Source organism: Phaeovulum veldkampii DSM 11550 (assembly GCF_003034995.1).
Classification (GTDB): Bacteria; Pseudomonadota; Alphaproteobacteria; order Rhodobacterales; family Rhodobacteraceae; genus Phaeovulum; species Phaeovulum veldkampii.
On the sequence record NZ_PZKF01000022.1, the window covers coordinates 1 to 48,784 of the forward strand.

The following is a 48,784-nucleotide window of genomic DNA, read 5'->3' on the forward strand; positions in this document are numbered from 1 at the left end:
CGCAGGCGCTGCAGCGCGGCGATCAAGCGGGGGGGGGGGGTTCGTTCATGCCCAACCTTCCGGGCGCGGGGCGGGGCGCCCTACAGCCATACTGGAATGGTATCTCGGGCCAGGATTTCGTCAAAGCTCGGCCGCGCCCGGATGACGGCGAAGTGATCCCCCGCCACCAGCACCTCGGGCACCAGAGGCCGGGTGTTGTATTCCGAGGCCATCACCGCGCCATAAGCCCCGGCCGAGCGGAACGCGACCAGATCGCCCGGCGCCAGCAGCGACAGCTCGCGCGCCCGCGCGAAGGTGTCGCCGGTTTCGCAGACCGGCCCCACCACGTCAAAAGGCTGCGTCGGCCCGCCGGGAACCGGCTCTGCCACGGCGATGATGTCGTGATGCGCGCCATACATCGAGGGGCGCGCCAGATCGTTCATCGCGGCGTCAAGGATCAGGAAATCACGCCCCTCACCCTCTTTCACCCAGATCACCGAGGCGACCAGCAGCCCCGCATTGCCCGAGATCAGCCGCCCCGGCTCGATCTCGATCTCGCAGCCCAGATCGCCCACCGTTTCGCGGATCACCTGCCCGTAATCCAGCGGCAGCGGCGGTGCCTCGTTCGAGCGGGTGTAGGGGATGCCCAGCCCCCCGCCCAGATCAAGCCTGCGGATGTTGTGGCCATCGGCGCGCAGCGTGCGGGTCAGGTCGGCGACCTTGGAAAAGGCGGCGCGGAACGGCTCAAGATCGGTCAACTGGCTGCCGATATGCACATCGATACCCACCACGTCGATGCCGGGCAGGGCCGCCGCCTCGGCATAGACGGAACGGGCCTTGGCGATAGGGATGCCGAACTTGTTTTCGCTTTTGCCGGTGGCAATCTTCTCATGCGTTTTCGCATCGACATCGGGGTTGACGCGCAGCGCGATCGGGGCGGTTACGCCCAACGCCGTGGCAATTTCTGAAATCGCGCGCAGTTCGGGTTCGGATTCGACGTTGAACTGCCGGATGCCGCCCTCCAGCGCCAGCCGGATTTCCTCGCGCGTTTTACCCACGCCGGAAAACACGATCCGGTTGCCCGGCACGCCCGCGGCCTGCGCGCGGCGGTATTCGCCGCCCGACACCACATCCATTCCCGCGCCCAGATCGCCCAGCACCTTCAGCACGGCAAGGTTACCGTTCGATTTGACGGCAAAACAGATCAGGTGATCCATGCCCGCCAGTGCCTCTTGAAACAGGCGGTAGTGCCGGGCCAGGGTAGCGGTGGAATAGACGTAAAACGGCGTGCCGACAGCCGCCGCAATCGCAGGAATCGCCACGTCTTCGGCATGCAGGACGCCGTTGCGATAGAGAAAGTGGTCCATCAGGTCACCGGGCGCGAACGCAGGAACAGATAAAGCGGCAATCCGCAGCTGACCCCGATCAGGTAGATTGCCGGAATTGCCAGAAGCCCGCGCCAGTTGCGGCTGGTCCATGTCTCGACCACAACCCACAGCGTCAGGGTGACGGCGGCGATGGTCAGATCCCACACCAGCCCGGTGGTGGCGGCGTTGACATACCAGGCATCAATCATCGCCCCCACATCCCACGCGTTTTCCGAAAGAAAGCCGATGAAATAGGGCAAGGGGAGCGCCGTGCCGATCAGGGCAAGGCCAAGATAGATCATGCGCAGGGGCGACATCGGCTTCTCCGAAACTGGGGCGGGCAGATCGTAGCGCGGGGACCGCGCCGGGGGAAGGCTCAGCGCCGCGACACGATGCCGATTTCGGCGGTGCCCGAAACGGTTATGCCGGGCGCGGCCTTGGCGGGCGGCACCGGCGGGCCATCGACACCGCAGGCCGCCAGCGCGAAGGCAAGGGCAAGGGACCATCGCTTCATGGCTGCAAAGCCAGATCAAAGTTTTCGGCCTCGGCCGCGGCATAGGGGTAGACATACAGCCCCTTGGGCGTCAGCCGCACCGCCGCATGGGTCGAAGGGTCAGGCGCGGCACAGGCCACGACCCCGCAGAGCATCACAAGCGCCATGGCCTTCATCCGATCCTCTGTTTCCAGCGGGCAATCTGCGCGCGCACCTGATCGGGCGCGGTCCCGCCGTAACTCTGTCGCGAGGCGACCGAGTTGTGAACCCCCAACACGCCGAATACCTCGGATGTGATCGCTGGATGCACCGCCTGCATCTCCTCCAGGCTCAGTTCGGGCAGATCGCAGCCCTTGGCCTCGGCGCGCGCGACCAGCGTGCCGGTGACGTGGTGGGCATCGCGGAACGGCAGGCCCGCGGCGCGCACCAGCCAATCTGCCAGATCGGTGGCCGTGGAAAAGCCCGACGAGGCCGCAGCCTCCAGCCGGTCACGATTCACGGTCAGGTCGCCGATCATGCCTTCCATCGCCGCCAGCGCCAGCATCAGCGTGTCGGCCGCGTCAAAGACCTGCTCCTTGTCTTCCTGCATGTCCTTGGAATAGGCCAAGGGAAGCCCCTTCATCACCGTGAACAGCGCCACCGCCGCGCCAAGAATGCGTCCGATCTTGGCGCGGATCAGTTCGGCCGCATCGGGGTTGCGCTTTTGCGGCATGATCGACGACCCGGTGGACCATTTGTCCGACATCGCCACGAACCGGAACTGTGCCGAGGACCAGATCACCAGTTCTTCGGCCAGCCGCGACAGATGCGTGGCGCAGATCGCCGAGGCGGCCAGAAACTCCAGCGCAAAGTCACGGTCCGACACCGCATCAAGGCTGTTGGCCATCGGCCGGTCGAAGCCCAGGGCTTCCGCCGTCATATGCCGGTCGATCGGGAACGAGGTGCCCGCCAGCGCCGCGGCCCCCAGCGGGCATTCGTTCATCCGCGCGCGGGCATCGGCAAAGCGGCCCATGTCGCGGCCCAGCATCTCGACGTAGGCCATCATGTGATGGCCCCAGGTCACCGGCTGGGCGGTTTGCAAATGGGTAAAGCCCGGCATCACCCAGCCGGCCCCCGACTCGGCCTGCGCCAGCAGCGCGCCAATCAGCGCCCGAAGGCCCGAAACCGCGGCATCGCACTGATCGCGCACCCACAGGCGGAAATCGGTCGCCACCTGATCGTTGCGCGACCGCGCCGTATGCAGCCGGCCAGCCGGTTCGCCGATGATTTCCTTCAGCCGGGCCTCCACGTTCATGTGGATGTCTTCCAGCGCAACCGAGAACGGGAAATCACCGCGTTCGATCTCTGACAAGACCGTGAGAAGCCCTTCCCCGATCGCCTCGGCATCGTTATGCGTAAGGATGCCTGTCGCGGCCAGCATCGCCGCATGGGCCCGGCTACCGCGGATATCCTGCGCGTAAAGCCGCTGGTCGAAGCCGATCGAGGCGTTGATCGCCTGCATGATCGCATCCGGCCCGGCGGCGAAACGCCCGCCCCACATGGCGTTGGAGGCTTGCGATTTGGCGGTGTCGGTCATCGTTGCGGCCCTTGGGTTGGAGGCAAAATGCGTGGTCTGTCTGCGTTCGTCCTTTATGCGGCCCTGTCGCTTGGCGCAACCGCCGCGACGGCGGCTGATCTTGAGGCGCTGAAACAAGGCGACATGAAAAAGCTGGTGCTGACTGCCGCACCGCAGCCCGTGCCCGACCTGCCCTTTACCGATGCCACCGGCGCCGAACGGCGCCTGTCAGACTGGCGCGGCAAGGTGGTGCTGGTGAATTTCTGGGCGCTGTGGTGCCCGCCCTGCCGGGCCGAGATGCCCGCGCTGGATCGCTTGCAGGCCACGCTGGGGGGCGAGCGATTCGCGGTGGTGACCATCGCCACCGGGCGCAACGGTCTGCCCGCGATTGACCGCTTCTTTGCCGAAACCGGCGTCACCCATCTGCCGGTGCTGCGCGATGAAACGCAGGCCCTGTCACGCGCGATGGGGGTGCTGGGGCTGCCGGTCAGCGTGATTGTGGATGCCGAAGGGCATGAGATCGGGCGGCTGACCGGCGAGGCCGAATGGGACGGCGACAGCGCACAGGCGATACTGGATGCGCTGATCGCCGAGGTTTCCTCGCAGCCCTGATCGCACCGCCCCCGATCACCCTGCTTTGAAAAAATTCGCGGATTTACCTCTTCTTAGCCCCTTGCGGCAAGACTGCGCCCAACGGGAAGGAGTCTGCCATGTCACACCGCGATTCGCTGCCGAAAGAGCCGGTCGATCCCAGCCTGGCCAGCCCGCTTGACCATGCCGTCGCCCTGCGCGACCGTGAGGCGGTGGCACTGGTGCGGCAGGCGGTCGACCGGGGCGATGTGGTGCTGGCCTTTCAGCCGGTAGTACAATCGGCCCGCCCCGACCGGCCCGCCTTTTACGAAGGGCTGATCCGGGTGCTGGATGACACCGGCCGCATCATTCCTGCGCGCGATTTCATCGGGGCGGTCGAAACGACGGGACTGGGCCGCAAGATCGACTGTCTGGCACTTGAAATGGGCCTGATCGCGCTGGGCGAAGATTCGGGGCTGCGACTGGCAATCAACATGTCGGCCCGGTCGATCGGCTACCCAGACTGGATGGCGGTGCTGCACCGCGGGCTGGCCGCCGACAGCACCGCAGCCGAACGCCTGATTCTCGAAATCACCGAAAGCTCGGCGATCCTGATGCCTGATCTGGTGCAGGTCTTCATGAAGGACTTACAGCAAAAGGGGGTATCCTTCGCACTGGATGATTTCGGGGCGGGCTACAGTTCGTTCCGCTACCTGCGCGAGTTCTACTTTGACATCCTCAAGATCGACGGCCAGTTCATCCGCGGCATCGCCGACGACCCCGACAATCAGGTACTGACCCATGCATTGCTGGCGCTTGCGCAGCATTTCGACATGTTTTCCGTGGCGGAATCGGTCGAAAACGCCCGCGATGCCGAATATCTGCAACGCCTCGGGGTGGATTGCATGCAGGGCTATTACTTTGGCGCCCCCACCATCCTGCCGCCGTGGAAGACCCCGACACGGGCATTGCGCGCCTGACCTAGAGCCGCGGTCGCACGGCAATCGGGTTGCGCGCGGGGCCGGGGGCTTGACCTGCCCCTCGCTTCGGGCATGCTGCGCAGCGGCATCCGGCGCGGCCCCGCGACCGGCTTCGCAGACCAAGGGAGAGGATCCATATGACCAATGTCGTGATCGTTTCGGCAGCCCGCACGGCTGTCGGCAGCTTCAACGGCGCCTTCGCCAACACCCCCGCCCACGATCTGGGCGCCACCGTTCTGGAGGCGGTGGTGGCCCGTGCCGGGATCGACAAGGCAGAGGTCGACGAAACCATCCTGGGCCAGGTGCTGACCGCCGGTCAGGGCCAGAACCCGGCGCGTCAGGCGCATATCAAGGCGGGCCTGCCGATCGAAAGCGCAGCGTGGTCGATCAACCAGGTCTGCGGTTCGGGCCTGCGCACAGTGGCACTGGCAGCCCAGCACATTCAACTGGGTGACGCCGCCATCGTGATCGCCGGCGGGCAAGAAAACATGTCACTCTCGCCCCATGTCGCGCACCTGCGTGCAGGAACCAAGATGGGCGACATGTCCTTCATCGACTCGATGATCAAGGACGGGCTGTGGGATGCCTTCAACGGCTACCATATGGGCCAGACGGCAGAAAACGTGGCCAATCAGTGGCAGATCAGCCGCGAGATGCAGGACGCATTCGCGCTGGCCAGCCAGAACAAGGCCGAAGCCGCGCAGAAATCGGGCAAATTCGCCGATGAGATCGTGGGCTTCACCGTGAAAACCCGCAAGGGCGACATCGTGGTGGATGCCGATGAATATATCCGCCACGGCGCCACGCTCGAATCGATGCAGAAACTGCGTCCGGCCTTCACGAAGGACGGCAGCGTTACTGCGGGCAACGCCTCGGGCATCAACGATGGCGCCGCGGCCGTGCTGCTGATGACCGAGGCCGAGGCCGCGCGCCGCGGCCTGACCCCGCTGGCGCGGATCGCATCCTATGCCACCGCCGGGCTTGATCCGTCGATCATGGGCTGCGGCCCGATCCCGGCCAGCCGCAAGGCGCTGGAAAAGGCCGGCTGGAAAGCTGCCGATCTGGACCTGATCGAGGCAAACGAGGCGTTCGCGGCGCAGGCCTGCGCGGTGAACAAAGACATGGGCTGGGATACGTCAAAGGTGAACGTCAACGGCGGCGCCATCGCCATCGGCCACCCGATCGGCGCCTCGGGTGCGCGCATCCTCAACACGCTGCTGTTTGAAATGAAGCGATCGGGCGCGAAAAAGGGCCTTGCAACGCTGTGCATCGGCGGCGGCATGGGCGTGGCGCTCTGCGTCGAAGGCGTCTGATCTTTCTGCATTGCAAAAATTCGGCGCGCAACATTGTTGCGCGCCGCTTTTATTTTGGGTAACAGCGTTTCAACAGCATTTGCTTCTAGGGGGAATCATGTCGAGAGTTGCACTGGTCACCGGGGGGTCGCGCGGGATCGGCGCCTCCATTTCGCTGGCGCTGAAGGCGGCGGGCTACAAGGTTGCGGCAAACTATGCTGGCAACGATGAGGCGGCGGCGAAATTCACCGCCGAAACCGGCATCCCGACCTACAAATGGTCGGTCGCCGATTACGACGCCTGCGTTGCGGGCATCGCCCGGGTCGAGGCCGATCTGGGCCCGGTCGAGGTGCTGGTAAACAACGCTGGGATCACCCGAGATTCGATGTTCCACAAGATGACCCGCGAGCAGTGGCAAGAGGTGATGGAGACCAACCTGAACGGCCTGTTCAACATGACCCACCCGCTGTGGACCGGGATGCGTGACCGCAAGTTTGGCCGCGTGATCAACATTTCGTCGATCAACGGGCAAAAGGGTCAGGCCGGGCAAGCCAACTATTCGGCCGCCAAGGCGGGCGATCTGGGCTTTACCAAGGCGCTGGCGCAAGAAGGCGCGCGCGCCGGCATCACCGTGAACGCGATTTGTCCGGGCTACATCGGCACCGAAATGGTGATGGCCGTGCCGGAAAAGGTGCGTGACTCGATCATCGCGCAGATCCCGGTGGGCCGTCTGGGCCAGCCCGAGGAAATCGCGCGCTGCGTGGTGTTTTTGGCCGCCGATGACGCAGGCTTCATTACCGGATCGACACTTACCGCTAACGGTGGCCAGTTCTTTGTCTGATCCTCTTGGAAACGCTGCGAAAGGCCCGCATCTTGCGGGCCTTTCCTGTTTCGGGGGCTGGGCTCCATGACGCGGACACACGCAACATTCATCGGGTTTTCGGCGGTGGCGCTGTGGTCGCTGCTGGCCTTGTTCACAGTCGGCTCGGCGCCGGTGCCGCCGTTTCTGCTGAACGCGCTGACCTTTGCCATCGGCGGGATGATCGGGCTGATCTGGGTAGCCCGCAGCGGGGGCCTTGGCCAGTTGCGTGCGATTTCATGGCGGGTCTATGCCTTTGGCACTGCGGGGTTGTTCGGCTATCACGCGCTGTATTTCTCGGCCCTGCGCATGGCGCCCGCCGCCGAGGCCGGGCTGATCGCCTATCTCTGGCCGCTGCTGATCGTGCTGTTTTCGGGCCTGCTGCCGGGTGAGAGGTTGCGCCCGCTGCATCTGATCGGCGCGGCGCTGGCCTTTGCGGGGGCGGCGCTGATTGTGTCGGGCGGCGGCACCGGGCCCAGCGCCGCAGCGCTGCCGGGCTATGGGCTGGCCTTTCTCTGCGCGCTGACCTGGGCCGCCTATTCGTTGATCTCACGACGCCTGGGGGCGGTGCCGACTGCCGCAGTGGCGGTCTATTGTCTGGCCACCGCCGCGCTGTCGGCGCTGGCGCATGTGGCATGGGAAGACACGCTCTGGCCCGCGGGCGCGCTGGGCTGGGGCGCGGTTCTGGCGCTGGGGCTGGGGCCGGTGGGCCTTGCCTTCTACACTTGGGATGTGGGGGTCAAACGCGGCGATATCCAGTTGCTGGGAACCGCCTCCTATGCAGCCCCGCTGCTGTCAACGCTGGCGCTGATTCTGGGCGGTGTGGCCGAGGCTTCGACCGGGCTGGCGCTGGCGGCGGCCCTGATCGCCAGCGGTGCCCTGCTGGCGGCGCGCGCCAGCAGGGAATGACGGCGCAGAGGTCAGTCCTGCGACAGGCGCGTGATTTCTTCCTTGATCTTGAGTTTCTGCTTTTTCATATCGGCAATCTGGGCGTCACTGCTTGCCGGGCTGCGTTGCGCTTTTTCGACCGCATCCGACAGCGCCTCGTGCTTCTTGCGAAGCTCGTGCAGGTGTGAACTCAGCGTCATGGCCGTCTCCTCTCCTTTGCAGACATGACAATTCCATCACACTTCCCCGGCCATGTCACGCGCGACCGCCGTGCAAGGCGCGAAATCCTATCATGCGGTTTCAGCCTGACAGAATTCACCTGACGACAGGTTAACGCGGCAGGGTCAGCACGGCCCCCGCGCGCAGGATCGCCTGCGCCTCGGGCGTCAGATCCTCGTGGTCGGCAGCGTGATGGGGGGCGGCATGCAGCACGAACGGGGCCAGCAGGCGCAGCGGCCCGCGCCCGCCCTTGCGCGCCTGCACGATTACCCGCCCCGCCGCCCGCCCCGCGCGCGGGGCTACCGGCAGCACCACGCTGCTGCCCGCCCGCGGCGGCAGCGCAGCCAGAATATCGCCCAGCCGCTCGGCCTGCTGGATCAGCGTCAGATAGCCGCCGGGGCGCAGACGGCGCAATGCAGCGTCGATCCAGACGGCAAGCGGCGTGGCCTCGCGCTGCGCCGTTTCGCGCCCCGAATCGGCAGCGGCAGTGCCCGAGAACGGCGCAAAATAAGGCGGGTTGGCGATCACCTGATCGAAACTGCGGGCGCGCAGGGCGGCGGGCATGGCGGCCAGATCGCCCTCGACCACCTCCAGCACAAGCCCGTTGGCCGCCGCATTCCGCCTGGCCAGCGCCGCATAGGCCGGTTGCACCTCAAGCCCCGTCAGGCCCAACCCCGGCACCCGCGCGCCCAAACACAGGCTTGCCACGCCCGCGCCGCAGCCCAGTTCCAGCACCCCCTGGCCCGCCCGTGCCGGACAGGCCGCCGCCAGCAGCACCGCATCCATCGCCGAGCGATACCCGGCCCGCGGCTGTGCCAGCGTCAGCCGCCCACCCAGAAACCCGTCCTGCGTCAGATCTTCGGGCGCAAACATCAGGCCCCCTGATCCAGCCCGAGGTCGCGCAGAATGGCGCGCGCCATGAACAAATCGGCGTCGCGCACCATCAGCCTGCGCGGCAAAATGCCGAGGCTGCCATCCAGCACGCTCATGTGGACGTCGATCTGAAAGGCCGCTATACCCTCGCCTTCAAGGAGCGCGGTGGCGAGGGCCAGACGGACCGGATCGGTGCTGCGCAATAGCTCTTTCATGCCCAAGACTTAGGGGCATCCGCGCGCTCTGTCGAGGCGACGGATTGAAGAACGGGGAAACGCGATGAGCCTCGATGACAAGGCACAAAAACCGCATGACCGGCTGGCCGAAGCGCTGGCCGATGACATGGCGGCGGTGAACGAGCTGATCCGCACCCGGATGGCCAGCGAACACGCGCCCCGCATCCCCGAGGTCACGGCGCATCTGGTCGAGGCGGGAGGCAAGCGGCTGCGGCCGATGCTGACGCTGGCGGCGGCCCGGCTGTGCGGCTACGGCGGGCCCTACCATGTGCAGCTGGCGGCGACGGTCGAATTCATTCACACCGCCACGCTTCTGCACGACGACGTGGTCGACGAAAGCGGCCAGCGCCGCGGGCGGCCCACGGCGAATCTGCTGTGGGACAATAAATCCTCGGTGCTGGTGGGCGATTATCTGTTCGCTCGCAGTTTCCAGTTGATGACCGAAACCAACAACATGCGGGTGCTAGAAATCCTCGCCAATGCCTCGGCCACGATCTCGGAGGGCGAGGTGCTGCAACTGACCGCGGCGCAGGATCTGGCGACTGACGAGGGGATCTATCTCAAGGTCGTCCGCGGCAAGACCGCGGCGCTGTTTTCGGCCGCCACCGAAGTGGGCGGCGTGATCGCTGGCGCCACCGAGGCGCAGGTGCAGGCGCTTTACACCTATGGCGACGCGCTGGGTGTCGCATTCCAGATTGTCGACGATTATCTGGACTACGCCGGCGAGGCGGCCACGATCGGCAAGAACACCGGCGACGATTTCCGCGAGCGCAAGCTGACCATGCCGGTGATCAAGGCCGTGGTCTGCGCGGATGCCGAGGAACGTGCCTTCTGGTCGCGCGTGATCGAAAAAGGCGACCAGCACGAGGGCGATCTGGCCACCGCGCTGGCAATCATGGCCCGCCATGGCACGCTGAAAGCAACCCGTGCCGAGGCGCTGGCCTGGGCCGAAAAGGCACGCGCCGCACTGCGCTGCCTGCCCGCCCATCCGCTGCGTGACATGCTGGACGATCTCGCGCTCTACGTCGTCGCCCGAATCAACTGAGCCCTTTCATCTTGGTCCAAATATCCCCGCCGGAGGCTTCCGCACTGACCGTGGGAGCCTCCGGCGGGGATATTTTTGCCAAGATGAAAAGTCGATCAGGCCAGAACTGCGCTGTCGCTGACCCACCAGCCCGGCTGGCCCGCGGCGAGGGCGCAGGCGGCGGATGCGGCGGATGCGGCGCTGGCGAACAGCCCAAAGCAGGTGGCGCCAGAGCCTGACATCCGCGCCAGAAGGCACCCGTCGCAGGCTGCCAGCGCGGCAAGAACAGTGCCGATCACCGGCTGGATCGCCAGCGCCGGCGGCTCCAGATCGTTGCGCTGGCTGCGCAGGAAATCAGCAAGGTCCATGGCGCTGGACCAGTTCGGCAGCGGGTCCGGCATCGCCGGATTGGTCTTTTGCGTCAGCGCCCGGAACACGGCGGGCGTGGCCAGCGGCACACCAGGATTAACCAGCACCAGCCAGAGCGGTGGCAGTTGCGGCACATCGGACAGAATCTCGCCCAGCCCCGCCATCCGGCGCGGGCGCGGGTCAAGGCAGACTGGCACATCGGCGCCAAGCCGGGCAGTCTCTATCGCCGGGGGCAGCGTTACAGCCCACAGCCGGGCCAGCGCCCGCAAGGTGGCCGCTGCATCGGACGAACCGCCGCCGATGCCCGAGGCCATCGGCAGGTGTTTTTCCAGCGTGATCGCGGCGCCCTGCCCGGCCTGCCCCAGCATCCGCGCCGCGCGCAGCACCAGGTTGTCGCCATCCGCCGGAATGCCCGCCGCTTTCGGCCCGGTCACTGTGAGGCGCAGATCGTCGGCCGGTTCCACGAGGATACGGTCGCCCGCCTCGGCAAAGACCACCAGCGAATCGAGCAGGTGATAGCCATCTTCGCGCTGACCGGTGACATGCAGCGTCAGGTTGATCTTGGCCGGGGCCAGCGCCTCAATTGCCATTCAGGACCGCCTTCAGGGGGGCTGTGCCTTCCTCGGCCAGAACGGCATCAAGACCGACCTCCAGCTTGCGGCGGATGCGGACTGCGTCTTTCTCGGTTTCTGGCCCAAAAGACAGCGCGCGGCGCCACTGAAACGCTGCCTCGCGCGCACGCCCGACAGCCCAGTAGACATCGCCCAGATGATCGTTCACCAGCGAATCCGCAGGCATCCGTTCGACCGCGCGTTCCATCTGCACGACCGATTCCTCATAGCGGCCAAGGCGGAAAAGTGCCCAGCCGAGCGAGTCGATGATATAGCCATCCTCGGGCCGCGCGGCCACGGCGCGTTCGATCATCGTAAGCGCCTCGGTCAGGTTTTCCTGTTTCTCGACATAGGAATACCCCAGATAGTTCAGCACCTGTGGCTGTTCGGGCTCTAGGCGCAGGGCAGTGCGCAGATCGGATTCGGCCTTGTCCCAGGCATTCGTCCGCTCATGCGCGATGCCACGCGCATAAAACAGAAACCACTGTGCGGCCTCGGGAGTGTCGAACAGCGATATCGCCTTGTCATAGGCACGAGCGGCCTCGCCATAGCGCTCCTCGCGCCGCAACGTGTCGCCCAGGGCCGACCAGACGCCGGGCAGATCGGGGTGCGATCGGGTCAGTTGTTCCAGCACCTCGATTGCGGCCTCGGTCCGGTCTGCCGCCACCAGCGCATCGGCGCGGCCCAGTTCGGCGGCGTGAAACGCCGGGTCGTCGCGTGGAATACGGGCATAGGCTGCGGTTGCCAGATCGAACTGTTCCTGCTGTTCCAGTATGGCCGCGGTCATCAGGATGGCATCGACCAGACCGGGGCGCAGATATTCGCCCAGCCGGGCGTAAACCAGTGTGTAGGCGTCGGGTGTTTCCGAATTGAGCGCCCCTGCCACGGTATAAAATGTCTCGGCCAGACCATCGACCGCCGAGCCGACCATGGTGAAAGGCAGCCGCTCGCCCGCCACCAGACGGGCGCGTATATCCGACAGGGCCGGGTCCAGATCGACGGCAAAGGCGGCATCCAGCAGCGCCAGCGCATCGGCGTTGCGTTCCAGCTGGCTGAGAACCTGCACATGGGCCTGAACGCCGCGCCGTGTTGCCCGCATCGGTCGCCCGGCCTCACCCGAAAAGATCTGATCGGCGCCTTCGAAATCGCCCACCGAAGCCAGCGCCAGCGCCTTGTGATACAGCCCAAAGGCTTCAAGCCCGCGCATTTTCGACAGCCGGTCAAAGCTGCGCACCGCATCCGACATGTGGCCCCGGCCCAGTTCCGCCCAAGCCTCGGCCAGCACGCCGACCAGCGGGCCCACATTAATGCCCTCTTTCAGCAGGCTCAACACGCCGTCGAAATCGCCCGTCCGGCCACGTTCGGCCAAAAGCACCAGCGCCGCGATCTGGCTGCCGTCGGGGGCTGCGCCCATTTCCCGCGCGATTACGGCGGCGCGGTCGAAATCGGCGGTGCCGAGATAAGCGATCAGGGCCGATTCCTGCAACAAGGGGTTGGCAGGGTCGGACAGAAGGGCCTGCGCGTAATAGGTAGCGGCGCTGCTGTAATCAGAGCCGCCACTGGCGTGGCGGGCGGCCAGATAGGCGCCTGACACAGACGTTTCAGCCCGCGATTGCGGCGCGCCCATGATCACGGCAGGGGCGAGCAGGAAGGGGGCGAGGACAGTGAACAAGCGCGGCAATTGCGGCTCCTTTGCGGGATCGCGTCAGGGTAGCGGGACGCCCCGCGCAAGGCAATGCAAGGCGCGGCCCTTCGGCGCGCCTCGCGCAAGCGTTACATGTTGGGGTAATTCGGGCCGTCGCCCCCCTGCGGCGTGGTCCAGGTGATGTTCTGGCTGGGATCCTTGATGTCGCAGGTCTTGCAGTGCACGCAGTTCTGGAAGTTGATCTGGAACCGCGGCCCCTCCTCGCCGTCGAGCACCTCATAGACGCCGGCCGGGCAATAGCGTTGCGCAGGCTCGGCGTATTTCGGCAGGTTCACCGCGATCGGCACCGACGCGTCCTTCAGCCGCAGGTGGCAGGGCTGGCTTTCCTCGTGGTTGGTGGCGGCGAAGGCCACATTGGTCAGCCGGTCGAAAGACAGCTTTCCATCGGGCTTGGGGTAGTCGATGGGCTGGAAGTTTGCCGCCACACCTGTATGGGCGGCATCGGTCGAATGGTGTTTCAGCGTGCCCAGCGGATTCCAGCCGGTCAGGTTGGCCATCCACATGTCGAAACCGCCCAGAATCAGGCTGCCCCACATGCCCATGTGCGACCACAGCGGCTTGACGTTGCGAACCGGCAGCAGATCCTTGGCGATGGCGCCCGTGCGCAGTTCGGTTTCATATTCGGACAGCTCATCGCCCGCACGACCCGCCTTGATCGCCGCCGCCGCCGCATGGGCCGCAGCGATGCCCGACAGCATCGCGTTATGGTTGCCTTTGATCCGCGGCACGTTCACCAGCCCCGCTGAACAGCCCAGCAACGCGCCTCCGGGGAAAACCACCTTCGGGATCGACTGCCAACCCCCTTCCGAGATCGCCCGCGCGCCATAGGCCACGCGCTTGCCGCCCTCCAGCAGGCTTGCCACCATCGGGTGATGCTTGAACCGCTGAAATTCCATGTAGGGGTTCAAATACGGGTTTTCATAGTTCAGATGCACCACGAAACCCAGAAAGACCTGATTGTTTTCCGCGTGATAGATGAACGACCCGCCCGAGGCATCCTTGGTCAGCGGCCAACCCATGGTGTGGCTGACGGTGCCTTCGCGATGCTTGGCGGGGTCGATCTCCCAGATTTCCTTCATGCCGATGCCGAATTTCTGCGGGCTTTTGCCCTCCGACAGATCGAACTTCTCGATTACCTGCTTGGCCAGCGATCCGCGCACGCCCTCCGACAGGAAGACGTATTTGCCCAGCAGTTCCATGCCAGGCTCATAGTTCGGGCCGGGTGTGCCGTCGGACTGGCGGCCAAACTCGCCCGCAATCACGCCGCGCACGCGCCCGTCGTCGCCCCAGACCAGGTCCGAGGCCGACATGCCGGGGAAGATTTCCACGCCCAGCGCCTCGGCCTGTTCGGCCAGCCAGCGGCAGACATTGCCCATCGACACGATATATTTGCCGTGGTTCGACATCAGCGGCGGCATCAGCCAGGTTGGCAGCTTGATCTTGCCCACAGGACCGAGAATGAAGAAGTTGTCGGTCTTGACCGCGGTTTTGACCGGCGCGCTGCGGCTTTTCCAGTCGGGGAACAACGTGTTCAGCCCGACCGGGTCCAGAACCGCGCCCGACAGGATATGCGCGCCGACCTCGGAACCCTTTTCCAGCACCACGACCGACAAATCGGGATCGATCTCTTTCAGGCGGATCGCCGCCGACAGCCCCGCAGGCCCCGCGCCGACGATGACCACATCATATTCCATCGCTTCCCGTTCGATCGCGGTCATCGTCCACTCCCCCGCTTGCGCATGCACTGGCTGTGTTTATGCGGGAACGACTAGCTTACCCGAGGGCATGTGGCAATCGTGACGCGACGAAGCATTTCGCACCTGCGGCATCAGGGCCGCGTCTCGGCCGCGTTTTTCGGCCCCGCTCTTGACTTTGCAGGCCCAACCCGGATTTACAGGAGGCAACACAGCGTTATTTGCGAGCCGGCCTTCATGGAAAAGATACCGATGACGCGGGCGGGATTTGTCGCTCTCGATGAAGAACTCAAAACCCTGAAAACCGTCGATCGCCCGGCCATCATCCGCGACATCGCCGAGGCGCGGGCGCATGGCGACCTGTCGGAGAATGCCGAATACCACGCCGCACGCGAACGCCAGAGCTTTATCGAGGGCCGGATCAAAGAGCTTGAAGGGCTGATCAGCCGCGCCGAGGTGATCGACCCGGCCAAGTTCTCGGGCTCGATCAAGTTCGGCGCCACGGTGACGCTGGTCGATGAGGACAGCGACGAGGAACGCACCTATCAGATCGTGGGTGAAACCGAGGCCGATATCGAGCGGGGCCTGCTGAACATCCGATCGCCGCTGGCGCGGGCGCTGATTGGCAAGGACGAGGGCGACAGCGTCGAGGTGCGCACACCTGGCGGCGACAAGAGTTATGAAATCCTCGCGATCCGCTACATCTGACAATGGCGGGCCGCACGGAGGGGCAGATGCCAGAAGATCCGTCCGAGACCACCGATGATCGGGCGCCCTCGCTGCCACATCTGGGGCTGCGCGCCCGGCTGACGCCTGCCCCCCGCTTCAGCGGCACCGAGATGCTGGCCTTGGTGCTGACGGCTGGCTGGCTGGGCCTGGTGGGCCTGTTCTTTCTGCTGATCGGCCCCGGCACCGGGGGCGGCAACGGTCTGACGCTGGTGTTGACACTGGTTGGCATCTTTTTACCGGTGGCAATGATCTGGGTGGCCGCCGTCACCAGCCGCACCGCGCGCGAGATGCGCGCCGAGGCGCTACGCCTGCAACAGTCGATTGATGCGATGCGGCAGGCCTGGGTCACGCAGCAAAGCCTGATGAATCGCCCCTCGGTCGAGCGAAAACTGGACGAGATCGCCGCCGCAGCGCGGCAGACCGAAACCGCGCTGGCCACCTTTGCCTCGCGCCGTGATACAGCCGCTACGCAGCCCTCGGCTGACCGCAAGGCGGCGCTGGCCGCCCCTCGCGCGCAGCCCACCGGCGAGGATCAGCCGGCACTGGCGCTGGGCACCCCGGCCGAGGCGCTTCACGCCCCGGTCTCGATTGGCGATTTCATCCGCGCGCTGAACTTCCCCGACTCGGGCGAGGACCGAGAGGGCTTTCGCGCGCTGCGCCGTGCGCTGGAAGAGCGCGACATGGCCAAACTGATCCGCGCCGCACAGGATGTGCTGACGCTTCTGGCGCAGGACGGCATCTTTATGGATGACCTGACCCCCGACCGCGCCCGCCCCGAAATCTGGCGCCGCTTTGCCCAAGGCGAGCGCGGACGCGCGATTGCCGGACTTGGCGGGGTGCGCGACAGATCAAGCCTGGCGCTGACCGCCGGACGGATGCGGCAGGACACGATCTTCCGCGATGCGGCGCATCATTTCCTGCGCCAGTTCGACAAGACACTTGCCGAATTCGAAAGGAACGCCAGCGATGCCGAGGTGGCCGAATTTGCCGATACCCGCACCGCGCGCGCCTTCATGCTGCTGGGGCGTGTGACGGGCGCCTTCGATTGATAGGCGATGGTGCGAATGAAACGGCCGGGGGCTGTGCGCCCCCGGACCCCCGCAGGATATTTGTGCCAAGATGAAAGGGGCGGTTGCCCCTTAGACCATGCGCTGAACCATCATCTTCTTGATCTCGGCAATCGCCTTGGCCGGGTTCAGGCCCTTGGGGCAGGTCTTGGCGCAGTTCATGATCGTATGGCAGCGGTAGAGCTTGAACGGGTCTTCAAGCGCGTCGAGCCGTTCTGCCGTCGCCTCGTCGCGACTGTCGATGATCCAGCGGTAGGCGTGCAACAGCGTGGCAGGGCCAAGGTAGCGATCGCCATTCCACCAGTAGCTGGGGCACGAGGTGGAACAGGAGGCACACATCACGCATTCATAAAGACCGTCGAGCTTTTTGCGGTCTTCGATCGACTGGCGCCATTCCTTTGCGGGGCGATTGGTTTTCGTTTCCAGCCACGGCATGATCGAGGCATGCTGGGCGTAGAACAGCGTCAGATCGGGGATCAGGTCTTTCACCACCGGCATATGCGGCAGCGGGTAGATTTTCACATCACCCTTGACCTCGTCGAGGCCGTAGATGCAGGCCAGCGTGTTGATGCCGTCGATGTTCATCGCGCATGAGCCGCAGATCCCTTCGCGGCAGGAGCGGCGGAAGGTGAGCGTCGGGTCGATTTCGGCCTTGATCTTGATCAGCGCATCCAGAACCATCGGCCCGCATTTCGCGATGTCGATGAAATAGGTGTCGACCCGCGGGTTTTCGCCGGTGTCGGGATCCCAGCGATAGATCAGGAATTTGCGGATGCTTTTGCCTTCGGGGCGCGGCCAGGTCTTGCCGGTGCGGACCTTGGAGTTCTTGGGCAGCGTGAATTGGACCATTGGCTTATCCCTTCCAGTCGTCACGGGAATAGAGCGGCCGCGTCGGAAGCTGGCCGGATTTCTGATAAACGCAGCGTGCATAGACCTCGGACGGGTCGCGCCCGCGCAGATAGTCGGAGGTGATTTCCACCTCGATCTTGCTGACCAGCCCGCCCGAACCTGCGCCGATGCCCACCATGCCGCGCGGCTGGCTGGCAAGCCGGGCCTGGCGGAAGCACTCGTCCTCGGCCCGCTCCACCGGGATCGGGCCGCAGGCGGCGACCGCCGCCAGCAGCACGAAGACGGTGGCGGGGCGCATCAGTAGACCCGCGCTTTCGGCGCGATCTTTTTCATCTCGATGCCGCCCTCGGCCTCGGTCGTCAGCGGATCAAGATGCACTGGACGGGTCGAAAGCGTGACCTTGACGCCCTCTACATGGGCGATGGAATGCACCCGCCAGTTCACGTCGTCGCGGTTCGGATAATCCTCATGGGCATGGGCGCCGCGGGATTCCTTGCGCGCCTCGGCTGCCACGATGGTCGCCAGCGCATTGGGCATCAGGTTGGCCAGCTCCAGCGTCTCCATCAGGTCGGAGTTCCAGATCAGGCTGCGGTCGGTGACCTTCAGATCGTCGATCTTGCCGGCAACGGCGGTCATCTTTTCAACGCCTTCTGCCAGCGTCTTGTCGGTGCGGAACACGGCGGCATCGGCCTGCATCGTGCGCTGCATCTCCAGCCGCAACTCGGCCGTAGGCACACCGCCATCGGCGTAGCGGAAGCGGTCGAACCGGCCAAGGATTGCATCCACCGCGGGTTTGTTCACCGGGGCGGTGCGTTCGGCGGGGTTGACCACCTGCCCCGCACGGATCGCGGCAGCGCGGCCGAACACCACGAGGTCGATGAGCGAGTTGGAGCCCAGACGGTTTGCGCCGTGCACGCTGGCGCAGCCTGCCTCGCCCACGGCCATCAGGCCGGGGAAAATGGCGTCGGGGTTACCCGGCTGCGGGTTGAGCACCTCACCCCAGTAGTTGGTGGGGATGCCGCCCATGTTGTAATGCACGGTGGGCAGAACCGGGATCGGTTCGCGGGTCACATCGACGCCGGCAAAGATGCGCGCCGATTCCGAGATGCCCGGCAGCCGCTCGTGCAGGGTTTCCGGCGGCAGGTGATCCAGGTGCAGATGGATGTGATCCTTGTGTTCGCCCACACCGCGGCCTTCGCGGATCTCGATCGTCATGCAGCGCGAAACCACGTCGCGCGAGGCCAGATCCTTGTAGGTCGGCGCATAGCGTTCCATGAACCGCTCGCCTTCCGAGTTGGTCAGATAGCCGCCCTCGCCGCGCGCGCCCTCAGTGATCAGGCAGCCCGAACCATAAATGCCGGTCGGGTGAAACTGCACAAACTCCATGTCTTGCAGCGGCAGGCCCGCGCGCGCAACCATGCCGCCGCCATCGCCGGTGCAGGTGTGGGCCGATGTGGCCGAGAAATAGGCGCGCCCATAGCCGCCGGTGGCCAGAACCACCATCTTGGCGTTGAACACATGCATGGTGCCGTCATCCAGCTTCCACGCCACCACGCCTGTGCAGCGCCCGTCGGTGATGATCAGGTCAAGCGCGAAATACTCAATGAAGAACTCGGCCTTCTGCTTGAGGCTCTGGCCATAGAGCGTGTGCAAGATCGCATGGCCGGTGCGGTCGGCGGCGGCGCAGGTGCGCTGCACCGGGGGGCCCTCGCCGAATTCGGTGGTGTGACCGCCGAACGGGCGCTGGTAGATCTTGCCCTCTTCGGTGCGCGAGAACGGAACGCCGTAGTGTTCCAGTTCGTAAACCGCTTTCGGCGCCTCACGCGCGAGATATTCCATCGCGTCGGTGTCGCCCAGCCAGTCAGACCCTTTGACGGTGTCATACATATGCCACTGCCAACTGTCGGGGCCCATGTTGCCAAGGCTGGCCGCGATGCCACCCTGTGCCGCGACCGTATGCGACCGGGTCGGAAAGACCTTGGTCACGCAGGCCGTGCGCAGGCCTTGTTCGGCCATGCCCAGTGTCGCGCGCAGACCCGCGCCACCGGCCCCCACCACGACCACGTCATAGTCGTGCGTTTCATAAGCATAAGCTGCCATGGTCAATCCCTCAGAGCGCGATGCGCACAAGGGCGTAAAGCCCCGCGGCCATCACCGTATAGGACACAAACACCGCCGCCATGATCAGCGCCTTGCGCGTCAGGCCGTGGCTGTAATCCTGAATCATCATTTTCGCGCCGCGGTGGAAATGCATCATCCCAGCCACCAGCGTCAGCGCAGTGACAACCGCCGGGACCGGGCGCGCAAAGGTGGCGAGTACCTCGTCATGCGGGCGGCCCAGCGCGGTGCCGAAGATATAGACAAAGGCCGGGATCAGGAACACCAGCGCGACCGACGAAACGGTCATGAACCACTGATGCTCGGTACCTTTGTGGGCAGCCCCGCGGCCCTCGGCGCGTTTGCGGTCGGTCAGGTAGTGCATAGGTTCCCCCTCAGACGACGAGAACGGTCAGCACGGTCAGCACGACCGAGCCGCCAAGGCAGGCAAGGCCCAGCCGTTCGGCGGTGACAATGTCAAGCCCGCGGCCGGTATCCCAATACAGATGCCGCAGCCCGGCCAGAAAGTGATACCACAGCGCCCAGAGGGAGGCGGTCAAGACCAGATCGCCGAACCACGAGGTAAGAACGGCATCGGCGCGGGCGAACGCCTCGGGGCCGACCGCGGCGGCAACCAGCCACCAAACGCCCAGCAGCACTGCCACGATCAGCCCGTTGCCAGTGATCCGCGTCAGGATCGAGGTGATCGAGGTCAGTTGTGGGCGGTAAATCTGCAGATGGGGTGACAGCGGGCGCGCGCCCCGATTCACGTCAGCCATATTGTTCCCTCCGTGCGAGCACTGGCGCCCGACGGATCGGCCCGGCGCTAAGCTGGCTGGTTTCGCCCTCTCCATACCCGAAATTTCGGGCAAGTCACGCCTCGCCGCAGCGAAAATGACAGTTTTGCAGCATTGCAGATGCAGAAAATCAGATTTGTGATCACGTTTTTTCGCGGCGTGATCACATGTTTCCGCTATCAGCCCCCGCAACCCTGATGGCGCGGGGGCCGAGGAATCACAGCGGCATCAGCGCCCAGTAATCGAGATCCAGCAGCACCTCGGGCGCATACTTGCCCTCGGCGCCCTTCAGCGCAAAGGGGGCCGCCCCCTGCTTGACCGCCACCAGCCGCAGCCGGATCGCCCCCACACCCGGCGCCGGGGTTTCGGCCTTGTCCAGCACCTCGGACCAGGCCTTGATCGTATCGCCCGCAAAACAGGGGTTGGCATGGGCGCCGCCGTTCAGCGCCACGATCATCTGCGCATTGGCCAAGCCGTTGAACGACAACGCGCGCGCCATGCTGATGACGTGGCCGCCATAGATCAGCCGCTTGCCATCGTCGCGGAAGGTGGCGTCGAAATGCACCTTGGCGGTGTTCTGCCACAGCCGGGTGGCCAGCATGTGTTCGGCTTCCTCGACAGTCACGCCGTCCACATGGTCGATCTGTTCGCCCACCGCATAATCGCCCCAGCGGTGCGGCTCGCCCGCCAGGGTAAAATCGTAGCGGGTAAAATCCAGCCCCTCGGGCACCACCAGCGCCTCGGGCCGCACCACGCGGGCCAGATCGGGCACCACCGGATCGGGCGCGGGGGCGTCAAGGCGGTTCTTGCGCACCATCACCCAGCGCACATATTCCAGCATCGTTTCCCCGTGCTGGTTGATGCCGCGCGTGCCCACATAGACGACGCCCGACTTGCCGTTGGAGTTTTCCTTCAGCCCGATCACCGTGCTTTCCGACCGCAGCGTATCGCCGGGATAAACCGGCTTCAGCCAGCGCCCCTCGGCATAGCCAAGGTTGGCCACCGCGTTCAGCGAAATGTCGGGCACCGTCTTGCCAAAGACCACATGAAAGGCCGCCAGATCGTCGATAGGGGCCGCAGGCAGCCCGCAGGACCGGGCAAATTCATCCGAGGAATACAACGCCCCGCGCGCAGGATACAGCGCGTGATAAAGCGCCCGTTCTCCCCCCGAAACGGTGCGCGGCACGGCATGGGCAATGGTGTCGCCGATGCGGTAATCTTCAAAGAAGCGGCCCGGATTCGTTTTCATTCACAGATCTCCCAGCTTCATGTCGGGGTGGTAGTCGGTCGCCACATCCTTCACCACCGCCTGCGCGCAGCGCATCACCCCGCGCGAGGCGTCAAAGGCATAGGACGGCGCGCCGTAAAGCTCCCACCCCTTCGACAGCGCCAGCGTGACCTTGTGGCAGAAGGCGGCGGTGTCATCCTCGGTCAGCAGACGATAGGCCCTCATGCCGGGGCCATCACGAAGGGATTGTAGCCCAGCCAGATATGCACACCAACCGCGATGCCATAAACCACCACAGTTCCGCCCAGCGCCTTGAGATCGCCCTTGAACGACCCCTTCACGCGGTTTTCCCAGCGCCCCGCACGGTTGATCAACAGCATTTCCAGCAGCGCCCACATCAGCATCGAGCCGAATAGCAGAGCCGAGGCCAGATCGCCGTTCACCATCAGATGCGACACCGCCCAGATCACCGTGCCCCACAGCATCGGGTGGCGGATCACCCCGACCAGAACCGATTTCGTGCCGCCCACCGCAAACAGATAAACCGCAAGGATCATCAGCGCGTTGTTGGCATGATACATTGCGGGGTTGGTGTCATAGACCGGCACCACATCGGCCCCGCGATAGCCGATGACCATCGCCACAAGCGAGGCCAGCAGCAGAACCGCCGAAAATATCTTCCAGACATTGCCCAGCCTTGCCCTCAGCGACGGGAACAAACGTTTGAACAGATGCGCGAACATCCACAGCAGGATGCCAAGGATCAGAAGGAACATGGGCGACATGGCGGATTACCTTTCAGATGGCGGTCATTGCGGCAATCGCCTCGGCCTTGGCCAGCGTCTGCCGTGCGGTGACGATATGCAGGTTTTCCACGATTTTTCCATCCACGACCGCAACGCCCAGGCCCTCGGCCTGCGCCGCGTCAAAGGCCGCGATCTGGCGGCGGGCAAGGTCGATTTCAGCCTCTGACGGGGCAAAGGCCGCGTTGGCGATATCTAGCTGCGCAGGGTGGATCAGGGTCTTGCCGTCAAAGCCCATGTCGCGGCCCTGATCACATTCGACCTTCAGCCCCGCGTCATCCTTGAAGGCGTTGAACACCCCGTCCACAATCGTCAGCCCATGCGCCCGCGCCGCCAGCAGACACAGCCCCAGCCCCGCCTGCATCGCCAGACGGTCAGGGCGGAAACGGCTGCCCAGTTCCTTGGCCAGATCGTTAGTGCCCATCACCATGCCTGCCAGCCGCGGATGGCGCGCAATCTCGGCCGCGTTCAGCATGCCCAGCGCGGTTTCCATCATCGCCCACAGCGGCACATCGGGAATTGCCTGCGCGACCGCCTCCAGATCGGCATAGGACGACACCTTGGGGATCAGGATCGCGTCGATATCGGCGCCCACAAAGGCCGCCACATCATCACGGCCCCATTCGGTGTCGAACCCATTTATCCGCACGATCCGCGCCCGCCGCCCGTAATCGGCCGCGGCCAGAACCTGTGCCAACAGCGCGCGCGCATTCACCTTTTCCTCCACCGCGACCGCGTCTTCCAGATCGAAGATGATCGCATCGGTGGGCAGGGTCTGCGCCTTTTCCAGCGCACGCTCTTTCGAGCCGGGAATATAAAGCACCGAACGGAAGGGGCGTGCGCGCTGGTCCATGATTCTCTCCTCGCAAGAATGTTTCGCCAAGGACCATATTCGCGGCATATTCGGCAAGCCCCGTTTTGCCGCGCCGCAGAATGCCTCCGTCACAACCTTGCGCGCGGGGCGTCAAAAGGCTAGGCAACCTGCGTCACATTTCCACAACCCCCCTGCTTTCGGAGGATACAATGGCCAGACCCAAGATCGCGCTGATCGGCGCCGGGCAGATCGGCGGCACGCTTGCCCACCTTGCGGCGATCAAGGAACTCGGGGATGTCGTCCTGTTCGACATCGCCGAAGGCACGCCGCAGGGCAAAGCCCTCGACATCGCCGAATCAGGCCCCTCCGAGGGCTTCGATGCCGTGCTGAAAGGCACCAATGATTACGCCGACATTGCGGGCGCCGATGTCTGCATCGTCACCGCCGGCGTTCCGCGCAAGCCGGGGATGAGCCGCGACGACCTTCTGGGCATCAACCTGAAGGTTATGAAATCGGTGGGCGAGGGTATCGCCAAACACGCCCCGGACGCCTTTGTGATCTGCATCACCAACCCGCTTGATGCGATGGTCTGGGCGCTGCGCGAGTTCTCGGGCCTGCCGCATGCCAAAGTCGTGGGCATGGCCGGCGTGCTCGACTCGGCGCGTTTCCGCCACTTCCTGTCGGTGGAATTCAACGTCTCGATGCGCGATGTGACGGCCTTCGTTCTGGGCGGTCATGGCGACACGATGGTGCCGCTGGTGCGCTATTCAACCGTCGGCGGTGTGCCGCTGCCCGATCTGGTGGCGATGGGCTGGACCACGCAGGATAAACTGGATGCGATCGTGCAGCGCACCCGCGACGGCGGCGCCGAGATCGTGGGCCTGCTCAAGACCGGCTCGGCCTTCTACGCGCCCGCCACCTCGGCGATCGAAATGGCAGAAGCCTACCTCAAGGACCAAAAGCGCCTGTTGCCCTGCGCGGCCTGGTGCGATGGCGCGCTGGGGCTGAACGGCATGTATGTGGGCGTGCCCACCGTGATCGGTGCGGGCGGCATCGAGCGGATCGTGGACATCACGCTGAACGCCGAAGAACAGGCAATGTTCGACAAATCCGTTGACGCGGTAAAGGGCCTCGTGGAAGCCTGCAAGGGCATTGACCCGACGCTCGCCTGAAACAGACCATGGCAGGCCGCCGGGTTCTGTTTTCGGCACAGAAAAACGAAGGGCCATTCATTCTCGAATGGGTGGCCTTTCATAAGGTGATCGGCTTCACCGACATTGTCGTTGTGTCCAACGATTGCGCGGATGGCTCGGATGTTTTGCTGGATGCGCTGCAAGACGCCGGAGAATTGCGCCACATCAGACAGACCGTTCCCGATGGCGTAGCCCCCCAAAAGAATGCCGCGAACCTGGTTATGGCTGCTGGCCTGTTCGGTGTTGGGGACTGGGTCATCTGGCTTGATCTGGACGAGTTTCTGGTGCCCGGCCCAGCCTATGGCACCACCCCCGAACTGATCGCGGCGCTGGAGGCCGCCGAGGCGGATGCACTTGCCCTGAACTGGTGCATGATCGGAAGCAACGAGGAACGGGGGCTGCCAGATCGCCTCATATCCGACCGCTTCACAAGCGCATTGCGCTTTCGGGCCGCGCCAAACGAAGTCGTTAAAACGCTGTTCCGCTTTGACAGTCACGTCGCCGCGCTGACGATACACCGCCCCGCATGGCGGCCAGAGGGGAAGCCGCCACGCGTATTGAGCGGTGCGGGCAAAGTGCTTGACCAGAGCTTTGCATTCGCGCGGCACCGCAACGGTTCACTGCCTGCGCGGGTCATGCTCACTGGGGGGCGGTATGCTTGGGGGCAAATCAACCACTACGCCATCCGCACATCCGGCCTTTACAGCCTGAAACGGCTCCGCGGTGACGGATCGCTGCCGGTCACGATCAAAAGTGGCCGGTATAACGCCGGGCCGCCTGCCAACTTTTGCGATTATGTCAGGAACGACACATCTATTTTGCGCTACGAAACGGGCACGGGTCAGGAAATTCAGCGCCTGCTTTCAGGGAAACCGGTCGCCATCGCTCATCAGAATTGTGTGGCGCATGTTCGCGCGCGCCTGGCAGAAATTGCTTTGGCCCGCGGCGAACAAGCGCCGCCAGACAGATTTCGTGGTCCAGTCTGACGTGCGCCGCGCAAATGCGCCAAAGGTGCCGTGCTCGCAGAAGGTGCCCTTTGCCGACAAATCCGTTGACGCGGTGCAGGGCCTCGTGGAAGCCTGCGAGGGTATCGACCCGACGCTCGCCTGAGCCTTACCGGCCCGATCAGGCCAAATCAGGAAAGGGTGCGCCGGTTGGTGCACCTTTTTATTTGCGAGGTTTCGATGCGTCTGATCCTGTCGGCCATTCTGGCCACAACTCTCGCCCTGCCCGCAGCGGCGCAAAGCACGATTTCGGCCGAGATCGGCGCCAAGGGGATCGGGCCCACCGCAGAGCGGCTGGCCGCCCTGCCCGCCCCTGCCCCGGCTGATCTGTTTGCGCTGGGGGGGCTGCGGTTTCTGGGCGGGGTCGAGATGGCGCTTCAGACGCGCTGGCGCCATGGCCTGAGCAGTCCGATGCGGATGCTGCCGATCCTGCGCCTGCCGATCAACGAAAACCCACGCCCCGAACCGTTCGACCCCGCCCTGATCGCCCGGCTGTTCCTGGATCTGGACACCAGCATGGCCAGCGCGCGCAAAGCTTTGGCCGAGATCCCGCCAAATTCCGATTTCGGGCTGGAAATCGACCTGTCCGACCTGTGGTTTGACATCAACGCCAATGCCGCCCGCGACCCCGGCGAGGATCTGTTGGCGGTGGCGGGCGCCATGATGCGCGGGCCGGGCGATGGCGCCCCCCCGGTGATCCGCTTCGATGGGCCCGACGCGGCGTGGCTCAAGGCCTACGGCCATGCGCTGTCAGGCGTGGCGCAGGTGGTGCTTGCCTATGACCCCACCGCTGCGATCACCAAGGCCACCGCGGCTTCGGCTGCACTTCATGACCTGAACGACGTGCATATGGCACCCGAAGATTTCAACCGCCAGTTCGGCGAGTTTGCCGATATCATCGCCATGGTGCTGGGGGCGCTGGATCAGCCGCCCGACGCTGCCCGCGCCAAGGCCGCGCAGGCGCAGTTTCTGGGGATGATCGCCGAGAACCGCAGGTTCTGGGCCGAGGTCGCGCTGGAAACCGACAATGACCGCGAATGGCTGCCCAACGACGCGCAAGAGTCGGCTCTGGTCGGGCCGCTGCCTGCTGGCACCGGCGCGACCTGGCTGCGCGTGCTTGAGGATGGCGAGGCGCTGTTGACGGGCACCAAGCTGGCCCCCTACTGGCGTCTGGACGACAGCGCCGGGGTCAACGTCGCGCGGATGTTCACCGACCCGCGCGCCATCGACCTTGTGGCCTGGATTCAGGGGGCGGACGCGCTGCCCTATCTGGAAAAGGGGCCGGTCGTCAGCGCCGAAAGCTGGCGCGACTTCGAACGGTTGATCGGCGGCCAGGGCATGTTGTTCGCGCTTTACCTGAACTGAACATGCTGCGCCGAATCGCCGCAGTGCGGCATTTTAGGGCCATTGTGATCACACCCCCGAAATGCGTGATCACAAATCCCGAAAATTCCGCTTTCAAACCCCGTGCGGGGCAAATAGCGTTTTGCACGCCTTCGGTTCCATGCCAATGAACCGGGCAAATCCTATCAACAATGGGACGATCGAATGAACATTCACGAATATCAGGCGAAAGCCCTTCTGCGCAGCTACGGCTGCCCCGTCTCGGACGGGCGCGTGGTGCTGCGCGCGGAAGATGCCAAGACCGCCGCCGGCGAACTGGACGGGCCGCTGTGGGTCGTCAAGGCGCAAATTCACGCAGGCGGTCGCGGCAAAGGCCATTTCGTCGAGCCTGAGGCGGGCGACAAGGGCGGCGTGCGGCTGGCCCGTTCGGTCGAAGAGGCCGACGCGCTGACCCGGCAGATGCTGGGCCGCACATTGGTCACGCATCAGACCGGCGCCGCGGGCAAGCAGGTCAATCGCATCTACATCGAAGACGGTTCCGACATCGCGCGCGAGTTGTATCTGGCGCTGCTGGTGGATCGCGGCTCCAGCCGTGTCTCTTTCGTCGTCTCCACCGAGGGCGGGATGGATATCGAGGAGGTCGCCGCCAAGACCCCCGAAAAGATCCTGTCGTTCAGCGTCGATCCGGCCTCGGGCCTGTCCGACTTCCACGGCCGCCGCGTGGCCTTCGCGCTGGGGCTGGAGGGGCCGCTAGTCAAGCATTGCGTGGCGCTGGTGAAGAATCTCTACCGTCTGTTCATCGAAAAAGACATGGAGATGCTGGAGATCAACCCGCTGATCATCACCACCACGGGGCAGTTGAAATGCCTCGATGCCAAGATGGGCTTTGACAACAACGCGCTGTATCGCCAGCCCGACATCCTCAGCCTGCGCGACGAAACCGAGGAAGACCCGAAAGAGCTTGCCGCGTCGAAGTTCGACCTGAACTATATCGCTTTGGATGGTGAAATCGGCTGCATGGTGAACGGTGCGGGCCTTGCCATGGCCACGATGGACATCATCAAGCTTTATGGCGCCGAACCGGCCAACTTCCTTGACGTGGGCGGCGGCGCCTCCAAGGAAAAGGTCACCGAGGCGTTCAAGATCATCACCTCGGACCCGAACGTCAAAGGCATCCTCGTGAACATCTTTGGCGGTATCATGCGCTGCGACATCATCGCCGAGGGCGTGCTGGCGGCGGTGAAAGAGGTCGGCCTTCAGGTGCCGCTGGTCGTGCGGCTGGAAGGCACCAACGTGGAACTGGGCAAGGAGATCATCCGCACCTCTGGCCTGAACGTGATCGCGGCTGACAACCTCAGCGATGCGGCACAGAAGATCGTCAAAGCGGTGAAGGGATAATCGAATGGCCGTTCTCGTCAACGAAAACACCCGCGTTATCTGTCAGGGTTTCACCGGCTCGCAGGGCACCTTCCACTCGGAACAGGCGATCGCCTATGGCACCAAGATGGTCGGCGGCGTGACGCCCGGCAAAGGCGGCACCACGCACCTGAACCTGCCGGTGTTCAACTCGGTCCATGAGGCGCGCCATGTCACCGGCGCCAATGCCTCGGCCATCTATGTGCCGCCGCCCTTTGCCGCCGACAGCATCCTTGAGGCGATCGACGCCGAAATGGAGTTGATCGTGTGCATCACCGAGGGCATCCCGGTGCTGGACATGATGAAGGTGAAACGCGCGCTGGAAGGGTCGAAGTCGCGGCTGATCGGGCCGAACTGCCCCGGCGTCATCACCCCCGACGCCTGCAAGATCGGCATCATGCCGGGCCACATCCACAAGCGCGGCTCGGTCGGTGTCGTGTCGCGTTCGGGCACGCTGACCTATGAGGCGGTGAAACAGACATCGGACCTTGGCCTTGGCCAATCGACCGCAGTGGGCATCGGCGGCGACCCGATCAAGGGCACCGAGCATATCGACGTGCTGGAGATGTTTCTGGCCGACCCGGAAACCCAGTCGATCATCATGATCGGCGAAATCGGCGGCAGCGCCGAAGAGGAAGCCGCGCAGTTCCTGGCCGACGAAAAGAAACGCGGCCGCTGGAAACCGACCGCGGGTTTCATCGCCGGACGCACGGCCCCCAAGGGGCGCCGCATGGGCCACGCGGGCGCGATTGTTGCCGGTGGCAAGGGTGATGCGGAATCGAAGATCGAGGCGATGCGCGCCGCCGGCATCGTCGTGGCCGACAGCCCGGCACATCTGGGCGAAGCCGTGATGAAAGCCATGGGCAAATAAGCCCCGCGCCCCGCGCCCCGATCCGGGGCGCGGCCCCCCTCTTGCCCCCGAAGGTGCAGTGATGACCGAGCAAACCCCCAACGACCAACTCCACGCCTCCAGCTTTCTGCAAGGCGCCAATGCGGAATATGTCGAACAGCTTTATGCCCGCTATGCCGCCGACCCCTCGGCGGTCGATGCGGCGTGGGCCGAGTTCTTTGCCGCACTTGGCGACCCGGAAATGGACGTGAAGCGCGAGGCGCGGGGGCCTTCGTGGGAACGCACCGACTGGCCGCCGCAGCCGCAGGGCGACCTGATCTCGGCGCTGACCGGTGACTGGGGCGCGCCAAAAGAGGCCAAGGCGGTGTCTGACAAGGTGCGCGCCAAGGCCGCGGAAAAGGGCGTCGAGGTGACCGATGCCGAAATCAAGCGCGCCGTTCTTGATTCCATCCGCGCGCTGATGATCATCCGCGCCTACCGGATTCGGGGCCATCTGATCGCCGATGTTGACCCGCTGGGGATGCGCGACCAGACCCCGCACCCCGAGCTTGACCCCAAATCCTACGGCTTCACCGATGCCGATATGGACCGGCCGATCTTTATCGACAACGTGCTGGGCCTGCAGATCGCCACGATGCGGCAGATCATCGACATCGTCAAACGCACCTATTGCGGCACCTTCGCGCTGCAATACATGCACATTTCCGACCCCGAACAGGCGGGCTGGCTGAAAGAACGGATCGAGGGCTACGGCAAGGAGATTCACTTTACCCGTGAAGGCCGCCGCGCGATTCTGAACAAGTTGGTCGAGGCCGAGGGATTTGAGAAATTCCTGCATGTGAAATATATGGGCACCAAGCGGTTCGGCCTTGATGGCGGCGAGGCGCTGATCCCTGCGATGGAACAGATCATCAAGCGCGGCGGCGCGCTGGGTGTGAAGGAAATTGCGATCGGGATGCCGCACCGCGGCCGCCTGTCGGTGCTGGCCAACGTGATGGGCAAACCCTACCGCGCGATCTTTCACGAGTTTCAGGGCGGCAGCTACAAGCCCGAAGACGTGGACGGCTCGGGCGATGTGAAATACCACCTCGGCGCCTCGTCCGACCGGGAGTTTGACGGCAACAAGGTTCACCTGTCGCTGACCGCCAACCCCAGCCACCTTGAGGCGGTGAACCCGGTTGTGCTGGGCAAGGCGCGGGCCAAGCAGGACCAGTTCAGCGACCCCGAACGCCGGTCTGTGCTGCCGGTGCTGTTGCACGGCGACGCGGCCTTTGCCGGGCAGGGCGTGGTGGCCGAATGTTTCGGCCTGTCGGGCCTGAAGGGCCACCGCACCGGCGGCACCATTCATATCGTGGTGAACAACCAGATCGGCTTTACCACGGCGCCGCACTTCTCGCGCTCGTCGCCCTACCCCACCGATATCGCGCTGATGGTCGAGGCGCCCATCTTCCACGTCAACGGCGACGACCCCGAGGCGGTGGTGCATGCCGCCAAGGTGGCGACCGAGTTTCGCCAGCAGTTCGGCAAGGATGCGGTGATCGACATCTTTTGCTATCGCCGCTTTGGTCACAACGAAGGCGACGAGCCGATGTTCACCAACCCGGTGATGTACAAGCGGATCAAAAGCCACAAGACCACCCTCCAGCTTTACACCGAACGTCTGGTGGCCGACGGGCTGATCCCCGAAGGCGAGATCGAGGATATGAAGGCTGCCTTCCAGTCCACGCTCAACGCCGAATTCGAGGCGGGCAAAAGCTATCGCCCGAACAAGGCCGACTGGCTGGATGGCCGCTGGAAGCATCTGGCCCGCGAAGAAGCCGAATATCAGCCCGGCGCCACCGCGATCAGCCCCGAGATGATGGCCGAGGTGGGCACCGCGCTGACCCGCGCCCCCGACGGGTTCGATCTGCACAAGACCGTCGCCCGCCAGCTTGAGTCCAAGGCCGAGATGTTCAAGAGCGGCAAGGGCTTTGACTGGGCCACCGCCGAGGCGCTGGCCTTCGGCAGTCTCTGCGCCGAGGGCTACGGCGTGCGTCTGTCGGGCCAGGACAGCACCCGCGGCACCTTCAGCCAGCGCCATTCGGCGCTGATCGACCAGACCACCGAAGAACGCTATTACCCGCTGAACCACATCAAGCCGGGGCAGGCGCGCTATGAGGTGATCGACTCGATGCTGTCGGAATATGCCGTGCTCGGGTTCGAATACGGCTATTCGCTGGCCGAACCGAACACCCTGACCATGTGGGAGGCGCAGTTTGGCGATTTTGCCAACGGCGCGCAGATCATGTTCGACCAGTTCATTTCCTCGGGCGAACGCAAATGGTTGCGGATGTCGGGCCTTGTGATGCTGCTGCCGCACGGGTTCGAAGGACAAGGCCCCGAACATTCCTCGGCGCGGCTGGAACGGTTCCTGCAACTGTCCGCCGAAGACAACTGGATCGTCGCCAACTGTTCCACCCCGGCCAACTACTTCCACATCCTGCGGCGCCAGATTCACCGCAGCTTCCGCAAACCGCTGGTGCTGATGACGCCAAAGTCGCTTCTTCGGCACCCGATGTGCATCTCGGCTGCCGAAGATTTCACCACCGGGTCGTATTTCTGCCGCATCCTCTGGGATGACGCCGAAAAGGGCAACTCGCCCACCAAACTGGCGGCCGACGACAATATCCGCCGCGTGGTGATCTGTTCGGGCAAGGTTTACTACGACCTTCTGGCCGAACGCGACAAGCGCGGCATCGACGATGTCTACCTGCTGCGGCTGGAACAATTTTACCCGTTCCCGGCGCATTCGCTGGTGACCGAACTCAGCCGCTTCAAGGGGGCCGAGGTGGTCTGGTGTCAGGAAGAGCCCAAGAATCAGGGCGCCTGGACCTTCGTGGAACCGAACCTTGAATGGGTTCTGGGCCGCATCGGGGCGACACATACACGCCCGCGCTATGCCGGCCGTGCGGCCTCGGCCTCGCCCGCCACGGGGCTTGCCTCGCGGCACAAGGCCGAACAGGACGCGCTCGTCAATGATGCGCTGACGCTGGAGACATAAGATGGCAACCGAAATCCGCGTGCCCACCCTGGGCGAAAGCGTGTCAGAGGCGACGGTGGCCACCTGGTTCAAGAAACCGGGCGATGCCGTGGCCGTTGATGAAATGCTGTGCGAGCTGGAGACCGACAAGGTGACGGTCGAGGTTCCCTCGCCCGCTGCCGGTCGGCTGACCGAGATCGTGGCGGCCGAGGGCACCACCGTCGGCGTCGGCGCGCTGCTGGCCCAGATTTCAGAGGTCGGCACCGCCGAGCCTGCGACCCCAACCCAAAAGACCGGCGCCAAGGCTGCGCCAGAAGCCAACGAGGGCAAGATGACCGATGTGATGGTTCCCAGCTTGGGCGAAAGCGTGACCGAGGCCACGGTGGCCATGTGGTTCAAGCGCGTAGGCGACACCGTCGCGCTGGATGAGATGCTGTGCGAGTTGGAAACCGACAAGGTCTCGATCGAGGTGCCCTCGCCGGTGGCGGGCGTTCTGACCGAGATTCTGGTGCCCGAGGGCACCACGATAGACGCCAGCGCCCGGCTTGCCGTGATCGCCGAAGGCGCCAGCGCGGCCACCGCCAAACCGGCCGCAGCAGCAGCCCCCCCCGCGGCCCCCGCGGCTGCGGGCAAAGATGTGGAGGATGCCCCTGCCGCGAAAAAGGCGATGGCCGAAGTCGGGCTTTCGCGCGATCAGGTCACCGGCACCGGCCGCGATGGCCGCGTGATGAAGGACGATGTGGCCCGCGCGGTCGCCGCCGCCCCTGCCCCTGCCGCCGCCTCTGCCGCCGCCCCGGTGGCGACAATCGCTGTTGCCACCCCGCCCGCCACCGCGCCGCGCGCCCCTGTTCCGGCGGAAGATGCCGCCCGCGAGGAACGGGTCAAGATGACCCGCCTGCGCGCCACCATCGCCCGCCGCCTGAAAGACGCGCAGAACACTGCCGCGATGCTGACCACCTATAATGAGGTGGACATGTCGGGCATCATGGAGCTGCGCAATACCTACAAGGACCAGTTCGAAAAGAAGCACGGCGTGAAGATGGGCTTCATGTCGTTCTTTGTGACGGCCTGCTGCCATGCCCTGCGCGAGGTGCCCGAGGTCAACGCCGAAATCGACGGTCAGGACATCGTCTACAAGAACTACGTCCACATGGGCGTGGCGGTGGGCACGCCCACGGGCCTTGTGGTGCCGGTGGTGCGCGATGCCGACCAGATGGCCTTTGCGCAGATCGAAAAGAAGATCGCCGAACTGGGCGTCCGCGCCCGCGATGGCAAGCTGTCGATGGCCGAGATGCAGGGCGGCAGCTTCACAATCTCGAACGGCGGCGTCTATGGCTCGCTGATGTCCTCGCCGATCCTGAACCCGCCGCAGTCGGGCATTCTGGGGATGCACAAGATCCAGGACCGCCCCGTCGTGGTCAACGGCCAGATCGTGATCCGTCCGATGATGTATCTGGCGCTGAGCTACGATCACCGCGTCGTTGACGGCAAGGGCGCCGTCACCTTCCTCGTGCGGGTAAAGGACGCGCTCGAAGACCCGCGCCGCCTGCTGATGGATCTGTGACATGTCGATCCTCCAGATCATCCTGATCGGCACGGCGATCATCGCCTTCGCGCTCTGGCAATCGGTGCGCGGGGGCAAACGCTTCGTGCGCGCCCATGTCTTCCTTGAAGAGCTGAACAAGGGCGCCTCTGCCGAGGCCGCCAATGAGGCTGCGGCGCGGGTCTTTGCCCGCGGCGCCGACAAGATCGCCGACGCCAATGCCGCCATCCGCGCACAAGCCTATGCCAAGGCGAATACCAAGGGCAAACAGGCCCCGGTGATCGAACAGGCCCGTGGAAAAGGGTTCACCCTATGACCCCCGAACTGATCGCCCTCGCCCTGGCCGGACTGTTGCAGGTGGCCCAGTTGATGATCCTGTCGATCCCGGCCAACATGGAACTGTCCAGCCGCTGGACCGCGGGCACCCGCGACACGCCGCCCCCGAACGAACTGTCTACCTTCACCGCCCGGCTGAAACGCGCCTTCGAGAATCACTTCGAAGGGCTGATCCTGTTCACAATTGCCGTGGTCGTGGTCACGTTGGGCGGGCAATCCACGCTGTTCACCGCGCTTTGTGCCTTTACCTATCTGGGCGCGCGCATCCTCTATGTGCCCGCCTATGCCTATGGCTGGACGCCCTGGCGCTCGGTGATCTGGACGGTGGGCTTCTTTGCCACCGTGGCGATGCTGATCGCCGCGCTGATCTGACCCGGACCGCGCCCGCAACTGGGTGCACATATGCTCCGGGGGGCCGTGGTGAAAACGCCCCGGCTCCCCGCCACCTACAGGAGGCCGCTATGGCAAATTTTGATGTGATCGTGATCGGCGCCGGTCCCGGCGGCTATGTCTGCGCCATCCGCGCCGCGCAACTGGGCCTGAGCGTCGCCGTGGTCGAGGGCCGCGAGACGCTGGGCGGCACCTGCCTCAACGTGGGCTGTATCCCCTCCAAGGCGCTGCTGCACGCCACCCACAGCCTGCACGAGGCGCAGGAAAACTTTGCCAAGATGGGCCTGACCGGCGCCGCCCCCAAGGTCGATTGGGCCAGGATGCAGGACTACAAGGCCGAGGTGATCGGGCAGAATACAAAGGGCATCGAATTTCTGTTCAAGAAGAACAAAGTCACCTGGCTGAAGGGCTGGGCCACGATCCCCGCCGCCGGTCAGGTCAAGGTCGGCGACGATCTGCACGAGGCGAAACACATCGTCATCGCCACCGGGTCCGAACCCGCCGCCCTGCCCGGCATCACGGTCGATGAAAAGAACGTCGTCACCTCCACCGGCGCGCTCAGCCTGCCCAAGGTGCCCAAGTCGATGGTGGTTATCGGCGCCGGTGTGATCGGGCTTGAGATGGGCTCGGTCTATGCCCGGCTCGGGGCCGAGGTGACGGTGATCGAATATCTCGACACGATCACGCCGGGCATGGATGCCGAAGTGGCGCGCTCGCTGCAAAAGATCCTCGCCCGGCAGGGCCTGAAATTCATCTTGGGCGCCGCCGTGCAGCGCGTAGACCCGGCAGGCAAGGCGAAATCGCGCGTGGCCTACACGCTGCGCAAGGACGACAGCGAAGCCGCGATCGAGGCCGAGGTGGTGCTGGTCGCCACCGGGCGCAAGCCCTATCTGGCCGGTCTGGGGCTGGAGGCGCTGGGGGTAGAGATGACGCCGCGCGGGCAGGTGAAAACCGATGCGCATTTTGCCACCAACATCCGCGGTCTTTACGCCATCGGCGACGCCATCACCGGCCCGATGCTGGCGCACAAGGCCGAGGATGAGGGCATGGCACTGGCCGAGATCATGGCGGGCAAGGCGGGCCATGTGAACTATGGCGTGATCCCCGGCGTGATCTACACCACGCCCGAGGTGGCCTCGGTCGGCAAGACCGAGGAACAGCTGAAAGAGGAAGGCCGCGCCTACAAGGCGGGCAAGTTTTCGTTCATGGGCAACGGGCGGGCAAAGGCGGTGTTTCAGGGCGAGGGCTTTGTAAAAATCCTCGCCTGCAAGGAAACCGACCGCATTCTGGGCGCCCATATCATCGGCCCCGCCGCGGGCGATCTGATCCACGAGGTTTGCGTGGCAATGGAATTCGGTGCCTCGGCGCAGGATCTGGCGCTGACCTGCCACGCCCACCCGACCTATTCCGAAGCGGTGCGCGAAGCGGCACTTGCCTGCGGCGACGGCGCAATTCACGCCTGATGCGACAGGCCGCGCCCCCCGCGGGGTGCGGCCTTAGCCCACCAGATGGCGCAGGCCCTGCGTCACGTCCGACCGGATGGCAAGCCGCAGCCCCGGCTCGTCCCCCGCCTTCAGCGCCGCCAGAATCAGCCGGTGATGGCGTGGCGGCTCGGTTCGCGGCACGCGGTTATACAGCGCGCGCGTGGTCGGCCCCAGTTGCAGCCAGACCGTTTCAATGATCGCCAACATGGCAGGCGCCTGCGCGCGCAGATACAGCGTCCGGTGAAATTCCAGATTGCTGCGGATGTAGCCCACCGCATCCTGCTTGGCCACCGCCTCGGCATTGACGGCGTTGATGGCAGTCAACCGCTCGATCAGCGCCATATGGGCACGCGGCAGCGCCCGGCTGGCCAGTTCCGGCTCGATCAGTGCGCGCAGCGCCGCCAGTTCCTCGATCCGCTCGCTTGACAGTTCCGGCGTCGCCACCCGGCCCGAGGAGGACAGCATCAAGGCCCCCTCGGCCACCAGCCGCCGCAGCGCCTCGCGGGCGGGGGTCATCGACACGCCATGCGCCTTGGCCAGCCCCCGCAGGGTCAGCGGCTGACCGGGCAGCAACTCGCCCGTCAGGATCTGCTGGCGCAGGGTCCGATACAGCCGCTCATGCGCGGCGGTGGTCACATCAGAAGGGCGGGGTTTCAGCGACATGGGCCGAAGGGATCACAGCGGGCGCGGGGCGTCAATCACGCAACCGGATCGCATGCAGCCCGGCACCATGCGCGCGCAGCCAGGCGCGTTGCGGGGCGTGGCCGGGCAACAGCCGCTCCACCACCGCCCAAAAGGCGGGGGAATGGTTCATCTCGGCCAGATGCGCCACCTCATGGGCGGCCACATAGTCCAGCACCGCGGGCGGCGCCATCACCAGCCGCCAGGAATACATCAGGCTGCCATCTGCCGCACACGACCCCCAGCGCGAGCGGGTGTCGCGCAGCGTGAGCCGCCGGTAGGGCCGCCCGAGTGCTGCGGCAAACCGGTCTGACGCGGCCACAAGACGCGCCCGCGCCGCCTGTTTCAGAAACGCCTCGACCCGCGGCCCCAGCGTCGCCGGATCGGGTGGCAGGATCAGCGCCCCCCCCTCCAGCCGGGGTCCACGCACGGCGCCGGGCGTCAGCGTGACCTCGCGCCCCTCGAACGGCAGCGCGGCACCAAAGGCCAGCGGCTGCACCGGGGCCAGCCGCGCCAGCGCGGCCACCAGCCAGTCGGTCTTGTCACGGGCAAAGGCCAGCGCCTCGGCCTCGCGGGCGAATTGCGGCAGGGTCAGCGTCACCCGCCCATCCAGCCGCGACACCCGCAGTGAAAACCGCCGCGCCCGCGCTGACCGTTTCAGGGTAATTTCCACCGGCGGCGGGCCGGGCAGCAGGACGCGGCTCATATTCGTTCCTTCCCTGCCGTCCAGTCGGCAAAACGGCCCGCAAAAGGCTTTGACACCCCGCACCCATTGTGGCAGTTGGCTGCGACTCTCTCGACAAGAGTGATGCAAGGAGTTTTCCATGCCCAAAGAGGAATGGGGCGTCAAGCGCCTGTGCCCGCATTGCGCGAGCCGGTTTTACGACCTGACCAAAGACCCGATGACCTGCCCGGTCTGCAACAACACCTTCACCGCCGACAGCCTGTCGGCCGGTCGCGGTCGCACGATGATCGCTGACAAGGCCAGCGTGCGGGAACGCGAAGTGGATGTGGACGATCTGGCAGATGAAGAAGATCTCGACGCCGACACCGGCGATGTCGATCTGGACGACGATCTTCTGGAAGACGATGAAGATGACACCGTCTCGCTCGATGACATCGCCGATGTCAGCGGACCCGACGAAGAGACCTGAGCGCCACCCGACCCGGCGCAGGCATGGCCCAAAGGGCGCGGACAGGTTCCGCGCCCTTTTGCTATGGCATTGGGCCGGGCGCAGGCCTGCGGCGACGGGCGCGCGCCGAGGGTGCCCACGAATCGCCGAGCGGACTTAAAATTCCTCTTGCACCCCACCGCCCAACTGCCTATAGACCCCGCACCGGACGTAAACGCCCAAAACTCCGGTGGGGTCATAGCTCAGTTGGGAGAGCGCTTGAATGGCATTCAAGAGGTCGGCGGTTCGATCCCGCCTGGCTCCACCAAAAAATTTAAAAGCTTAGAAAAAAGAAAGCTCCGCCTTGCGCCGAGCTCTTTCTTGTTGGCTAATGCTTTAGGTAACATCTCGGCTGACCACCCCGACAAGCGCAACTGATGGCGCCGTGCGGCCTGCCCAAAGGCGCGGATCGCGGCGGAACAGATCAACGTCCTTGGCGCCGCTCCGGCAAGAATGATAGCCCGAACGGGGGGCGAAACGCCGGAGGTGGGGCCATGAACGCGGTGGATGTTTTCGATTATGCCGGCGTTGCGCTGTTTGCGGCGACAGGCGCCCTTGCGGCCTCGCGCAAGCAGCTCGACATCATCGGCTTTCTGTTTCTGGCTGCGGTGACCGGCACCGGGGGCGGCACGGTGCGCGATCTGGTTTTGGGCGTTCCGGTGTTCTGGGTGGAGCAGCCGGTTTACATCGTTGTCTGCACCGTCACCGCAATTTTCCTGTATTTCACCGCGCATCTGGCAGAATCGCGCTACCGCTGGCTGCTGTGGCTCGATGCGGCAGGGCTGGCGGCTTATGGCGTGTTCGGCGCCTACAAGGGGTTGGCGGTGTCGGGTTCGCCGATCATCGCCGTGGTGATGGGGATGATGACCGGAACGCTGGGCGGCATCTTGCGCGATGTGCTGGCCAATGAGCCTTCGGTCCTGATCCGGCGCGAAATTTATGTGACCGCAGCGCTGACGGGGGCGGCTGTTTTCGTCGCCGCCGAAGCCGCAGGAACCGGCCTTGCCGTTGCTGCCAGTCTGGGGTTTGCTGCAGCCTTCGTGCTGCGCGGCTGTGCGATTGCCTTCGAATGGGCCTTGCCAAACTACCGGTCACGGCAGGGCCGCAACCCCGACGACCTTAGGCGGTGATACGCGCGACCTGACGCTCCGGGCTGAAGCTGATCGGAAGGTCAAAATTTCCGCCACGTCATCAGCCCCGCAGGGCGACCGAGTTGCAGCCCGCAACCATCTGACAAGGTTGAATTTCAGGCCATCTGAGCAGTCCGGCTCAGCCTTGTTTCCAGCGCGCCGCACCGGGCCATCTGTTTCGCGCCGCTTGCGCTTTGGGTGCCTTGCGGTAGTTTCGTTGGATCGGCACGGCGGGCAAAGCCGTCGGCCATCTTACGACAAGGAGCATGAAAGTGACGTTCAAATCGACGCTTCTCGCCACCTCGGCGCTGGTCATGATGCTGGCCGGTGCGGCCCAGGCGAAAACCCTGGTCTACTGCTCGGAAGGCTCGCCCGAGGGCTTCGACCCCGCGCCCTACACCTCGGGCACCACCTTCGACGCAACCTCGCGCCCGGTGTTCAACCGTCTGGTGGAGTTTGAGAAGGGCACCACCAACATCATCCCCGGCCTTGCCGAAAGCTGGGAAGTGTCGGCCGACGGGCTGGAATACACCTTCAAGCTGCGCCCCGGCGTCAAGTTCCACACGACCGAATTCTTTGCGCCCACGCGCGACATGAACGCCGATGACGTGATCTTTTCGTTCATGCGCCAGGGCGATGCCAACCACCCGTGGAACCAGTATGTGGCCGGTGTCAGCTACGAATACTACAACTCGATGGAGATGAGCACGCTGATCAAGGAGATCGTCAAGGTTGACGACCTGACCGTGAAATTCGTGCTGACCCGCCCCGAGGCCCCCTTCATGGCCAATCTGGGGATGGATTTCGCCTCGATCGTCTCCAAGGAATATGCCGACAAGCTGGAAGCCGAGGGCCGCAAGGAAGACCTGAACAACCTGCCGGTCGGCACCGGGCCGTTCAAGTTCGTGGCCTATCAGAAAGACGCCGTCATCCGCTACGCCGCCAACGACGACTATTGGGGCGAACGTCCCAAGATCGACACGCTGGTGTTTGCCATCACCACCGATCCGGCGGTGCGCGTGCAAAAACTGAAGGCCGGCGAATGCCATGTGATGCCCTATCCGGCACCCGCCGATATCGAGGGGCTGAAGGCCGACGCAAACATCACCGTGATGGAACAAGCCGGGCTGAACGTGGCCTATCTGGCCTATAACGCGACCATGGCGCCCTTCGACAACCCCAAGGTCCGCAAGGCGCTGAACATGGCAATCAACAAGCAGGCCATCATCGACGCGGTCTATCAGGGCTCGGGCCAGTTGGCCAAGAACCCGATCCCGCCGACGATGTGGAGCTATAATGACGCCGTGGTGGATGACGCCTACGATCCGGCCGCAGCCAAGGCGATGCTGGACGAGGCCGGCGTGAAAGACCTGTCGATGAAGGTCTGGGCGATGCCGGTGCAGCGGCCCTACATGCCCAACGCCCGCCGCACCGCCGAACTGATCCAGGAGGATTTCTCCAAGATCGGCGTCAATGTGGAAATCGTGTCCTATGAATGGGGCGAATACCTCAAGAAATCGACCGAGATGAACCGCGACGGCGCGGTGATCCTGGGCTGGACGGGCGACAACGGCGACCCCGACAACTTCATGGGGGTGCTGCTGTCCTGCGCCGCGGCGGGCGAAGGTGGCGCGAACCGTGCGCATTGGTGCAACGAGGAATTCTCGGCGCTGCTGACGCAGGCCAAGGCCACCTCGGACCAGGCCGAGCGGACCAAGCTCTATGAACAGGCGCAGGTGATCTTCAAGGATCAGGCGCCCTGGGCAACGCTGGGCCACTCGACCGTGTTCATGCCGATGTCGACCAAAGTGCAGGGCTATGTCATGAGCCCGCTTGGGTCGCACCAGTTCGACAACGTGGATATCGTCGAATAATCCCTTAAACTTCTGGCCGGGCGCGCGGGGCACCCCCTGCGCGCCCGCGTGGTTTTCCCCATGATCAAATTCCTTCTCGGCAAGCTGGCCTGGCTGATCCCCACCTTCCTGGGCATCACCATCGTGGCCTTTGGCTTTGTTCGCGTGCTGCCCGGCGATCCTGTCCTGCTGATGGCAGGCGAGCGCGGCATCACGCCCGAACGCTATGAGCAACTGATGGCCCAGTTCGGCTTTGACCGGCCGATCTGGCAGCAATATCTGGAATTCATCGGCCGCCTGTTCCAGGGCGACTTTGGCAATTCCCTCGTCACCAAGAAACCGGTGCTGACCGAATTTCTGACCCTGTTCCCGGCGACGGTCGAACTGGGTCTATGCGCAATCGTCATTGCCACGCTGATCGGCATTCCGGTGGGGGTGCTGGCCGCCATCAAGCGCGGCTCGTGGTTCGATCAGGCCACGATGACCACGGCGCTGGTGGGCTATTCGATGCCGATCTTCTGGTGGGGCCTGCTGCTGATCATCCTGTTTTCCGGCATCCTGCAATGGACGCCGGTGTCAGGCCGCATCTCGCTGCTGTATTACTTCCCCAATGCCACCGGCTTCATGCTGTTCGACAGCCTGATGTCGGGCGAGAAAGGGGCCTTCCGCTCGGCGGTGTCGCATCTGATCCTGCCCTCGGTGGTGCTGGCCACGATCCCGCTGGCGGTGATCGCGCGACAGACGCGCAGCGCCATGCTGGAGGTTCTGGGCGAGGATTATGTGCGCACCGCCCGCGCCAAGGGGCTGTCGCGCGCCCGCGTCGTGGGCATCCATGCACTGCGCAACGCCATGATCCCGGTGATCACCACGATCGGGCTTCAGGTTGGCGTGCTGCTGGCGGGCGCGATCCTGACCGAGACGATCTTTTCATGGCCGGGCATCGGCAAATGGATGGTCGATTCCATTTCGCGCCGTGATTACCCGGTGGTGCAGGGCGGGTTGCTGCTGATCGCGGGCATCGTGATGATCGTGAACCTGCTCGTGGACCTGATGTATGGGTTCATCAACCCCCGCATCCGGCATAGCTGAGGGCTGCCCATGACCAGCATTTCCACCACAGAACCCGGAAGCCGCCGCCAGGTGCTGGCCGAATTCTGGTTCTACTTCCGTGAAAACCGCGGTGCCGTGATCGGGCTTTGGGTCTTTGCGGTCCTTGTTCTGGTGGCCCTTCTGGCGCCGCTGATCGCGCCGCATGGCCCCACCACACAATATCGCGATGCGCTGCTGATGCCGCCGGTCTGGCAAGAGGGCGGCAGTTCCAGCTACCTTCTGGGCACCGATGCAATCGGGCGCGACATCCTTTCACGACTGATCTACGGCGCGCGCTATTCGCTGTTCATCGGGCTGATCGTGGTCACCATCGCCCTGGTGGGCGGCATTGTGATCGGCCTTGTCGCCGGGTTCTTCGGGGGCTGGGTCGATACCGTCATCATGCGGGTGATGGATGTGATCCTTGCCTTCCCCTCGCTGCTGCTGGCGCTGGTGCTGGTGGCCATTCTGGGCCCCGGCCTGACCAATGCGATGATCGCCATTGCGATCGTGTTGCAGCCGCATTTCGCGCGCCTGACCCGCGCCGCCGTGCTGGGCGAAAAGAACCGCGAATATGTGATGGCTGCGCGGGTGGCAGGGGCGGGCAAGCTGCGGCTGATGTTTCGCACGATCCTGCCCAATTGCCTGGCCCCCCTGATCGTGCAGGGCACGCTGTCGTTTTCGACCGCAATCCTTGATGCGGCGGCGCTGGGCTTTCTGGGGATGGGCGCGCAGCCACCCACGCCGGAATGGGGCACGATGCTGGCCGAGGCGCGCGAATTCATCCTGCGCGCGTGGTGGGTCGTCACCTTCCCCGGCCTTGCGATTCTGATCACCGTCTTGTCGATCAACCTGATGGGCGACGGGCTGCGCGATGCGCTCGACCCCAAGATGAAGAGGAGCTGAGATGGCACCGCTTCTTGAAATCCGCAACCTGACCGTCAGCTTTGACACAGCCGCCGGGCCGTTCAAGGCGGTTGACGGCATCGACCTGACGGTGGCCCCGCGCGAGGTCTTGGCGATCGTGGGCGAATCCGGCTCGGGCAAGTCGGTGTCGATGCTGGCGGTGATGGGGCTTTTGCCCGACACCGCCACCGTCACCGCCGATGTGATGCGCTTTGACGGGCACGACCTGCTGGCGATGACAGACCGCGAGCGCCGCCAGATCATCGGTCGGCAGATCACAATGATCTTTCAGGAACCGATGGCAAGCCTGAACCCCTGTTTCACCGTGGGCTACCAGATCGAAGAGGTGCTGCGGCTGAACCTTGGCATGAGCCGCAAGGCCGCGCGGGCGCGGGCGGTGGAGCTGTTCACCGACGTGGGCATCCCCGACCCGGCCGAACGGCTGAAAAGCTATCCCCACCAGATGTCGGGTGGCCAGTGCCAGCGCGTGATGATCGCCATTGCGCTGGCCTGCAACCCCAAGCTGCTGATCGCGGACGAACCCACAACCGCGCTGGATGTGACGATCCAGAAGCAGATCCTGGATCTGCTGGTGCGATTGCAGGTCGAACACGGCATGGGGCTGATCATGATCACCCACGACATGGGTGTGGTGGCCGAAACTGCCGACCGTGTGGTGGTGCAATACAAGGGCCGCAAGATGGAAGAAGCCGACGTGCTGACCCTGTTCGAGTCGCCCAGGCACCCCTATACCCGCGCGCTTCTGTCGGCCCTGCCCGAACATGCCACGGGTGAGCGGCTGCCCACTGTGTCGGACTTCATGGCGGCGGAGGGCACGGCATGACCGAGATCGTGATCGAGGGCCGCGCCATCACGCGCGACTATCACATGGGTGGCGGCCTGTTTGGCAAGGCGCGCACGGTTCACGCCGTGCGTGGCGTCGATTTTGCGGTGGAACGCGGCAAGACGCTGGCGATCGTCGGGGAATCGGGCTGCGGCAAGTCTACGCTGGCGCGCATCATCACGCTGATCGACCCGGCAACCTCGGGGCAGTTGCTGATCGAGGGCAAGCCGGTCGATATCGCCCGGCAAAAGATGACCAAGGCGCTGCGATCCACCGTGCAGATCGTGTTTCAGAACCCCTATGGCTCGCTCAATCCGCGCCAGAAGGTGGGCGACGTGCTGATGGAGCCGCTTTTGCTGAACACCGACGCCTCCGCATCCGAGCGACGCGACCGGGCCATGGCGATGCTGACCAAGGTCGGGCTGCTGCCCGAACACTTCAACCGCTATCCGCACATGTTTTCCGGCGGGCAGCGCCAGCGCATCGCGATTGCGCGCGCGCTGATGCTGAACCCCAAGCTGCTGGTGCTGGATGAACCCGTCTCGGCGCTGGACCTGTCGGTTCAGGCACAGGTGCTGAACCTGCTGGCCGACCTGCAGGACGAGTTCGACCTGACCTATGTCTTCATCAGCCATGACCTGTCGGTGGTCCGCTACATCGCCGACGATGTGATGGTGATGTTCAAGGGCGAGGTGGTCGAACGTGGCAGCCGCGATGCAGTATTTTCGGCGCCCCAGCACCCCTACACGCGCACCCTGTTTGCCGCGACGCCGGTGACAGACGTTGCTGCAATCCGCGCGCGGCTGGCGCGCAAGGCCGCGCAGCCTGCCTGAGACCTGTTGTGTGTCGGCCCTGCCGGGCCGGCTCACGGCGCCAGAACCGAGGACAGAATGACCCAAGACCGTCTCGCCCGCCTGCGCGCGCGCATGGCCGAAACCGGCACCGATCTGGTGGCGGTGGGGCCGACCTCCAACATGCTGTGGCTGGCGGGGTTGTCGCCGCATGGCGATGAACGCCCGGTGATGCAGCTTGTCAGCGCCGACCGGGCAGGGTTTCTGATGCCTGCGCTCAATGCAGATGCGGTGCGCAAGGGCACTGATCTGCCGTTCTGGACCTGGACCGACGAGGTCGGCCCGCAGGGCGCGCTGGCCTCGATGCTGGCAGATTTCGGCCTGGGGCCGGGCGCCCGCGTGGCGCTGGATGAAACCATGCGCGCCGATTTTGCGCTGCTGCTTCTGGATGCCATTCCCGGCGCGCGCCGGGCTTTTCTGGGTGATACCATAGGCTGGCTGCGCGCCCGCAAGGGCCCCGAGGAATATGCGGTGCTGAAGGAAAACGCGGTGCTGAACGATGCCGCGATGATCGCGGCCTTTGACGCGCTGCGCCCCGGCATCACCGAAACCGAACTGGCCGAGGTAATCCACGCCCATTACCGGGCGCATGGCGCACGGGCTGAATTTTCCAGCGTCTGCTTTGGCGCGAACGGCGCCTTTCCGCACCACCACAGCGGCGAAACGCGGCTGACGCCGGGCATGGCGGTGCTGGTCGATATCGGCAGCCGGATGAAGGGCTATCCATCCGACATGACGCGGGTAGGTCACTTTGGCACGGCGCCCGAAGGGTTTGCCGACATTCACGCCATCGTCGATGCCGCAGTGCAGGCCGCCATTGCCGCCGCCCGCCCCGGCGCACGGGCCCGCGATGTGGATGCTGCAGCCCGCGGCGTGATCGCAGCCGCAGGCTTTGGGGCCAACTTCCTGCACCGCACCGGGCACGGGCTGGGCATCGACATCCACGAAAGCCCCTATATCACCGCCACCGCCGAAACCGTGCTGGAGGAGGGGATGGTCTTTTCCATCGAACCGGGCATCTACCTGCCGGGCCGGTTTGGCCTGCGGCTGGAAGAGGTGGTAATCCTGCGGGCGGACAGGGCCGAGGTTCTGTCAGACCTGCCGCGCGCGGCCATTGCGCGGGGGTAGGACGGGGCCGCCGGTGCACTACTGATACCGCAGCGCCTCGATCGGGTCGAGCCGGGCGGCGCGGCGAGCGGGGAAATAGCCGAAGACCACCCCCACCAGCGCCGAAAAGGCAAAGGCCAGCAAGATCACCAGCGGATCGGGGATGAAGGGAATCGCCATCACCCGCGCCCCCACCACAGCCAGCCCCAGCCCAAGCGCAATGCCGATCACGCCGCCGATCAACGACAGCACAACCGCCTCGACCAGAAACTGTGTCAGCACCTGCCGCGCCTCGGCCCCCACCGCCAGCCGGATACCGATTTCGCGGGTGCGTTCGGTGACCGATACCAGCATGATGTTCATGATGCCAATGCCACCTACCAGCAGGCTGACGGCGGCAACCGATGACAACAGACCAGCCAGCACGTTGCTGATGCCAGTCAACATGGACGATATCTGCTTCATGTCGGTGACCGAGAAATTGTCTTCCTGATCCGCGCCGATGCGGCGGCGTTCGCGCATCAGCGCCTCGATCTCGCGGATGCCGCGCTCGCTCGAAACGCCGCCTGCCAGCGCAATCGAGATGCTGGCCACATCGCTGTTGCCGACAACCCTGCGATGCAGCGCGCGGATCGGGATCATTACGATATCATCCTGATCAGACCCAAAGCTGGAGGCGCCCTTGGCCTCCAGCAGGCCGATGACCTGACATGACACGTTGCGCAGCCGGATCTGTTCGCCCGTCGGGTCGGTGTTTCCAAACAGCGTCTGACGCACGGTTTCACCCAGAATGCACACGGCGCTGCCGCCCCTTTCCTCAGCCTCGGTAAAGCTGCGGCCGCGCACGAACGGCCAGACGCTGACCGCGAAATACTGCGAATCGGTGCCGGTCACAGTCGTGGTGGCATTGGCGTTACCATAAACCGCCGTCAGGCTTGACGAGGCCGTGGGCGCAACCGCTGCCGCCACCGGCAAGCCGCGCAGCGCATCCACATCACGCAGTGTGAAGGCAGGCGATACGTCGCGGGTGGCCGAAGGGCCCATCATCCGCTTGCCCGGACGCAGCACCAGCACATTGGTGCCAAGACTTTCCACATCGGCCCTGACCTGCGCCGAAGACCCCTGCCCCACTGTCACCATGGCGATCACCGCCGCAACCCCGATCACCACCCCCAGAACGGTCAGGAACGACCGAAGCACGTTGCGCCGGATCGCACGCAGAGCCAGTCGGACAGCTTCCCACAGCATCAGCGCGCCCTTTCCGTTTGCATCTTGTCCTGAGCCACATGACCATCGACAAAGGTCACCAGGCGGCTGGCATGGGCGGCCATGTCTTCCTCATGCGTGACCATGACAATGGTGATGCCGTCGTCACGGTTCAGGCGGGTCAGCACCTCCATGATCTCTTGCGAGCGGTGGGTATCCAGGTTGCCAGTCGGCTCGTCGGCCAACAGAACCATCGGCGCGCCCACCAGCGCGCGGGCAATCGCCACACGCTGCTGCTGGCCGCCCGACAGTTGCGACGGGTCGTGGTGTTCGCGCCCCTCCAGCCCCACCTTGGCCAGCGCCGCGCGCGCCCGCGCCTCGCGTTCCAGCCGCGGAACGCCCTTGTAGATCAGCGGAAGTTCCACGTTTTCCAGCGCCGAGGTGCGGGCCAGCAGGTTGAAGCCCTGAAAGACAAAGCCCAGATAATGCCGCCGCAGCAGCGCGCGCTGATCCTGCGTCAGATCGGCAATCTCGACCCCGTTGAACAGATAATGCCCCGCGCTTGGCCGGTCGAGGCATCCGATGATGTTCATCGCGGTCGATTTGCCCGACCCCGACGGCCCCATGATCGCCACGAACTCGCCGCGGCGGATGATCAGATCGACCTGATCCAGCGCGCGCACCAAAGCCTCGCCCGTGCCATAGTGGCGGCAAATGCCGCGCAATTCGATCAGCGGCGGGCCGGGATCAGAGGCAAGCGGGGCGGTCATCTTATTCGGCCCCGGACTGGTCGGTGATGACCAGATCGCCCGCGGCCAGATCGCCCGCAAGGATGATAGTGTTGCGCCCGTCGCTGTCGCCGGTTTCCACCGTGATCTCGGCGGCCACGCCATCACGCAGCACCCAAAGGCTGCGCGCCGCCGCAGCCTGACCGGCGCTGGCCCCCGGACGGGCCGGCATGATCAGCCCCAGCAGACCACTGCCACCGCCGTTGCGCTGCACCACCTGTGGCGGCGCAAAGCGCAGCGCGGCATTGGGCACCTGCAACGCATCCTCTGCCTGCGCCACGATGATCGAGGCAGTTGCCGTCATCCCCGGCCGCAGCGCCAGATCGGCGTTGTCCACGCTCAATTCCGCCTTGTAGGTCACAACGCCATCGGTGGTTTCGGGCGCATAGCGCACCGCGGTCAGCACCGCAGGAAACACCCGCCCGCTATGCGCCTCGACGGTGAAGGAGGCGGTGTTGCCCACCTGCACACGGCCAATGTCGGCCTCGTCGATATCAACCAGCAGTTCCATCTGCGCCAGATCCTCGGCCAGAACAAACAGCACCGGCGCCGAGAGCGACGACGCCACGATCTGCCCCGCGTCGGCCTCCCGGTCCAGCACCACCCCAAGAATGGGCGACCGTATCGTGGCCTTGGCCAGATCGGCCTCCTGCATCTCCAGATTGGCGGCGGCCAAGGTGGCATCGGCGCGCGCCACATCCAGCGCGGCGCGCGCCCGGTCATGGACGGCCCGCGCGGCGATGAAGCTTTGATGCGAAGAAACGCCGCGCTGATCCAGTGCCTGCGCGGTCTCAAAATTTGCCTCGGCCTCGCGCAGCGACGCTTCGGCCTGTGCCACCCGCGCGGTCGCCGCCGTTAACGACGCGCGGGCATTGGCAAGCTGCGCCCGTAGTTTCGTGTCATCCAGCCGCGCCAGCACCTGCCCGACTGCGACGGTGTCGTTGTAGTCAACCTCGACGGCGGAAATCGTGCCCGACAGTTCCGACGAGATATCGACCTGCGTCGTCGGCTGCACGGTGCCGGTGGCGGTGACGACCACGGTCATCGGGCCACGGGCGACGACCTCGGTGACATAGCGGACCTTGCTCTCGCCCGTCTGCGCTGACCAGAGCGCCCAGCCCGCAAGCGCCAGCGCGACCAGCCCCAGCACCCACCCCCACCACGGCAACCGACGCCGCCCCCGCCCCGCGGCGAGTGTCCGTGAAATCTCGTCTGCGCTGCCCGCCATCATGTTCCCCTGTTTGCCCCACAGTGACAGCAAGTGCCGGCCGCCGTGCGATCTTGTTCAACGCGCGGCCCCGCTGGTTCCGTCGCACAAAACTGCCACCCGGCGCGAGCAAAAACCCGAAATCCAGCCGCACAGCAGATCACAAGCCAGAGACCGGCGCGAGCCAGAGTGCCAAGAGGATTGGAAAAGATGGTGCAGGTAGAGAGAGAAAGTTTGAATTCTCTCTTCTTCATTCTTGTCGAACACGGCCAC

The 48,784-nt window shown here is 64.7% G+C and carries 53 protein-coding genes and 1 tRNA gene; 28 read left to right on the plus strand and 26 right to left on the minus strand.

Annotated features, from left to right (window positions below; all coding sequences use genetic code 11):
* Positions 1–80: 80 nt before the first annotated feature.
* Genes lysA through argH form a run of 5 tightly spaced genes read right to left on the minus strand, consistent with a single transcriptional unit; the run spans position 81 to position 3,415 of the window.
* A complete protein-coding gene (gene lysA / locus C5F46_RS10350) occupies positions 81–1,346 on the minus strand; it encodes a diaminopimelate decarboxylase (RefSeq protein WP_107325278.1) in 1,266 nt (421 codons plus the stop codon).
* Complete coding sequence (locus tag C5F46_RS10355; protein ID WP_107325279.1) at positions 1,346–1,663, minus strand: DUF2834 domain-containing protein; 318 nt, start codon at positions 1,661–1,663, stop codon at positions 1,346–1,348. Before C5F46_RS10355 ends, lysA begins: the two co-directional genes overlap by 1 nt.
* 59 nt (positions 1,664–1,722) lie before the next feature.
* A complete protein-coding gene (locus C5F46_RS10360; RefSeq protein WP_107325280.1) occupies positions 1,723–1,860 on the minus strand; it encodes an argininosuccinate lyase in 138 nt (45 codons plus the stop codon).
* Positions 1,857–2,006 (minus strand): hypothetical protein, encoded by a 150-nt coding sequence (locus C5F46_RS16635; protein WP_168796796.1) that lies wholly within the window; start codon positions 2,004–2,006, stop codon positions 1,857–1,859. The genes C5F46_RS10360 and C5F46_RS16635 overlap by 4 nt, the downstream gene beginning before the upstream one ends.
* A 5-nt stretch (positions 2,007–2,011) precedes the next feature.
* On the minus strand, positions 2,012–3,415 hold the full coding sequence (argH, locus tag C5F46_RS10365) for an argininosuccinate lyase (protein ID WP_107325281.1): 1,404 nt from the start codon (positions 3,413–3,415) through the stop codon (positions 2,012–2,014).
* Positions 3,416–3,442: 27 nt separating this feature from the next.
* Between argH and C5F46_RS10370 the strand changes: the two genes are divergently transcribed.
* From C5F46_RS10370 to yddG, 5 genes are all read left to right on the plus strand, one after another.
* Positions 3,443–4,006: a TlpA family protein disulfide reductase gene (locus C5F46_RS10370; protein WP_107325282.1), complete on the plus strand. Its 564-nt coding sequence runs from the start codon at positions 3,443–3,445 to the stop codon at positions 4,004–4,006.
* A gap of 98 nt (positions 4,007–4,104) precedes the next feature.
* Positions 4,105–4,944, plus strand: a complete 840-nt coding sequence (locus C5F46_RS10375; RefSeq protein WP_107325283.1) for an EAL domain-containing protein — start codon at positions 4,105–4,107, stop codon at positions 4,942–4,944.
* A 137-nt stretch (positions 4,945–5,081) separates the two neighbouring features.
* On the plus strand, positions 5,082–6,257 hold the full coding sequence (locus C5F46_RS10380; protein WP_107325284.1) for an acetyl-CoA C-acetyltransferase: 1,176 nt from the start codon (positions 5,082–5,084) through the stop codon (positions 6,255–6,257).
* A 97-nt stretch (positions 6,258–6,354) separates the two neighbouring features.
* Entirely contained in the window at positions 6,355–7,077 is a 723-nt protein-coding gene (gene phbB, locus C5F46_RS10385) for a beta-ketoacyl-ACP reductase (protein ID WP_107325285.1), read from the plus strand.
* A gap of 66 nt (positions 7,078–7,143) precedes the next feature.
* Positions 7,144–8,004, plus strand: a complete 861-nt coding sequence (gene yddG / locus C5F46_RS10390) for an aromatic amino acid exporter YddG (RefSeq protein WP_107325286.1) — start codon at positions 7,144–7,146, stop codon at positions 8,002–8,004.
* Positions 8,005–8,015: 11 nt separating this feature from the next.
* Here yddG and C5F46_RS10395 read toward each other — a convergent pair whose 3' ends face one another.
* The 3 genes from C5F46_RS10395 to C5F46_RS10405 all read right to left on the minus strand — a co-directional run bounded on the left by C5F46_RS10395 (position 8,016) and on the right by C5F46_RS10405 (position 9,290).
* A complete protein-coding gene (locus tag C5F46_RS10395) occupies positions 8,016–8,183 on the minus strand; it encodes a YdcH family protein (protein ID WP_107325287.1) in 168 nt (55 codons plus the stop codon).
* A 130-nt stretch (positions 8,184–8,313) separates the two neighbouring features.
* Positions 8,314–9,075: a tRNA1(Val) (adenine(37)-N6)-methyltransferase gene (locus C5F46_RS10400; protein WP_107325288.1), complete on the minus strand. Its 762-nt coding sequence runs from the start codon at positions 9,073–9,075 to the stop codon at positions 8,314–8,316.
* Positions 9,075–9,290, minus strand: a complete 216-nt coding sequence (locus C5F46_RS10405) for a putative signal transducing protein (RefSeq protein WP_107325289.1) — start codon at positions 9,288–9,290, stop codon at positions 9,075–9,077. Before C5F46_RS10405 ends, C5F46_RS10400 begins: the two co-directional genes overlap by 1 nt.
* A 64-nt stretch (positions 9,291–9,354) precedes the next feature.
* On the opposite strand from C5F46_RS10405, the gene C5F46_RS10410 reads away from it, so the two are divergent.
* Positions 9,355–10,356, plus strand: coding sequence for a polyprenyl synthetase family protein (locus tag C5F46_RS10410; RefSeq protein WP_107325290.1), 1,002 nt, complete (start codon positions 9,355–9,357; stop codon positions 10,354–10,356).
* 95 nt (positions 10,357–10,451) lie between these two features.
* On the opposite strand, the gene C5F46_RS10415 is transcribed toward C5F46_RS10410, so the two are convergent.
* The 3 genes from C5F46_RS10415 to C5F46_RS10425 all read right to left on the minus strand — a co-directional run bounded on the left by C5F46_RS10415 (position 10,452) and on the right by C5F46_RS10425 (position 14,738).
* Positions 10,452–11,294 (minus strand): 4-(cytidine 5'-diphospho)-2-C-methyl-D-erythritol kinase, encoded by an 843-nt coding sequence (locus C5F46_RS10415; protein WP_107325291.1) that lies wholly within the window; start codon positions 11,292–11,294, stop codon positions 10,452–10,454.
* Entirely contained in the window at positions 11,284–12,942 is a 1,659-nt protein-coding gene (locus tag C5F46_RS10420; RefSeq protein ID WP_107325292.1) for a tetratricopeptide repeat protein, read from the minus strand. Before C5F46_RS10420 ends, C5F46_RS10415 begins: the two co-directional genes overlap by 11 nt.
* A 146-nt stretch (positions 12,943–13,088) precedes the next feature.
* Entirely contained in the window at positions 13,089–14,738 is a 1,650-nt protein-coding gene (locus C5F46_RS10425) for an electron transfer flavoprotein-ubiquinone oxidoreductase (protein WP_107325293.1), read from the minus strand.
* Positions 14,739–14,951: 213 nt separating this feature from the next.
* Between C5F46_RS10425 and greA the strand changes: the two genes are divergently transcribed.
* Together greA and C5F46_RS10435 are read left to right on the plus strand one after the other, a co-directional pair.
* On the plus strand, positions 14,952–15,422 hold the full coding sequence (gene greA, locus C5F46_RS10430; protein ID WP_168796797.1) for a transcription elongation factor GreA: 471 nt from the start codon (positions 14,952–14,954) through the stop codon (positions 15,420–15,422).
* Between the two features lie 26 nt (positions 15,423–15,448).
* Positions 15,449–16,492 carry a hypothetical protein gene (locus tag C5F46_RS10435; RefSeq protein ID WP_235820147.1) on the plus strand — a complete coding sequence of 348 codons (1,044 nt, stop codon included), beginning with the start codon at positions 15,449–15,451 and terminating at the stop codon, positions 16,490–16,492.
* Positions 16,493–16,582: 90 nt separating this feature from the next.
* Here C5F46_RS10435 and C5F46_RS10440 read toward each other — a convergent pair whose 3' ends face one another.
* The 9 genes from C5F46_RS10440 to C5F46_RS10480 all read right to left on the minus strand — a co-directional run bounded on the left by C5F46_RS10440 (position 16,583) and on the right by C5F46_RS10480 (position 23,137).
* Positions 16,583–17,359 carry a succinate dehydrogenase iron-sulfur subunit gene (locus C5F46_RS10440; protein WP_107325294.1) on the minus strand — a complete coding sequence of 259 codons (777 nt, stop codon included), beginning with the start codon at positions 17,357–17,359 and terminating at the stop codon, positions 16,583–16,585.
* 4 nt (positions 17,360–17,363) lie between these two features.
* Positions 17,364–17,657: a hypothetical protein gene (locus C5F46_RS10445; protein WP_107325295.1), complete on the minus strand. Its 294-nt coding sequence runs from the start codon at positions 17,655–17,657 to the stop codon at positions 17,364–17,366.
* The gene (gene sdhA / locus C5F46_RS10450; protein ID WP_107325296.1) at positions 17,657–19,459 is read right to left on the minus strand and encodes a succinate dehydrogenase flavoprotein subunit; all 1,803 of its coding nucleotides are present in this window, start codon (positions 19,457–19,459) and stop codon (positions 17,657–17,659) included. The genes C5F46_RS10445 and sdhA overlap by 1 nt, the downstream gene beginning before the upstream one ends.
* Before the next feature lie 10 nt (positions 19,460–19,469).
* Positions 19,470–19,841, minus strand: a complete 372-nt coding sequence (locus tag C5F46_RS10455; RefSeq protein WP_107325297.1) for a succinate dehydrogenase, hydrophobic membrane anchor protein — start codon at positions 19,839–19,841, stop codon at positions 19,470–19,472.
* A gap of 10 nt (positions 19,842–19,851) precedes the next feature.
* A complete protein-coding gene (sdhC, locus tag C5F46_RS10460; protein WP_107325298.1) occupies positions 19,852–20,235 on the minus strand; it encodes a succinate dehydrogenase, cytochrome b556 subunit in 384 nt (127 codons plus the stop codon).
* A 235-nt stretch (positions 20,236–20,470) separates the two neighbouring features.
* The gene (locus C5F46_RS10465) at positions 20,471–21,502 is read right to left on the minus strand and encodes a MaoC family dehydratase (protein WP_107325299.1); all 1,032 of its coding nucleotides are present in this window, start codon (positions 21,500–21,502) and stop codon (positions 20,471–20,473) included.
* Complete coding sequence (locus tag C5F46_RS10470; RefSeq protein WP_107325300.1) at positions 21,503–21,706, minus strand: DUF1737 domain-containing protein; 204 nt, start codon at positions 21,704–21,706, stop codon at positions 21,503–21,505.
* Entirely contained in the window at positions 21,703–22,266 is a 564-nt protein-coding gene (locus tag C5F46_RS10475) for an NnrU family protein (RefSeq protein WP_235820148.1), read from the minus strand. Before C5F46_RS10475 ends, C5F46_RS10470 begins: the two co-directional genes overlap by 4 nt.
* Before the next feature lie 13 nt (positions 22,267–22,279).
* Positions 22,280–23,137: an HpcH/HpaI aldolase/citrate lyase family protein gene (locus tag C5F46_RS10480; RefSeq protein ID WP_107325301.1), complete on the minus strand. Its 858-nt coding sequence runs from the start codon at positions 23,135–23,137 to the stop codon at positions 22,280–22,282.
* A 170-nt stretch (positions 23,138–23,307) separates the two neighbouring features.
* Here C5F46_RS10480 and mdh point away from each other — a divergent pair, with 170 nt between their 5' ends.
* From mdh to lpdA, 11 genes are all read left to right on the plus strand, one after another.
* On the plus strand, positions 23,308–24,270 hold the full coding sequence (mdh, locus tag C5F46_RS10485) for a malate dehydrogenase (protein ID WP_107325302.1): 963 nt from the start codon (positions 23,308–23,310) through the stop codon (positions 24,268–24,270).
* Between the two features lie 8 nt (positions 24,271–24,278).
* Positions 24,279–25,277 (plus strand): glycosyltransferase family 2 protein, encoded by a 999-nt coding sequence (locus C5F46_RS10490; protein WP_107325303.1) that lies wholly within the window; start codon positions 24,279–24,281, stop codon positions 25,275–25,277.
* Positions 25,264–25,401: a hypothetical protein gene (locus C5F46_RS16640; protein WP_168796790.1), complete on the plus strand. Its 138-nt coding sequence runs from the start codon at positions 25,264–25,266 to the stop codon at positions 25,399–25,401. Before C5F46_RS10490 ends, C5F46_RS16640 begins: the two co-directional genes overlap by 14 nt.
* Before the next feature lie 74 nt (positions 25,402–25,475).
* On the plus strand, positions 25,476–26,660 hold the full coding sequence (locus C5F46_RS10495; protein WP_107325304.1) for a hypothetical protein: 1,185 nt from the start codon (positions 25,476–25,478) through the stop codon (positions 26,658–26,660).
* A 183-nt stretch (positions 26,661–26,843) separates the two neighbouring features.
* Positions 26,844–28,037: an ADP-forming succinate--CoA ligase subunit beta gene (sucC, locus tag C5F46_RS10500; protein ID WP_107325305.1), complete on the plus strand. Its 1,194-nt coding sequence runs from the start codon at positions 26,844–26,846 to the stop codon at positions 28,035–28,037.
* Between the two features lie 4 nt (positions 28,038–28,041).
* Complete coding sequence (gene sucD, locus C5F46_RS10505; protein ID WP_107325306.1) at positions 28,042–28,926, plus strand: succinate--CoA ligase subunit alpha; 885 nt, start codon at positions 28,042–28,044, stop codon at positions 28,924–28,926.
* A gap of 61 nt (positions 28,927–28,987) precedes the next feature.
* On the plus strand, positions 28,988–31,945 hold the full coding sequence (locus C5F46_RS10510; RefSeq protein ID WP_107325307.1) for a 2-oxoglutarate dehydrogenase E1 component: 2,958 nt from the start codon (positions 28,988–28,990) through the stop codon (positions 31,943–31,945).
* Between the two features lies 1 nt (position 31,946).
* Positions 31,947–33,488 (plus strand): 2-oxoglutarate dehydrogenase complex dihydrolipoyllysine-residue succinyltransferase, encoded by a 1,542-nt coding sequence (odhB, locus tag C5F46_RS10515; protein WP_107325308.1) that lies wholly within the window; start codon positions 31,947–31,949, stop codon positions 33,486–33,488.
* Position 33,489: 1 nt separating this feature from the next.
* A complete protein-coding gene (locus C5F46_RS10520; RefSeq protein ID WP_107325309.1) occupies positions 33,490–33,783 on the plus strand; it encodes a hypothetical protein in 294 nt (97 codons plus the stop codon).
* Positions 33,780–34,175: an MAPEG family protein gene (locus tag C5F46_RS10525; protein WP_107325310.1), complete on the plus strand. Its 396-nt coding sequence runs from the start codon at positions 33,780–33,782 to the stop codon at positions 34,173–34,175. The genes C5F46_RS10520 and C5F46_RS10525 overlap by 4 nt, the downstream gene beginning before the upstream one ends.
* A gap of 89 nt (positions 34,176–34,264) precedes the next feature.
* On the plus strand, positions 34,265–35,656 hold the full coding sequence (lpdA, locus tag C5F46_RS10530; protein WP_107325311.1) for a dihydrolipoyl dehydrogenase: 1,392 nt from the start codon (positions 34,265–34,267) through the stop codon (positions 35,654–35,656).
* Positions 35,657–35,689: 33 nt separating this feature from the next.
* On the opposite strand, the gene C5F46_RS10535 is transcribed toward lpdA, so the two are convergent.
* The gene (locus C5F46_RS10535) at positions 35,690–36,340 is read right to left on the minus strand and encodes a GntR family transcriptional regulator (RefSeq protein WP_107325312.1); all 651 of its coding nucleotides are present in this window, start codon (positions 36,338–36,340) and stop codon (positions 35,690–35,692) included.
* A gap of 31 nt (positions 36,341–36,371) precedes the next feature.
* A complete protein-coding gene (locus tag C5F46_RS10540; protein WP_107325313.1) occupies positions 36,372–37,064 on the minus strand; it encodes a M48 family metallopeptidase in 693 nt (230 codons plus the stop codon).
* Between the two features lie 118 nt (positions 37,065–37,182).
* Here C5F46_RS10540 and C5F46_RS10545 point away from each other — a divergent pair, with 118 nt between their 5' ends.
* The 9 genes from C5F46_RS10545 to C5F46_RS10585 all read left to right on the plus strand — a co-directional run bounded on the left by C5F46_RS10545 (position 37,183) and on the right by C5F46_RS10585 (position 45,331).
* Positions 37,183–37,512, plus strand: coding sequence for a TIGR02300 family protein (locus tag C5F46_RS10545; protein ID WP_107325314.1), 330 nt, complete (start codon positions 37,183–37,185; stop codon positions 37,510–37,512).
* Positions 37,513–37,722: 210 nt separating this feature from the next.
* Positions 37,723–37,798, plus strand: a tRNA-Ala gene (locus tag C5F46_RS10550).
* A 226-nt stretch (positions 37,799–38,024) separates the two neighbouring features.
* Positions 38,025–38,660 (plus strand): trimeric intracellular cation channel family protein, encoded by a 636-nt coding sequence (locus tag C5F46_RS10555; protein ID WP_107325315.1) that lies wholly within the window; start codon positions 38,025–38,027, stop codon positions 38,658–38,660.
* A gap of 266 nt (positions 38,661–38,926) precedes the next feature.
* Positions 38,927–40,534 (plus strand): ABC transporter substrate-binding protein, encoded by a 1,608-nt coding sequence (locus tag C5F46_RS10560; protein ID WP_107325316.1) that lies wholly within the window; start codon positions 38,927–38,929, stop codon positions 40,532–40,534.
* Between the two features lie 60 nt (positions 40,535–40,594).
* Positions 40,595–41,602: an ABC transporter permease subunit gene (locus C5F46_RS10565; RefSeq protein ID WP_107325317.1), complete on the plus strand. Its 1,008-nt coding sequence runs from the start codon at positions 40,595–40,597 to the stop codon at positions 41,600–41,602.
* Positions 41,603–41,611: 9 nt separating this feature from the next.
* Entirely contained in the window at positions 41,612–42,508 is an 897-nt protein-coding gene (locus C5F46_RS10570; protein ID WP_107325318.1) for an ABC transporter permease subunit, read from the plus strand.
* 1 nt (position 42,509) lies between these two features.
* Positions 42,510–43,352 (plus strand): ABC transporter ATP-binding protein, encoded by an 843-nt coding sequence (locus tag C5F46_RS10575; protein WP_107325319.1) that lies wholly within the window; start codon positions 42,510–42,512, stop codon positions 43,350–43,352.
* Positions 43,349–44,185 (plus strand): ABC transporter ATP-binding protein, encoded by an 837-nt coding sequence (locus C5F46_RS10580; protein WP_107325320.1) that lies wholly within the window; start codon positions 43,349–43,351, stop codon positions 44,183–44,185. Before C5F46_RS10575 ends, C5F46_RS10580 begins: the two co-directional genes overlap by 4 nt.
* 57 nt (positions 44,186–44,242) lie before the next feature.
* A complete protein-coding gene (locus C5F46_RS10585; RefSeq protein WP_107325321.1) occupies positions 44,243–45,331 on the plus strand; it encodes a M24 family metallopeptidase in 1,089 nt (362 codons plus the stop codon).
* Between the two features lie 18 nt (positions 45,332–45,349).
* Here C5F46_RS10585 and C5F46_RS10590 read toward each other — a convergent pair whose 3' ends face one another.
* From C5F46_RS10590 to C5F46_RS16895, 4 genes are all read right to left on the minus strand, one after another.
* Entirely contained in the window at positions 45,350–46,558 is a 1,209-nt protein-coding gene (locus C5F46_RS10590) for an ABC transporter permease (RefSeq protein ID WP_107325322.1), read from the minus strand.
* Positions 46,558–47,286 carry an ABC transporter ATP-binding protein gene (locus tag C5F46_RS10595; protein WP_107325323.1) on the minus strand — a complete coding sequence of 243 codons (729 nt, stop codon included), beginning with the start codon at positions 47,284–47,286 and terminating at the stop codon, positions 46,558–46,560. The genes C5F46_RS10590 and C5F46_RS10595 overlap by 1 nt, the downstream gene beginning before the upstream one ends.
* A 1-nt stretch (position 47,287) precedes the next feature.
* On the minus strand, positions 47,288–48,532 hold the full coding sequence (locus C5F46_RS10600) for an efflux RND transporter periplasmic adaptor subunit (RefSeq protein ID WP_107325327.1): 1,245 nt from the start codon (positions 48,530–48,532) through the stop codon (positions 47,288–47,290).
* A gap of 57 nt (positions 48,533–48,589) precedes the next feature.
* Positions 48,590–48,784, minus strand: a 195-nt coding sequence (locus C5F46_RS16895; protein ID WP_210202999.1) for a hypothetical protein, incomplete at its 5' end; no start/stop codon positions are given.

Coding starts and splice junctions, on each gene's coding strand:
- yddG (WP_107325286.1), top strand. CDS start 7,144: ATGACGCGGACACACGCAACATTCATCGGGTTTTCGGCGGTGGCGCTG.
- C5F46_RS10470 (WP_107325300.1), bottom strand. CDS start 21,706: ATGAGGGCCTATCGTCTGCTGACCGAGGATGACACCGCCGCCTTCTGC.
- C5F46_RS10445 (WP_107325295.1), bottom strand. CDS start 17,657: ATGCGCCCCGCCACCGTCTTCGTGCTGCTGGCGGCGGTCGCCGCCTGC.
- C5F46_RS10520 (WP_107325309.1), top strand. CDS start 33,490: ATGTCGATCCTCCAGATCATCCTGATCGGCACGGCGATCATCGCCTTC.
- C5F46_RS10400 (WP_107325288.1), bottom strand. CDS start 9,075: ATGTTTGCGCCCGAAGATCTGACGCAGGACGGGTTTCTGGGTGGGCGG.
- C5F46_RS10435 (WP_235820147.1), top strand. CDS start 15,449: ATGCCAGAAGATCCGTCCGAGACCACCGATGATCGGGCGCCCTCGCTG.
- C5F46_RS10590 (WP_107325322.1), bottom strand. CDS start 46,558: ATGCTGTGGGAAGCTGTCCGACTGGCTCTGCGTGCGATCCGGCGCAAC.
- odhB (WP_107325308.1), top strand. CDS start 31,947: ATGGCAACCGAAATCCGCGTGCCCACCCTGGGCGAAAGCGTGTCAGAG.
- C5F46_RS10525 (WP_107325310.1), top strand. CDS start 33,780: ATGACCCCCGAACTGATCGCCCTCGCCCTGGCCGGACTGTTGCAGGTG.
- C5F46_RS10395 (WP_107325287.1), bottom strand. CDS start 8,183: ATGACGCTGAGTTCACACCTGCACGAGCTTCGCAAGAAGCACGAGGCG.
- lysA (WP_107325278.1), bottom strand. CDS start 1,346: ATGGACCACTTTCTCTATCGCAACGGCGTCCTGCATGCCGAAGACGTG.
- C5F46_RS10540 (WP_107325313.1), bottom strand. CDS start 37,064: ATGAGCCGCGTCCTGCTGCCCGGCCCGCCGCCGGTGGAAATTACCCTG.
- C5F46_RS10475 (WP_235820148.1), bottom strand. CDS start 22,266: ATGTCGCCCATGTTCCTTCTGATCCTTGGCATCCTGCTGTGGATGTTC.
- C5F46_RS16635 (WP_168796796.1), bottom strand. CDS start 2,006: ATGGCGCTTGTGATGCTCTGCGGGGTCGTGGCCTGTGCCGCGCCTGAC.
- sucD (WP_107325306.1), top strand. CDS start 28,042: ATGGCCGTTCTCGTCAACGAAAACACCCGCGTTATCTGTCAGGGTTTC.
- C5F46_RS10545 (WP_107325314.1), top strand. CDS start 37,183: ATGCCCAAAGAGGAATGGGGCGTCAAGCGCCTGTGCCCGCATTGCGCG.
- greA (WP_168796797.1), top strand. CDS start 14,952: ATGGAAAAGATACCGATGACGCGGGCGGGATTTGTCGCTCTCGATGAA.
- C5F46_RS10600 (WP_107325327.1), bottom strand. CDS start 48,532: ATGGCGGGCAGCGCAGACGAGATTTCACGGACACTCGCCGCGGGGCGG.
- argH (WP_107325281.1), bottom strand. CDS start 3,415: ATGACCGACACCGCCAAATCGCAAGCCTCCAACGCCATGTGGGGCGGG.
- C5F46_RS10405 (WP_107325289.1), bottom strand. CDS start 9,290: ATGAAAGAGCTATTGCGCAGCACCGATCCGGTCCGTCTGGCCCTCGCC.
- C5F46_RS10560 (WP_107325316.1), top strand. CDS start 38,927: ATGAAAGTGACGTTCAAATCGACGCTTCTCGCCACCTCGGCGCTGGTC.
- C5F46_RS10370 (WP_107325282.1), top strand. CDS start 3,443: ATGCGTGGTCTGTCTGCGTTCGTCCTTTATGCGGCCCTGTCGCTTGGC.
- lpdA (WP_107325311.1), top strand. CDS start 34,265: ATGGCAAATTTTGATGTGATCGTGATCGGCGCCGGTCCCGGCGGCTAT.
- C5F46_RS10455 (WP_107325297.1), bottom strand. CDS start 19,841: ATGCACTACCTGACCGACCGCAAACGCGCCGAGGGCCGCGGGGCTGCC.
- C5F46_RS10495 (WP_107325304.1), top strand. CDS start 25,476: ATGCGTCTGATCCTGTCGGCCATTCTGGCCACAACTCTCGCCCTGCCC.
- sdhA (WP_107325296.1), bottom strand. CDS start 19,459: ATGGCAGCTTATGCTTATGAAACGCACGACTATGACGTGGTCGTGGTG.
- C5F46_RS10380 (WP_107325284.1), top strand. CDS start 5,082: ATGACCAATGTCGTGATCGTTTCGGCAGCCCGCACGGCTGTCGGCAGC.
- C5F46_RS10570 (WP_107325318.1), top strand. CDS start 41,612: ATGACCAGCATTTCCACCACAGAACCCGGAAGCCGCCGCCAGGTGCTG.
- sucC (WP_107325305.1), top strand. CDS start 26,844: ATGAACATTCACGAATATCAGGCGAAAGCCCTTCTGCGCAGCTACGGC.
- C5F46_RS10565 (WP_107325317.1), top strand. CDS start 40,595: ATGATCAAATTCCTTCTCGGCAAGCTGGCCTGGCTGATCCCCACCTTC.
- C5F46_RS10575 (WP_107325319.1), top strand. CDS start 42,510: ATGGCACCGCTTCTTGAAATCCGCAACCTGACCGTCAGCTTTGACACA.
- phbB (WP_107325285.1), top strand. CDS start 6,355: ATGTCGAGAGTTGCACTGGTCACCGGGGGGTCGCGCGGGATCGGCGCC.
- C5F46_RS10425 (WP_107325293.1), bottom strand. CDS start 14,738: ATGACCGCGATCGAACGGGAAGCGATGGAATATGATGTGGTCATCGTC.
- C5F46_RS10415 (WP_107325291.1), bottom strand. CDS start 11,294: ATGGCAATTGAGGCGCTGGCCCCGGCCAAGATCAACCTGACGCTGCAT.
- C5F46_RS10355 (WP_107325279.1), bottom strand. CDS start 1,663: ATGTCGCCCCTGCGCATGATCTATCTTGGCCTTGCCCTGATCGGCACG.
- sdhC (WP_107325298.1), bottom strand. CDS start 20,235: ATGGCTGACGTGAATCGGGGCGCGCGCCCGCTGTCACCCCATCTGCAG.
- C5F46_RS10440 (WP_107325294.1), bottom strand. CDS start 17,359: ATGGTCCAATTCACGCTGCCCAAGAACTCCAAGGTCCGCACCGGCAAG.
- mdh (WP_107325302.1), top strand. CDS start 23,308: ATGGCCAGACCCAAGATCGCGCTGATCGGCGCCGGGCAGATCGGCGGC.
- C5F46_RS10410 (WP_107325290.1), top strand. CDS start 9,355: ATGAGCCTCGATGACAAGGCACAAAAACCGCATGACCGGCTGGCCGAA.
- C5F46_RS10375 (WP_107325283.1), top strand. CDS start 4,105: ATGTCACACCGCGATTCGCTGCCGAAAGAGCCGGTCGATCCCAGCCTG.
- C5F46_RS10420 (WP_107325292.1), bottom strand. CDS start 12,942: ATGGGCGCGCCGCAATCGCGGGCTGAAACGTCTGTGTCAGGCGCCTAT.
- C5F46_RS10490 (WP_107325303.1), top strand. CDS start 24,279: ATGGCAGGCCGCCGGGTTCTGTTTTCGGCACAGAAAAACGAAGGGCCA.
- C5F46_RS10465 (WP_107325299.1), bottom strand. CDS start 21,502: ATGAAAACGAATCCGGGCCGCTTCTTTGAAGATTACCGCATCGGCGAC.
- C5F46_RS10480 (WP_107325301.1), bottom strand. CDS start 23,137: ATGGACCAGCGCGCACGCCCCTTCCGTTCGGTGCTTTATATTCCCGGC.
- C5F46_RS10595 (WP_107325323.1), bottom strand. CDS start 47,286: ATGACCGCCCCGCTTGCCTCTGATCCCGGCCCGCCGCTGATCGAATTG.
- C5F46_RS10535 (WP_107325312.1), bottom strand. CDS start 36,340: ATGTCGCTGAAACCCCGCCCTTCTGATGTGACCACCGCCGCGCATGAG.
- C5F46_RS10510 (WP_107325307.1), top strand. CDS start 28,988: ATGACCGAGCAAACCCCCAACGACCAACTCCACGCCTCCAGCTTTCTG.
- C5F46_RS10555 (WP_107325315.1), top strand. CDS start 38,025: ATGAACGCGGTGGATGTTTTCGATTATGCCGGCGTTGCGCTGTTTGCG.
- C5F46_RS10585 (WP_107325321.1), top strand. CDS start 44,243: ATGACCCAAGACCGTCTCGCCCGCCTGCGCGCGCGCATGGCCGAAACC.
- C5F46_RS10580 (WP_107325320.1), top strand. CDS start 43,349: ATGACCGAGATCGTGATCGAGGGCCGCGCCATCACGCGCGACTATCAC.
- C5F46_RS10360 (WP_107325280.1), bottom strand. CDS start 1,860: ATGAAGCGATGGTCCCTTGCCCTTGCCTTCGCGCTGGCGGCCTGCGGT.